Origin of the sequence: Haloferax marinum (genome assembly GCF_009674625.1) — an archaeon.
Classification (GTDB): domain Archaea; phylum Halobacteriota; class Halobacteria; order Halobacteriales; family Haloferacaceae; genus Haloferax; species Haloferax marinum.
Genome location: NZ_WKJQ01000001.1, coordinates 955788 through 1011373 on the forward strand (window position 1 = coordinate 955788; position 55586 = coordinate 1011373).

General features: G+C 61.4%; 56 protein-coding genes and 1 tRNA gene (2 of these 57 cut by a window edge). 29 read left to right on the plus strand and 28 right to left on the minus strand.

Annotated features, from left to right (window positions below):
• Positions 1-76, plus strand: partial view of a DUF7333 family protein gene (locus GJR99_RS04855; protein WP_151109823.1) — the end only. The gene continues 116 nt to the left of window position 1, outside the view; the window shows 76 of its 192 coding nt (coding positions 117-192); its start codon lies off the left edge, out of view; the stop codon is at positions 74-76.
• Positions 77-120: 44 nt separating this feature from the next.
• Here the strand turns inward: GJR99_RS04855 and GJR99_RS04860 are convergent, their stop codons facing one another.
• The 3 genes from GJR99_RS04860 to GJR99_RS04870 all read right to left on the minus strand — a co-directional run bounded on the left by GJR99_RS04860 (position 121) and on the right by GJR99_RS04870 (position 3331).
• Positions 121-1248 carry a DUF373 family protein gene (locus GJR99_RS04860; RefSeq protein ID WP_151109825.1) on the minus strand — a complete coding sequence of 376 codons (1128 nt, stop codon included), beginning with the start codon at positions 1246-1248 and terminating at the stop codon, positions 121-123.
• A gap of 68 nt (positions 1249-1316) precedes the next feature.
• Complete coding sequence (gene sppA, locus GJR99_RS04865; protein ID WP_151109827.1) at positions 1317-2318, minus strand: signal peptide peptidase SppA; 1002 nt, start codon at positions 2316-2318, stop codon at positions 1317-1319.
• 89 nt (positions 2319-2407) lie between these two features.
• On the minus strand, positions 2408-3331 hold the full coding sequence (locus GJR99_RS04870; protein ID WP_151109828.1) for a coiled-coil protein: 924 nt from the start codon (positions 3329-3331) through the stop codon (positions 2408-2410).
• 299 nt (positions 3332-3630) lie between these two features.
• Here GJR99_RS04870 and GJR99_RS04875 point away from each other — a divergent pair, with 299 nt between their 5' ends.
• Both GJR99_RS04875 and GJR99_RS04880 read left to right on the plus strand, forming a co-directional pair.
• A complete protein-coding gene (locus tag GJR99_RS04875) occupies positions 3631-4056 on the plus strand; it encodes a DUF371 domain-containing protein (RefSeq protein ID WP_151109830.1) in 426 nt (141 codons plus the stop codon).
• 42 nt (positions 4057-4098) lie between these two features.
• Positions 4099-4911 (plus strand): endonuclease III domain-containing protein, encoded by an 813-nt coding sequence (locus tag GJR99_RS04880; RefSeq protein ID WP_151109832.1) that lies wholly within the window; start codon positions 4099-4101, stop codon positions 4909-4911.
• Positions 4912-4991: 80 nt separating this feature from the next.
• Here the strand turns inward: GJR99_RS04880 and GJR99_RS04885 are convergent, their stop codons facing one another.
• The 3 genes from GJR99_RS04885 to GJR99_RS04895 form a co-directional block, all read right to left on the minus strand.
• Positions 4992-5423 carry a DUF7332 family protein gene (locus GJR99_RS04885; protein ID WP_151109834.1) on the minus strand — a complete coding sequence of 144 codons (432 nt, stop codon included), beginning with the start codon at positions 5421-5423 and terminating at the stop codon, positions 4992-4994.
• Positions 5424-5522: 99 nt separating this feature from the next.
• Positions 5523-5906 (minus strand): methylglyoxal synthase, encoded by a 384-nt coding sequence (locus tag GJR99_RS04890; protein WP_151109836.1) that lies wholly within the window; start codon positions 5904-5906, stop codon positions 5523-5525.
• Between the two features lie 96 nt (positions 5907-6002).
• Positions 6003-7925 carry a beta-CASP ribonuclease aCPSF1 gene (locus tag GJR99_RS04895; RefSeq protein WP_151109838.1) on the minus strand — a complete coding sequence of 641 codons (1923 nt, stop codon included), beginning with the start codon at positions 7923-7925 and terminating at the stop codon, positions 6003-6005.
• Positions 7926-8174: 249 nt separating this feature from the next.
• Between GJR99_RS04895 and GJR99_RS04900 the strand changes: the two genes are divergently transcribed.
• Positions 8175-8654, plus strand: a complete 480-nt coding sequence (locus GJR99_RS04900; protein ID WP_151109840.1) for a hypothetical protein — start codon at positions 8175-8177, stop codon at positions 8652-8654.
• Between the two features lie 41 nt (positions 8655-8695).
• On the opposite strand, the gene GJR99_RS04905 is transcribed toward GJR99_RS04900, so the two are convergent.
• A complete protein-coding gene (locus GJR99_RS04905; protein ID WP_151113857.1) occupies positions 8696-9187 on the minus strand; it encodes an HTH domain-containing protein in 492 nt (163 codons plus the stop codon).
• 186 nt (positions 9188-9373) lie between these two features.
• Between GJR99_RS04905 and proS the strand changes: the two genes are divergently transcribed.
• The 3 genes from proS to GJR99_RS04920 all read left to right on the plus strand — a co-directional run bounded on the left by proS (position 9374) and on the right by GJR99_RS04920 (position 16656).
• The gene (proS, locus tag GJR99_RS04910; protein WP_151109842.1) at positions 9374-10840 is read left to right on the plus strand and encodes a proline--tRNA ligase; all 1467 of its coding nucleotides are present in this window, start codon (positions 9374-9376) and stop codon (positions 10838-10840) included.
• A 160-nt stretch (positions 10841-11000) separates the two neighbouring features.
• Positions 11001-15536 carry a glutamate synthase large subunit gene (gene gltB / locus GJR99_RS04915; RefSeq protein WP_151109844.1) on the plus strand — a complete coding sequence of 1512 codons (4536 nt, stop codon included), beginning with the start codon at positions 11001-11003 and terminating at the stop codon, positions 15534-15536.
• A gap of 130 nt (positions 15537-15666) precedes the next feature.
• Complete coding sequence (locus GJR99_RS04920; protein ID WP_151109846.1) at positions 15667-16656, plus strand: NAD-dependent epimerase/dehydratase family protein; 990 nt, start codon at positions 15667-15669, stop codon at positions 16654-16656.
• A 114-nt stretch (positions 16657-16770) separates the two neighbouring features.
• Here GJR99_RS04920 and GJR99_RS04925 read toward each other — a convergent pair whose 3' ends face one another.
• Entirely contained in the window at positions 16771-17460 is a 690-nt protein-coding gene (locus GJR99_RS04925) for an HD domain-containing protein (protein ID WP_151109848.1), read from the minus strand.
• Positions 17461-17677: 217 nt separating this feature from the next.
• On the opposite strand from GJR99_RS04925, the gene GJR99_RS04930 reads away from it, so the two are divergent.
• Complete coding sequence (locus GJR99_RS04930; protein ID WP_151109850.1) at positions 17678-18397, plus strand: alanyl-tRNA editing protein; 720 nt, start codon at positions 17678-17680, stop codon at positions 18395-18397.
• Complete coding sequence (locus GJR99_RS04935) at positions 18394-19350, plus strand: DUF3179 domain-containing protein (protein WP_151109852.1); 957 nt, start codon at positions 18394-18396, stop codon at positions 19348-19350. The genes GJR99_RS04930 and GJR99_RS04935 overlap by 4 nt, the downstream gene beginning before the upstream one ends.
• An 81-nt stretch (positions 19351-19431) precedes the next feature.
• Here the strand turns inward: GJR99_RS04935 and GJR99_RS04940 are convergent, their stop codons facing one another.
• From GJR99_RS04940 to GJR99_RS04950, 3 genes are all read right to left on the minus strand, one after another.
• Entirely contained in the window at positions 19432-20193 is a 762-nt protein-coding gene (locus tag GJR99_RS04940; RefSeq protein WP_151109854.1) for an FkbM family methyltransferase, read from the minus strand.
• Positions 20194-20311: 118 nt separating this feature from the next.
• Positions 20312-21382: an endonuclease NucS domain-containing protein gene (locus GJR99_RS04945; RefSeq protein ID WP_151109856.1), complete on the minus strand. Its 1071-nt coding sequence runs from the start codon at positions 21380-21382 to the stop codon at positions 20312-20314.
• Positions 21383-21681: 299 nt separating this feature from the next.
• Positions 21682-22311 (minus strand): hypothetical protein, encoded by a 630-nt coding sequence (locus tag GJR99_RS04950; protein ID WP_151109858.1) that lies wholly within the window; start codon positions 22309-22311, stop codon positions 21682-21684.
• A gap of 205 nt (positions 22312-22516) precedes the next feature.
• On the opposite strand from GJR99_RS04950, the gene GJR99_RS04955 reads away from it, so the two are divergent.
• Positions 22517-22867: a hypothetical protein gene (locus GJR99_RS04955; protein ID WP_151109860.1), complete on the plus strand. Its 351-nt coding sequence runs from the start codon at positions 22517-22519 to the stop codon at positions 22865-22867.
• A gap of 792 nt (positions 22868-23659) precedes the next feature.
• Here GJR99_RS04955 and GJR99_RS04960 read toward each other — a convergent pair.
• Positions 23660-23732: transfer RNA gene (locus tag GJR99_RS04960), tRNA-Gln, on the minus strand.
• 303 nt (positions 23733-24035) lie between these two features.
• On the opposite strand from GJR99_RS04960, the gene GJR99_RS04965 reads away from it, so the two are divergent.
• From GJR99_RS04965 to GJR99_RS04980, 4 genes are all read left to right on the plus strand, one after another.
• The gene (locus tag GJR99_RS04965; protein WP_151109862.1) at positions 24036-24434 is read left to right on the plus strand and encodes a DsrE/DsrF/DrsH-like family protein; all 399 of its coding nucleotides are present in this window, start codon (positions 24036-24038) and stop codon (positions 24432-24434) included.
• Positions 24435-24510: 76 nt separating this feature from the next.
• Complete coding sequence (locus GJR99_RS04970; protein WP_151109865.1) at positions 24511-24759, plus strand: sulfurtransferase TusA family protein; 249 nt, start codon at positions 24511-24513, stop codon at positions 24757-24759.
• A 54-nt stretch (positions 24760-24813) separates the two neighbouring features.
• Entirely contained in the window at positions 24814-25962 is a 1149-nt protein-coding gene (locus GJR99_RS04975; RefSeq protein WP_151109867.1) for an NAD(P)/FAD-dependent oxidoreductase, read from the plus strand.
• A 9-nt stretch (positions 25963-25971) separates the two neighbouring features.
• Positions 25972-26664 carry a DUF1641 domain-containing protein gene (locus GJR99_RS04980; RefSeq protein ID WP_151109869.1) on the plus strand — a complete coding sequence of 231 codons (693 nt, stop codon included), beginning with the start codon at positions 25972-25974 and terminating at the stop codon, positions 26662-26664.
• A 107-nt stretch (positions 26665-26771) separates the two neighbouring features.
• On the opposite strand, the gene GJR99_RS04985 is transcribed toward GJR99_RS04980, so the two are convergent.
• The 7 genes from GJR99_RS04985 to GJR99_RS05015 form a co-directional block, all read right to left on the minus strand.
• Positions 26772-27224, minus strand: a complete 453-nt coding sequence (locus GJR99_RS04985) for a metal-dependent transcriptional regulator (RefSeq protein WP_151109871.1) — start codon at positions 27222-27224, stop codon at positions 26772-26774.
• A 4-nt stretch (positions 27225-27228) separates the two neighbouring features.
• Positions 27229-27720 (minus strand): ferritin-like domain-containing protein, encoded by a 492-nt coding sequence (locus GJR99_RS04990; RefSeq protein ID WP_151109873.1) that lies wholly within the window; start codon positions 27718-27720, stop codon positions 27229-27231.
• A gap of 66 nt (positions 27721-27786) precedes the next feature.
• On the minus strand, positions 27787-28938 hold the full coding sequence (locus tag GJR99_RS04995; protein WP_151109875.1) for a succinylglutamate desuccinylase/aspartoacylase family protein: 1152 nt from the start codon (positions 28936-28938) through the stop codon (positions 27787-27789).
• Between the two features lie 183 nt (positions 28939-29121).
• Positions 29122-30333, minus strand: a complete 1212-nt coding sequence (gene sufD, locus GJR99_RS05000) for a Fe-S cluster assembly protein SufD (RefSeq protein ID WP_151109877.1) — start codon at positions 30331-30333, stop codon at positions 29122-29124.
• A gap of 3 nt (positions 30334-30336) precedes the next feature.
• Positions 30337-31767, minus strand: coding sequence for a Fe-S cluster assembly protein SufB (gene sufB / locus GJR99_RS05005; RefSeq protein WP_151109879.1), 1431 nt, complete (start codon positions 31765-31767; stop codon positions 30337-30339).
• A 15-nt stretch (positions 31768-31782) separates the two neighbouring features.
• Complete coding sequence (locus GJR99_RS05010) at positions 31783-32688, minus strand: ABC transporter ATP-binding protein (protein WP_151109880.1); 906 nt, start codon at positions 32686-32688, stop codon at positions 31783-31785.
• A gap of 243 nt (positions 32689-32931) precedes the next feature.
• Positions 32932-36945 (minus strand): DNA polymerase domain-containing protein, encoded by a 4014-nt coding sequence (locus tag GJR99_RS05015; RefSeq protein ID WP_151109882.1) that lies wholly within the window; start codon positions 36943-36945, stop codon positions 32932-32934.
• A 101-nt stretch (positions 36946-37046) separates the two neighbouring features.
• Between GJR99_RS05015 and GJR99_RS05020 the strand changes: the two genes are divergently transcribed.
• Genes GJR99_RS05020 through GJR99_RS05030 form a run of 3 tightly spaced genes read left to right on the plus strand, consistent with a single transcriptional unit; the run spans position 37047 to position 38322 of the window.
• The gene (locus GJR99_RS05020) at positions 37047-37232 is read left to right on the plus strand and encodes a DUF7331 family protein (protein WP_151109884.1); all 186 of its coding nucleotides are present in this window, start codon (positions 37047-37049) and stop codon (positions 37230-37232) included.
• A gap of 48 nt (positions 37233-37280) precedes the next feature.
• Positions 37281-37859 carry a DUF7322 domain-containing protein gene (locus GJR99_RS05025; RefSeq protein WP_191967069.1) on the plus strand — a complete coding sequence of 193 codons (579 nt, stop codon included), beginning with the start codon at positions 37281-37283 and terminating at the stop codon, positions 37857-37859.
• 25 nt (positions 37860-37884) lie between these two features.
• Complete coding sequence (locus GJR99_RS05030) at positions 37885-38322, plus strand: DUF7346 family protein (RefSeq protein ID WP_151109886.1); 438 nt, start codon at positions 37885-37887, stop codon at positions 38320-38322.
• Positions 38323-38365: 43 nt separating this feature from the next.
• On the opposite strand, the gene rad50 is transcribed toward GJR99_RS05030, so the two are convergent.
• From rad50 to GJR99_RS05050, 4 genes are read right to left on the minus strand one after another with little or no spacing between them, the layout of a single operon-like run.
• Positions 38366-41044: a DNA double-strand break repair ATPase Rad50 gene (gene rad50, locus GJR99_RS05035; RefSeq protein WP_151109888.1), complete on the minus strand. Its 2679-nt coding sequence runs from the start codon at positions 41042-41044 to the stop codon at positions 38366-38368.
• On the minus strand, positions 41041-42432 hold the full coding sequence (mre11, locus tag GJR99_RS05040; RefSeq protein ID WP_151109890.1) for a DNA double-strand break repair protein Mre11: 1392 nt from the start codon (positions 42430-42432) through the stop codon (positions 41041-41043). The genes rad50 and mre11 overlap by 4 nt, the downstream gene beginning before the upstream one ends.
• On the minus strand, positions 42429-42785 hold the full coding sequence (locus GJR99_RS05045) for a hypothetical protein (protein WP_151109892.1): 357 nt from the start codon (positions 42783-42785) through the stop codon (positions 42429-42431). The genes mre11 and GJR99_RS05045 overlap by 4 nt, the downstream gene beginning before the upstream one ends.
• 25 nt (positions 42786-42810) lie before the next feature.
• On the minus strand, positions 42811-43080 hold the full coding sequence (locus tag GJR99_RS05050; protein WP_151109894.1) for a MarR family transcriptional regulator: 270 nt from the start codon (positions 43078-43080) through the stop codon (positions 42811-42813).
• A 172-nt stretch (positions 43081-43252) separates the two neighbouring features.
• Here GJR99_RS05050 and pan1 point away from each other — a divergent pair, with 172 nt between their 5' ends.
• Positions 43253-44470: a proteasome-activating nucleotidase Pan1 gene (pan1, locus tag GJR99_RS05055; protein ID WP_151109896.1), complete on the plus strand. Its 1218-nt coding sequence runs from the start codon at positions 43253-43255 to the stop codon at positions 44468-44470.
• A gap of 63 nt (positions 44471-44533) precedes the next feature.
• Here the strand turns inward: pan1 and GJR99_RS17710 are convergent, their stop codons facing one another.
• Both GJR99_RS17710 and GJR99_RS05060 read right to left on the minus strand, forming a co-directional pair.
• Entirely contained in the window at positions 44534-44668 is a 135-nt protein-coding gene (locus GJR99_RS17710; RefSeq protein WP_255518300.1) for a hypothetical protein, read from the minus strand.
• 96 nt (positions 44669-44764) lie between these two features.
• Complete coding sequence (locus GJR99_RS05060) at positions 44765-45445, minus strand: DUF998 domain-containing protein (RefSeq protein WP_151109898.1); 681 nt, start codon at positions 45443-45445, stop codon at positions 44765-44767.
• Between the two features lie 171 nt (positions 45446-45616).
• Between GJR99_RS05060 and nth the strand changes: the two genes are divergently transcribed.
• Positions 45617-46300, plus strand: a complete 684-nt coding sequence (gene nth / locus GJR99_RS05065; RefSeq protein WP_151109900.1) for an endonuclease III — start codon at positions 45617-45619, stop codon at positions 46298-46300.
• A gap of 47 nt (positions 46301-46347) precedes the next feature.
• Here the strand turns inward: nth and GJR99_RS05070 are convergent, their stop codons facing one another.
• Entirely contained in the window at positions 46348-46830 is a 483-nt protein-coding gene (locus GJR99_RS05070) for a DUF7321 family protein (RefSeq protein WP_151109902.1), read from the minus strand.
• A 197-nt stretch (positions 46831-47027) separates the two neighbouring features.
• Between GJR99_RS05070 and GJR99_RS05075 the strand changes: the two genes are divergently transcribed.
• From GJR99_RS05075 to GJR99_RS05110, 8 genes are all read left to right on the plus strand, one after another.
• Positions 47028-47858, plus strand: a complete 831-nt coding sequence (locus GJR99_RS05075) for a DUF7319 domain-containing protein (RefSeq protein WP_151109904.1) — start codon at positions 47028-47030, stop codon at positions 47856-47858.
• A gap of 87 nt (positions 47859-47945) precedes the next feature.
• A complete protein-coding gene (locus GJR99_RS05080) occupies positions 47946-48602 on the plus strand; it encodes a halocyanin domain-containing protein (RefSeq protein WP_151109906.1) in 657 nt (218 codons plus the stop codon).
• A complete protein-coding gene (locus GJR99_RS05085; protein ID WP_151109908.1) occupies positions 48602-48988 on the plus strand; it encodes a DUF7318 family protein in 387 nt (128 codons plus the stop codon). The genes GJR99_RS05080 and GJR99_RS05085 overlap by 1 nt, the downstream gene beginning before the upstream one ends.
• Positions 48989-48990: 2 nt before the next feature.
• A complete protein-coding gene (locus GJR99_RS05090) occupies positions 48991-49785 on the plus strand; it encodes a cytochrome b (protein WP_151109910.1) in 795 nt (264 codons plus the stop codon).
• Between the two features lie 10 nt (positions 49786-49795).
• Entirely contained in the window at positions 49796-50560 is a 765-nt protein-coding gene (locus GJR99_RS05095; protein ID WP_151109912.1) for a cytochrome b family protein, read from the plus strand.
• A gap of 40 nt (positions 50561-50600) precedes the next feature.
• The gene (locus GJR99_RS05100) at positions 50601-50990 is read left to right on the plus strand and encodes a DUF7315 family membrane protein (protein ID WP_151109914.1); all 390 of its coding nucleotides are present in this window, start codon (positions 50601-50603) and stop codon (positions 50988-50990) included.
• Positions 50983-51264: a DUF7314 family protein gene (locus GJR99_RS05105; protein ID WP_151109916.1), complete on the plus strand. Its 282-nt coding sequence runs from the start codon at positions 50983-50985 to the stop codon at positions 51262-51264. Before GJR99_RS05100 ends, GJR99_RS05105 begins: the two co-directional genes overlap by 8 nt.
• Positions 51265-51396: 132 nt before the next feature.
• The gene (locus GJR99_RS05110; protein WP_151109918.1) at positions 51397-51837 is read left to right on the plus strand and encodes a DUF7313 family protein; all 441 of its coding nucleotides are present in this window, start codon (positions 51397-51399) and stop codon (positions 51835-51837) included.
• 128 nt (positions 51838-51965) lie between these two features.
• Here the strand turns inward: GJR99_RS05110 and GJR99_RS05115 are convergent, their stop codons facing one another.
• Positions 51966-52694, minus strand: coding sequence for an NAD(+)/NADH kinase (locus GJR99_RS05115; RefSeq protein WP_151109920.1), 729 nt, complete (start codon positions 52692-52694; stop codon positions 51966-51968).
• Between the two features lie 260 nt (positions 52695-52954).
• A complete protein-coding gene (locus tag GJR99_RS05120; protein ID WP_151109922.1) occupies positions 52955-54262 on the minus strand; it encodes a M28 family peptidase in 1308 nt (435 codons plus the stop codon).
• Positions 54263-54403: 141 nt separating this feature from the next.
• Between GJR99_RS05120 and GJR99_RS05125 the strand changes: the two genes are divergently transcribed.
• Together GJR99_RS05125 and GJR99_RS05130 are read left to right on the plus strand one after the other, a co-directional pair.
• The gene (locus GJR99_RS05125) at positions 54404-55570 is read left to right on the plus strand and encodes a thiolase domain-containing protein (RefSeq protein ID WP_151109924.1); all 1167 of its coding nucleotides are present in this window, start codon (positions 54404-54406) and stop codon (positions 55568-55570) included.
• A protein-coding gene (locus tag GJR99_RS05130) for a Zn-ribbon domain-containing OB-fold protein (protein WP_151109926.1) crosses the window boundary here: on the plus strand, positions 55570-55586 show its beginning. Its footprint extends 364 nt past the window's final position; only the first 17 of its 381 coding nucleotides appear in the window; the start codon lies at positions 55570-55572; its stop codon lies off the right edge, out of view. Before GJR99_RS05125 ends, GJR99_RS05130 begins: the two co-directional genes overlap by 1 nt.

A 55586-nucleotide genomic window follows, 5' to 3' on the forward strand; every position in this document is an offset into this window, starting at 1 on the left:
GCCCGCGATGCTCGTCTTCGGTGCGGTCTGTCTCGCAGTGGGCGTCAAGCACGGCGAGTATCGTGCCTCCGACTAGTGTGATAGACGGGGGGCAAAACCGCTCGTCGAGAGTCGAAGTCGCTAGTTCTCTGCCCGTGGTTCGGTAACCTCGTCGAGCGCCTCGTCCGTGACGGTGGCCGAGATACGGACGCCGACGAGACTGATGACGATGCCCGCGACGATGAACATCACCAGTCGTTGCCCCGGCGTGAGTTCGAGTCGCCCGAACAAGACGAGTTGTGTGAGTTCTCCCTGCCGTTCGAGGAGGAACCCCGCGAAGCCTCGGAGGACCAACCCGATAGCGATGACGCCGAACGGGAGGTTCATGTACGACGTCGAGACGACTTCGTTGCCGATGAGTTCGTCCAGAAGACGGCCAGCACTGGCGGTGAGTGCGGCCAGCGCCAACCACGGAACGCTGTGGTAGACGAACAGGAGCGATGGGACGAGCAGTTCCTCACCGTTGTTCCCTGGGGCCCGAACGGCGAGTGCGCCGAGGAACAGGCCGACGATGGCTAACCCGGCCGCGACGGCGTAGGTGACGACAGACACTTGTCCCGAGTAGAGCGCGTCACGAACCTGTTCGGGTGCGTCCGAGAGGAACTCGTCGATGGCGAGTCCCTTGTAGAGGAGGACCGCACCGAGAAGTGCGGCGAGTCCCGCCAGCGCCACCGCAGGCGTGAACTGCACGAGAAGCAGTGGCAAGAGGAGCAACCCGACACCGACCGGGACGAGCACCGTCGAGCGCAGTTCTTCGTCAGCGAGGAATTGCTTGAGGAGGTAGTACGTCGATTCGATGTCGTGGGCCTGCCGGACGACGACGCGGTCGACCGCATCGACCCGGAGGCGACTTTCGACGACAGGAACGAGTCGCTCGTCCTCTGCGCTGTCGATGACGACCACCGCCGAGTCGAACTCGTAGCTTTTGACCAACTCGTCGAGTTGGAGCGCGACTGCTCGGTCGGCACTGACAGCCGACTCCGACGACCCGGAGATGACCGCGATTTCTGCGTCCTCGCGTTCGTCTCTGAGTTCACGGGTGACACGTAACGTCTCGAGGAGGCAGTTGACACTCGAGTCCTCCGGGTCCGCGAGTCCGACGTCTGTGACGAGCGACCGGACGGCCTCCCATCCGACGACGGGCGTCGAGAGTCCCGACTTCCGGCCGATGTCGTTGGCACGGTCGACACAGAGGACGAGTGTTGTCACGTGGAAAACGAATGCAGTCGTGGGCTAAAAAGCCTCCCAGTCGTGGGAGGGGTTCTCGAAGGGATATCTCAGAAGCGGAACGAAAAGCCGTCGTCCACGTCGAACGACGACGAGACACCCGCGCCGAAAGCGTACGCGACACCCTCGACACCACCACGCAGGCGTTCTGCGAGACTGACCTGCGGCACGAACTCGCGAACCGACACCTCGTCGCGAGAGAGCAGTTCTGCGAGTCGGTCTTCGACGTCGTCACGGGTGCCGAGCGAATCGACGAGTCCGAGTTCGTGTGCTTCCTCGCCGAGATAGACGCGTGCTTCGGTCTCACGGATGGCCTCGGGGTCCATGTCTCGACCCTCGGCCACGCGTTCGACGAAGTCGTCGTAGTAGTCGTCGATGAGTCCCTGCAGGTAGGCGCGCTCGTCGTCCGTGGGTTCTTTGAGGGCGTTGCCGGCGTCTTTGTACTTTCCGGCCGCGAACCGCTCGTACGAGAGGCCGACTTTCTCTGCGAGTTCCGACGCGTTGACAGACGACCCGATGACGCCGATAGAACCGACGATACTCGCGTCGTGTGCCCACAACTCGTCGCACCCGCTGGCAATCCAGTATCCGCCGGACGCACAGGTGTCGGTGGCGTACGCGACGGTCGGCCCGTCGAAGTCGGCAGCGGCGCGTCGGATATCGTCGCTCGGGAGGACCTCTCCACCGGGCGTGTTGAGTTTGAGTAACAGTGCTTCGGCGTTGTCGTCGTCTGACGCCGCTTCGATTTGGGCGACGATGTCGTCGGCAGGCAGCCCTCCACCTCGGCCGGGAATCCTCCCGCCCCCGCCGTCGCGGCTGATGGGGCCTTCGACGGCGACTTCGGCGACGTCGTAGGTCGGGAACATAGACGCGGCGAGTTGGCCACCGACGCGGAGCGCGGCGACGACCGTTCCGATGACGAGAAGGACGCCGAGCAGTTCCGCGAGGTCGGACGGGACGCTGTAGAACAGCACCCACCCCACGAGAGCCGCGAGGACGGCCACGACGAAGACGACTACCGCTCGATAGAGACGCGTGAACTGGTTGGTCACGAGATATCACTCACACCTGCCGGTCAGGGCGCAGTCGCCATAAAAATGATACGTCGCGTGTGCGACGAAGAGAGAGAAACTGACCGAACTTAGAGCAGGCCGGCCTTCTGCAGCTTCATGAGGTCCTCGGTCTCGAGGGTCTCGCCTTCCTTGAACTTCTGGTAGATCTCCTCGGCCTCGGCCTTTGCGGCCTCGCGCTCTTCGGCACGGGAGTCCTTGCGCTGGCGCTCTTCCTTCTTGTCGAGTTCGCGGAGGCGCTTTTGGACGCGGACGAAGTCCTCGTGGTGACGGTCGGCCGCTTCCTGGGCTTCGACGAAGAGTTCGTGCATCTCGTCGGCCTTGTCACGGATGTCGTCGGCCTCGCGGTAGGCCTCGATCATCTGGTTGTGGTGCTCCTGTGCGTCGTCAGCGAGTTCGGTCACCTTCTGGTGGTGCTGGGACGCTTCGGAACGGACCTCCTCGGCCTCGGCGATGAGTTCTTCGAGGTCACCGCTCTCTTCGACCTTGTCCTTCTTCTGGTGGAGTTCGTCGCGCTTGTTCTCGATCTTCTCGATGAGTTCGCGCTCGTCTTCCGTCGAGAGAACTTCGGTCTGCTGGCGGAATTCGAGTTGCTCGATCTCCTCTTTGAGCTCGTCGATGTCCTTGCCGTCGTCGAGTTCGAGGTCGCTCTTCATCTCGTCGACCTCGTCGAACAGCTCGTTCGCCTGCGCGTTGAGCTCGTTGCGCTGGTTCTTGTGCTCCTGCACCTGCGAGTTCATCTCGTCGCGCTGTTCGCGGTGCTTCTGCGCCTCGTCGACCTTCTCGCGTGTCATCGCGTTGAGGTCGTCGCGCTTGGAGGCACGCTCGGAGGCCATCTGGTTCAGTTCGTTACGGCGGTCACGGAGTTGACCGGCAAGTTTGATGAGTTCGCCTTTCGAGCCGCTCTCGAGCTTTTCTTCTGGGAGATCGATGTTTCGTGACTCTTCGAGTTCCTGTACGTCGAACTCGTTGAGCACTTCCTGCTTCGTTACCATGCGTAATCAATCCTCGATACCATCACCGCTCCGTGCGTGGCGGCTGCTCTCTACGTGCAATCGACCGTGGATAAGAATTCCCGATCATTCTGCGTGCTATGCCGCCGGAACGCCGGAGGCGCTCAGGTACATGTTCATACAAGCGTCCGACTAATAAATACTTCGGTGGATAATCGGGTGAAAACCGTTACCACACCGCCCACAACCGCCGTATATGGCATGCTAGCTATTACCAAGATGGTATATAAATGGCCGTATGAATCGTGCAGGATAAACCTACCCACCCCCCACGACACCGCATGAGAGAGACGATTCGCGCCCGCGGCCACGAACACGTCAGTGCCGAGCACGCGAGTACGTTCGAAGTGACGAGCGACGATTGGTTGACGCCTGCCGGCGACTGCATCCTCGCGATAGACGCCGACCGCACGCCCGCTGATTTCGACGACGCGTTCGTCGAGGCGTGCCAGTCACACGACGCGACGCTCACCGTGACCGTGAGCGTCGACACGGGCGAGCGCACGTTCGAACAAACTGTCCGTGGGAGCGGCCACCCGGACCTCACCTTCACTGGCGACCGGAGTATCGTCTTCCGGACGAGCGACTACGTGGACGACCGGACCGGGATGGTCGGCGCAGAACACGCCGCCGACGGGTTCGACGACAAACTCGTCTCCGCGCTGGCCGTGGGCGCACCCGTCACGGTGACTATCGACGTGGCGTAACTGGAGAGAGTGCTTTTCCCTCTCGCGTCGTAACTGCCGTCGATGCCCGACGAACCGTCCGAAAACATCAGCGGTGGTTCCGGTGGGGGCGGCCGAACCGCCGCGTTCGAGGCCGCAGACCCTTCCTCAGCGACTCGCGCAGAAGTCGTCGTCGACCGACTGGGTGACCGGTACTGGCGGAAAGCCTACGGCGGACAGGGTGGATTCGAGTGTCTCGTTCGAACCATTCTCAGTCAAAACACGAGCGACAAAGCCAGCCAACCCGCACACGACGAGTTGATGAATCGGTTTGGCGGGTCGGACCTCGCAGAATCTCTCGCCGCAGCGGACCGAGAGGAACTCGTCGAGGCCATCCGTTCGGCCGGCCTCTACAACCAGAAGTCGAAACTCATCATCGGGGTCGCAGAGGAGGTGCTGGCGGACTTCGGGAGCGAGGCCGACTTCGACCGCTACGTCCGCGCGGAAGATTCGACGACCGTCCGTGACCGACTGTTGGAGATGAAGGGTGTCGGCCCGAAGACCGCCGACTGCGTCTTACTCTTCGCGGGCGGGCGCGGTGGTGTTTTCCCCGTCGATACGCACGTCCACCGCATCTCGCGTCGGCTCGGCCTCGCCCCCGCCGACGCCGACCACGAAACGGTGCGGGAGTACCTCGAACGCGACGTTCCATCGGAGAAGTGTGGCTTCGGCCACACGGCGATGATTCAGTTCGGCCGTGAGTACTGTACGGCGCGGAAGCCAGCGTGTTTGGATGGGCCGGAAGCGTGTCCGATGTCCGACGTGTGCGAGCGTGTGGGCGTGAGTCCAGAGACCGAAGCGGTCGTCGACCCTGCCGAAACGCTCACCGACGACTAAGAGTCGAACCACCCGAACCCACTCGCACAGACAGCGAATACGCCTTCGTCTACACCTCTAGCGCGTCTTCGTCTACACCTCTAACACGCCTTCGTCCGCAACCCGCTCACCGGCGACCCGTCGTCTCTGTACGACGATTCGACGCCACTTTCCGCGAACATCGGGAGATTCAGCGAGTAGTCGTAGACGACGCTGAACCGTGCGAACGGATTCGAGAGGAACGCCGTCGCGGGGCCGACACCGTCGAACGCGACACCGGCGCGGAGTTGGACGATTGGGGTGGACCCGATGCCACCGGTCGCCTCCATCCCGAAGCCACCCGGTTTCCCGAGGTTCTCGAACAGCGAGAGGAAAACCACGAGGTCGATACCGGCGTTATCGCCGCCGATATCGAACTGGTGGCCGTCACCGGGGAAACACGGTGAGGTCGCTCCACTCGCCGCCGCGACGGGAGTTGTGACGACAGAGACCACCACGAACAGCGTCAGACCCAGACGAATCGCAGCGTCCATACCGTCGGTACTGCGTTCTGGTAATTAAGAGTACGCCGACGTTCTCAGGACTGATACGTCGAAACCGGTGAGTTAGTTGCTCACTCCTCGCCGGCTAACTCACGCTTCGCCGTCTAACTGGTCGACGAGTTCGTCGAGAACGGCGTCTGCACTGGCGAGGTTGGTCGCGAGGGGCGTCTGGTGAACGTCGCAGATGCGAAGGAGCGCGGTGATGTCGGGTTCGTGCGGTTGGGCCGTGAGTGGGTCACGAAGGAAGACGACGCCGTCACAGGTCTCGTCGGCAATCTCTGCGCCGATTTGCATGTCACCACCGAGTGGACCCGACTGCTTGCGCTCGATGTCGAGGCCCGTCGCGTCGATGAGGCGCTGGCCAGTCGTTCCCGTCGCCATCAGTTCGAACCGTTCGAGGTCGGCCTTGCGTTCGTTCGCGAACTCGATGAGGTCGTCTTTCTTCTCGTCGTGGGCGATAAGTGCGAGGCGCATAGTGGTCACTCGTTCGAGAAAACTGATTAATGTTCGCCTACGGAACACGTGAGAGACCGGTCTGCGACAGAAGACGCCGTCGGCGACCGCGCGCCGTTACTTGAAGCGGAACGTCTCGAGGTTCTTCGGTGCGAACGTCCGCATGTTGTAGTTGTGGTAGAGCGCCGACGAGAGGTCCTGCACGGAGCGTTCGTCACCGTGGACACAGAGCACCTTCTCGGGGCGTGGGTTCATCGTCTTGATGAAGTTCTCGAGGCCCTGTCGGTCGGCGTGACCGGAGAACCCGTCCACCGTCTCGACGTCCATCTTGAGTTTCAGCGTGTTCGAGCGACCGCTGTTGTCGCGGTCGTTGACCGGAATCTCGTCCCATCCGTTCTGGATACGGCGGCCGAGCGTCCCCTGTGCCTGGTAGCCGACGAAGACGAGTCGGGACTTCGGGTCGGGGCCGACGTGGCGAAGCCAAGACATGATGGGGCCGCCCGTGACCATCCCCGACGTCGAGAGGATAATCGCCTGGTCGCCGTCTGCGACGTCCTGTCGTTCTTCTTCGCCGCCGTCGATGTGGTTGAACTCCTCGGCGAGGAACGGGTTTTCGTCCTCGTGGAAGATACGGTCGCGGAGTTCGTCGCGGAGATACTCGGGGTAGGTCGTGTGGATGGCCGTCGCCTCCCAAATCATCCCGTCTAAGTGGACGGGCATCTCCGGAATCTTGCCGTCGCGCATCGCCTGTTCGAGGACGAGCATAATCTCCTGTGACCGACCGACTGCGAACGCCGGGATGACGACCTTGCCACCACGGTCGTACGTCTCGTTGATGACCTCGATGAGGCGCTCTTCGGAGTCTTCCTGGTCGGTCTGGTAGTCGTTGCGACCACCGTAGGTGGATTCGAGGACGAGCGTCTCGACGCGGGGGAAGTCGTTGACTGCGCCGTTGAACAGGCGCGTGTCGTCGTAGTGGATGTCACCGGAGAACGCGACGTTGTAGAGGCCGTCACCGATGTGGAAGTGCGACACGGACGACCCGAGGATGTGCCCCGCGTTGTGGAAGGTGAGCTTCACGTCGGGCGCGATGTCGGTCACGTCGCCGTATTCGAGCGGGATGGTGTGTTTGATAGCCTCACGAACCATCTCCGACTCGTACGGCGGGGTACGGCCTTCTTTCGAGGCTACGTCGAGGTAGTCGAGGGTGAGCAGGCCCATCAGGTCGCGCGTGGGTTCCGTCGTGTAGATGGGGCCGTCGTAGCCGTACTTGAACAGCAGTGGAATCAGCGCAGAGTGGTCGAGGTGAGCGTGGGTCAAGACGACGGCGTCCAGCGAGTTCGCGCCCGAACCGAGCGCCTCGGGGACTTGAAGATACGGCACGTCGTCGGAACCGGGTTTGTCCCCGCAGTCGATGAGAATGCGCGTCTCGGGAGTCGAGAGAATAAACGAGGCGCGACCGACTTCGCGGCAGCAACCGAGCGTCGTGATACGAACCCACTCGTCGTTCGAGAGCTGTTCGCGGTGAATCTGTCGCCCCGTCCGTTCGAGAATCCGGCGGCGGTCTTCACGTTCTTGTTTCAAGAAGTTGCGGACGTTCGAGACAGTAGAGGATTCTATCGGTGGGGTGCGAACGACTTCGGGCGTCCAGCCGACTTCCTGAGTAATCTCTCTCAGTGTCGACCCGTGGCGGCCGATGACCATGCCTGGTTTCTGCGCCTCGATGACGACTTCGCCGGTATCCACGTGGAAGTCGAGGTCGGTGACACCCGCTTCCTCGGGGATGACGTCCATAATCTGCGGTTCGGCCTCGCGTGGGTCAGATAGCACGTCGGGGTCGGGTCGAACCGTGATGCGCTTTCGGAGTTTGCTCGCGAGTTTCCGAATAAGGTCGCCGTTCTTGGCGAACTTCTTCGGGTCGCGAGTGTAAACGACGAGTTCGGGACCCTCGTACTTGACGTCGGAAACCGAGATGTCGCGTGGAAGTTCGTTCGTAATCTCTGCCTTCAGATTCTCGAGTTGTTTATCTACGGAACTCATAGTTACGAGCGACCTATCCGGACCAACGCCGGTAGGTCTCGGGAACCGCTGCCTCAGGAACGTTAACGCGAGACGGGCCACACGTGGTGGTTCCGTTCTCGGTCGACTGCGAAGAGAGCATAGTGTACTGAATACGGTGGTATCTCGACTGCGGGAAGAGGCAGGGAAAACCCGCTTATCCGAGTGTACCGTTTCGTCAGTATAAAACCCTTCGCAAAACCGAAGCATATCGCCGCCTTTCGGAGTACTATGGAACTCACACCAGCGGCGGTCACAGACGAACATCGATGGGTTCGCGACAGGGCCGACGTCGTCGTCCCACTCATCAACGAGACCCGAGAACGACTCGGGGAGTTGTTCGATACCACCGTCGGCGAGGTCGACGACGAGACCTACATCGCGGCCGTCGACGAGGTGTTCGCCGACGGAGATGTCGGCGTCAACGTCGCGGCGTACGTCCGAATCCTCCGCGAGTTAGATGTCGAAGGCGACTATCCCGGATTCATCGTCGACGAAGTGCTCGGTCGGAAACTCGCGTCGACCATCGCTGGTGGCGACCCACTGGGCCTCCTCGCGGAGGCGACGTTCCACTTCGCCGACGTCGCGGTTCACACCGATGGCCCCGCCGGACTCGACGATTTGGACGCCGCACTCGCCGCTGGCTTCCAGACACGTCTCCCTGGGTGGTCGTGGCGCCAGCGAGACTCTCCGTTCGACAGTGTGCTTTGAGACAGATAAAAGAGTATTCGACGGAGTACCAGACTCGACGCCTACCACTCGATCGTCATCGGCCTGTCCGGCCACTCCGGTTCGATTCGCGTATCGAGTTCGTCGACACGTGACCGAAGCGCGCCCGTACATTGCTCACACGCAGTGACGTGCGAGAGGACGCCCTCTTCGTACTCAGCCATGACCGCTCGAGGTGCTCGTCGAGTCAACCGTTCCGGCCCCATCCGGCCGACGCTTCGTTTGACGGGGTCGCCCAACCCCGATAGCTGTTCGCCTCTGTTTGCACACCAGCGAGCGTACGACTGTAGTTTGTCGCGAGCACGGCGCTCTCTCGGGGAGGTCCGTCCGGAGATGTCGACGAACTTGTCCCACGTTTCGACGGTGTATCCGTCGATGACACCGCGTTCTGTAGCGTCGTCTAATCGGTCGATTACTGGTTCGAACTCTGTTCGCTTCCCACTGCGCACCCAGAGTTCGACTCGAATCGACCCGCGCTGTGGAGTCGGACGCTTGCCGCTCTTGGTACTGTCTATTGCTAACACACCGTCCACCAGTTCGCAGGTACGGTTTCGGGGAATATGTAGCTAGGTGTATTCATCAACGGCTGATTCTCGAGAAAAATTGGTGATGTGAGAGACAAGAATCGGTGTCTCACCGGCAGTGCCAGTCTCCGACCCCCTTCGGGGCGTTTAAGGGTTCGCTACGGCTACCGATGGGCAATGAGCGACGAGCAGGAACTCGGAATCACCGAGTCGAAACAGTACAACACGGGCGAGTGGTACGCCGAAGTCGTCCAGAAGGCTGGCCTCGCGAACTACGGCCCCGAGGGAATGAGCGGATTCATCGTCACGCGTCCGCGTGCGTACGCCCTCTGGGAATCCATCCAGAACTACCTCGACGGCCTGTTCAAAGACACCGGCGTCCAGAACGCCTACTTCCCGCTTTTCATCCCCGAGAGCTACCTCGAACGCGAGAAGGACATCGTCGAAGGCTTCGACCCCGAAGTCGCGTGGGTCACACACGCAGGCCACGACGAATTAGAAGAGCGCCTCGCCGTCCGGCCAACCTCCGAGTCCATCATCGCACCGTACATGGCGCAGTGGGTCCGCAGTCACCGTGACCTCCCCCTGCGCGTCAACCAGTGGGCCTCTGTCGTTCGCTGGGAGGCGACCGAGACCAAGCCGTTCTTCCGGACGAAGGAGTTCCTCTGGCAGGAGGGCCACACCGCGCACGCGACCCACGACGACGCCTGGGAAGAGACGATGACTCGCCTCCGCCAGTACGAGTCGGTCTACGAGGACCTGCTGGCGATTCCGGTCCTCCGCGGCGCGAAACCCGAACACGACAAGTTCCCCGGCGCACACACGACGACGACGGTGGAGGCGCTCATGCCCGACGGCAAGTCGGTGCAGGCAGGGACCTCCCACCACCTTGGGACCTCCTTCGCCGAAGCGTTCGACCTCACCTACACGACCGAAGACGAGGACGAAGAACCCGCCCACACCACCTCGTGGGGGCTGTCGTGGCGCTCGCTCGGGGCGCTCATCATGACCCACTCGGACGACCAGGGGCTCGTCTTACCCCCGACGGTCGCACCCGAACAGGTCGTCATCGTCCCCATCTGGCAGGCCGACACGCAGGAGAAGGTCCTCGACTACGCCGAAGACATCGCCGAAGAACTCGAAGACGCCGGCGTCCGCGTCGAACTCGACGACCGCGACGAGCGCAACCCTGGGTTCAAATTCAACGAGTGGGAACTCAAGGGCGTCCCCGTCCGCTTCGAAATCGGCCCCAACGAAGTCGACGACGACGTCGTCACCGTCGTCCACCGACCCGACGGCGAGCAGGTCGAACTCGACCGCGAGAACATCGCAGAGGCCATCTTCGACCAGTTCGACGAAGTGTACGCGAAACTCTACGCCGCCGCCGAAGAGAACCTCGAAGCGAACGTCCGTGAGGCGTCCTCGCGCAACGAGATTCTCGGCACCATCGGCCAGCACGGTGGCTACGTGAAAGCACCGTGGTGTGGCGAGGAGTCCTGTGAAGAGGAGATAAAAGAACAGATCGCAGCGGAGATCGTCATGGTTCCCCTCGACGACGAGGAGAGCGAAATCCACGACGGCGAAGACTGTGCCGTCTGTGGCGAGTCCGCAGAAGAAACCGCCTACTTCGCGAAATCCTACTGAACAGACAGTAGCGCGGTTCTACACGGTTAATAATATCCTTCGGCAACCGTCGAAAGGTGTTTAGTGGATATACCAACACTCGATACATCCTTATATGATATTGTAACACCCTTATGGTTTCAGGAAAAGGTGCTTATGGAGGTAGTGAATTTACATAGGTATGACCAAGCCACACATAGACGCACCCTCTGCTCGTACCGGGTTGGCTGACCCCACCGACGAGCGCTCGAACTGCGGCGTAGGGGCCGTCGTAGACCTCGAAAACGGCTCCTCGCACCGAGTCGTCGCTGACAGTCTCGAACTCCTCGAAAATCTCGAACATCGCGGCACCACTGGCGCCGAAGAGAACACCGGAGACGGCGCAGGCATCCTCTTCCAGCGACCGGACGCGTTCTTCGAAGCAATCGTCGAAGGTGACGTGCCCGACCTGTACGCGGCCGGGTCCGTCTTCATGCCAACCGACGAAGACGTTCGGAAACGTGTCTCGGCGGTTGTCGAAGAGTCGCTCGAAGACCACGGCCTCTCCGTCTTCCACTGGCGTGACGTCCCGACGGACAACTCTGGACTCGGTGCGACCGCACTGGAATCAGAACCCGACGTCTGGCAGATGCTCGTCGAACCCACAGCCGAGATGGACGAAGACGAGTTCGACCGAGCGCTCTACCTCGGTCGCCGTGCCGCCGAGAAAGCCGTCGAATCACTCGCTCTCGCCGGCGCAGGACGGTTCTACGTCTGCTCGCTGGACCGCAAGACCCTCGTCTACAAGGGTCTGCTCACTGCCGAGCAACTCCCTGCGTACTACCCCGACCTCCAAGACGAACGGTTCGAGACGGAACTCGCGCTCGTTCATGCTCGCTTCTCGACCAACACGCTGGGCGCGTGGCACCTCGCCCACCCGTACCGACAGGTCATCCACAACGGCGAGATAAACACCATCCGTGGCAACGTCAACTGGATGCGCGCCCGCGAGACGGACCTCCAACACGAGGCGTTCGGTGGCGACATCGAGACGCTCAAGCCGATTACGAAGGCCGACCAGTCCGACACCGCGAGCGTCGACAACGTTGTCGAACTCCTCCTCAAGAGCGGCCGTGAACTCCCGCACGTCCTGCGGATGCTCATCCCCGAAGCGTACCGCAACGACGACGCGATGGACCAGTCGCGCCGTGACTGGTACGACTTCCACGCCTCACTGGTCGAACCGTGGGACGGCCCCGCGCTCGTCGCGGCAACCGACGGCGACCGTATCGCTGCCGTCCTCGACCGAAACGGCCTGCGTCCGTGCCGATACGAAGTGACCACCGACGGCCGTCTCATCGTCGCCAGCGAAGTCGGCGCACTCGACACCGACCCCGCAGAACTGGAGACGCGTGGCCGCCTTCGCCCCGGTGAAATCTTCATGGCCGACCCCGAGGAAGGCCGCGTCATCCCCGACGCCGAAGTGTTCGACTCGCTCACCGACGACAAGTACGGCGAGTGGGTCAGCGACCAACAGCGCCACCTCGACGAAATCGCCGACCACACCGACACGAACGCCCGCGGGAACATCAAAGAACTCCGCGCCACGCAGGCGTCGTTCGGCTACACCCACGACCAACTCAACCACATGATAGAGCCGATGGCCCGCGACGGGAAAGACCCCGTCGGGTCGATGGGTGACGACACGCCGATTTCGGTGCTGTCGGACTTCAACCGGCCACTGTTCACCTACTTCAAGCAACTGTTCGCGCAGGTGTCGAACCCGCCAATCGACTACATCCGCGAGAAACTGGTGACGAGTCTGGAGTCTCGACTGGGGTTCCAGCGCAACCTCTTAGACGAGTCCGAAGACCACGCACGACAACTCGTCCTCGACTCACCTGTTCTCACGGACGCCCAGACGGCCGCCATCAAGGAGATGGACGACGACATGCGCAGCACCGTCGTCGACATTACCTACGAACGCGGTGAGGACCTCCGTGAGGCCATCGAAGCGGTCCGCGAGGAAGCGTCCACGGCTATCGAGTCCGGCGCAGACATCGTCGTCCTCTCCGACCGCAACGTCGGCCCCGACCGCGTCGCGATTCCGAGTCTCCTCGCCACGGGCGCGGTCCACCACAGTCTCGTCCGCAACGGCCTGCGGAACCGTGCTGGCCTCGTCGTCGAGTCAGGCGACCCCCGCGAGGTCCACCACCTCGCGACGCTCGTCGGCTACGGCGCGGGCGCGGTGAACCCGTACCTCGCCTACCAGACCATCGGCGACATCGTCGCTGGACCCGACGGTGCCGACGAAGCGGCCGCAATCGAGGCGTACATCCACGCCCTCGAAGACGGCCTCCTCAAGACGATGGCAAAGATGGGCATCTCGACGGTCGAAAGCTACCGCGGTGCCCAAATCTTCGAAGCGGTCGGCCTCAGTTCAGACTTCGTCGCCGAGTACTTCGAAGGCACCGAGATTCGCACCGAAGGTATCGGCCTCGACGTCATCGAGACCGACCTACTGACGCGACACACCGCCGCGTTCGGTGGAGACCCCAAACTCGAACGCCAAGGTGAGTTCGAAAACAGGTCGTCCGGCATCCGTCACGGGTGGAACCCCCAGACCGTGGGGACGCTCCAACAGGCCGTCCGCGCTGGCGACTACGGCAAGTACAAAGAGTTCGCCGAACTGGTCAACGACCAGTCCGAAGGCCTGCTGACGCTCCGCGGACTCCTCGAGTTCGCACCCGACCGCGAACCCGTCGACATCGACGAGGTCGAATCCGTCGAATCCATCGTCAAACGCTTCTCGACTGCCGCGATGTCACTCGGCAGTCTCTCGCCGGAAGCCCACGAGAACAACTCCATCGCGATGAACCGCATCGGCGGGAAGTCCAACTCCGGCGAAGGTGGCGAACCGCCGGAACGCTTCGGCACCGAAAAGGAGTGTAACGTCAAGCAGGTCGCGTCCGGCCGCTTCGGCGTCACCTCCCAGTACCTCTCGTCGGCAGACGAGATTCAAATCAAGATGGCACAGGGGTCGAAGCCCGGTGAGGGTGGTCACCTCCCCGGCAAGAAAGTAAACGAGATGATCGCCCACGTCCGCTATGCGACGCCGGGTGTCGGCCTCATCTCGCCACCACCGCTGCACGACATCTACTCCATCGAAGACCTGAAGCAACTCATCTTCGACCTGAAGTCTGCTAACCCCGACGCGGACATCAACGTCAAACTCGTCTCGGAGGCAGGCATCGGCACTATCGCCGCAGGTGTCTCGAAGGCGAAAGCCGACGTCGTCCACATCTCGGGTCACGACGGCGGCACCGGTGCGTCACCAAAGACGTCTATCAAGAACGCGGGTCTGCCGTGGGAACTCGGCCTCGCCGAAGCGAACCAGATGCTCCGTGCGACTGGACTCCGCTCTCGCATCCGTGTCTCGGTCGACGGCGGCATGAAGACCGGCCGCGACGTCGCGATTGCCGCCCTCCTCGGCGGCGAAGAGTACGTCTTCGGGACCGCCCCACTCGTCACCTCGGGCTGCGTCATGGCCCGGCAGTGTCAGGATAACACCTGCCCCGTCGGCGTCGCAACCCAAGACGAGAACCTTCGTAACCGGTTCCCCGGCGAACCCGACCACGTCATCAACTACATGACGTTCATCGCGGAGGAACTCCGCGAAATCATGGCCGAACTCGGCTTCACCTCGCTCGACGAGATGATTGGCCGGCCGTCGCTCCTCCGGCAGATCGAGACGGACCACGAGAAGGCGAAGCACCTCGACCTCTCGGCAGTCCTCGCCGAACCCGAGTCGGGTGCCCGTCGGAAGACCGAAGACCAGGTCCACGCAGACGTCGACACCCACGTCGACCACAAACTCATCGACGAGGCCAGCGGAGCCATCGAGAACCGAGAGCCGGTCGTCATCCACCGAGAACTCTCGAACGTGGACCGTGCCGTCGGTGCGATGCTCTCGAACCGCATCTCCAACGAGTACGGCGTCGACGGCCTGCCGGACGACACCATCCGCTGTGAGTTCTCCGGCATCGCCGGCCAGACGTTCGGTGGCTTCCTCGCCGACGGCGTCACGATGCGACTCAACGGTGCCGCGAACGACTACGTCGGGAAAGGACTCTCCGGCGGCCGTGTCGTCGTCCAGACGCCCGCCGAAGCCAACTACGCCGCCGCCGAGAACATCCTCATCGGCAACGTCGCGCTCTACGGTGCGACGCAGGGTGAGGCCTACATCAACGGCCTCGCAGGCGAACGGTTCGCCGTCCGCAACTCCGGCGTGAAAGCAGTCGTCGAAGGCGTCGGTGACCACGGTTGTGAGTACATGACCGGCGGCGTCGTCGCCGTCCTCGGTGACACGGGTCGAAACTTCGCCGCAGGGATGTCCGGCGGAGTGGCCTACGTCTACGACCCGGACGACGAACTCGCCGCGAAGACCAACACCGGCATGGTGACGCTCGAAGACAGTCTGGGCGAAGCAGACGCTGCGATGCTCACGCGTCTCGTCCAGAACCACCTCGAGTACACCGACTCCGACCGCGCAGCAGAACTCCTGGACGACTGGCAACACGCGCTCTCGGACTTCGTGAAGGTGATGCCCGAGGCCTACGCCGAGATTATCGCCGAAGACCCCAAACAGGACGTTCGCTCCAAACTGCCACCCAAAGCAGGCGTCATCGCCGGAGCCAGCGCCGACAACGTCGGTGCGGCGACGACGAGCGACGACTGAGCGACACACTGTTCTGAACGTTTTTCGACTCGTTCGCGAGAGTGGTTCGACGACGGCGTCGTCCTCGGACGAGTAGGGGTGTCCGACCGATTCGCCCACGCTTTTCACCGCGCGTCCCGTCGGCCGAGACATGGACAACGCGCTCGTCATCGGCGGCACACGGTTCATCGGCCGCCACCTCGTCTCGGACCTCCTCGAAAACGACTACGACGTGACCATCTTCAACCGCGGGAATCACGACAACCCATTCGCCGACGACCCGCGCGTCCAGCACGTTCAGGGCGACCGGACCGACGACGAGGCGCTTCGAACGGCGAAACTCACCGTCGAACCCGACGCCGTCTTCGACTGCGTCGCGTACAAGCCGCGCGAGGTCGCGACCGCTGTGGACACCTTCACCGACGTCGACGCCTACGTCTACATCTCGAGTGGGGACGCCTACGAGACAGAAGAGATTCCGAAGCGTGAGGGGGTCACCGAACTCCGCGACTGTTCCGACGAACAGGCGACCGACGACTCACACGACAGTTATGGCCCACGAAAAGCCGAGGGAGACCGCGTCGTCTTCGAGGCGGCGTCTCGCGGTATCAACGCGATGTCCGTCCGCCCGTGTATCGTCTACGGCCCCCACGACTACACGGAACGACTCGACTACTGGATAGACCGCGTGCTGAACTACGACCGCATCGTCGTCCCCGGCGACGGCACGAACATCTGGCACCGCGCCTACGTCGAAGACGTGGCGAGCGCGATGCGTATCGTCGCAGAAGAAGGCGAGGCGGGCGAGTCGTACAACGTCGGTGACCGCCGACTCGTGACGCTCGAAGAGATGGTCGACGTCATCGCCGACGCCGCCGGGACCGACGTCGAAGTCGTCCACGCCGGCGAGCGCGAACTCGCCGCGTCGGGTCTCGAACCGTCTGACTTCGTACTCTACCGCGACTACCCACACGTCCTCTCGACGGCGAAGTTGGCCGACCTCGGGTGGGAGTCGACGCCAGTCGAAGAGGCGATGCGTCGGTCGGTCGAAGACCACCGCGAGAGCGACCGAGATGGGTCGGAACACGACCCCGGACGAGAGGCCGAACAACGAGTCCTCTCGATTCTCGACACGCTCTGAACCGGGTCGCAAGACTAGCTGCGTGGCGCTCCAGGTGCGACTTCGAACGTACCGCTCGGAAAGCAGTAGGTAAAGAGGCCGCCGAAAACTGGTGTGACGGCGTCTACGAGTCGCTTACTGGAAGGTGGTGTCGTGGTCCATCTCGGGGACCTCGTCTTCTAACCACTCGCGGAACCACTTGACGCGCTTGAGTCGCTGGTGTGCGATACTCTCTGCTCTGTCGCTTTCGAGTCGCCGTGACGCGTCGCGGCCGCGTTCGAAGACGCGTTCGACCATCTCGGCGGCGTCCATGTGCGTCCGGGCCTCGTAGCCCATCCGCAAGAGCATGAGTGCCGTTCCGTTGGCCCCGATTTTGTCGAGGATGTCCGCCTCGATGAGACATCGCGTCTCGAGTGAGACGTCGTCGAGCGGCCCCTGATAGGAGTGGTCGGCGACGACCTGACACACCTGTTCGACGAACGAGTCGGGGTAGTCGCCGTGCGTACCGAGGAACTCTCGTGCGACGCGAGCGCCCTCTTCGGCGTGAATCTCCTGTTCTGCTTCGAGTTTCGAGATGTCGTGGAAGAGAGACGCGACTCGGACGACGTCGACGTCTGCACCCTCGTGTTCTGCGATGTCGGTCGAGAGTGAGACGACGTTGAGAATGTGGTTGAAGCGGTACTCCGCAGAGTGCCACGGGTACCACCGCATCCGACCACCGTCGTCTTCGTTCTCGACGCTCGCAGAGAGATAGTCCGAGACGAACCGCTTCATGTCCTCGAACTCGGCGTCGGAGACTGCCCCTTCTTTGATTTCAACGCCCACAGTACCACCCCTGTGGGAGTTGGCGATTACGTGTTCTCATTACACAGAATGAGGACCGTTCCACTCTTAGGCGTTACGACAGGGGTAGTCTCTAAAACGCCGGCGTCGCCCGAACTCGGCGCGTCTCACGGCCGGCAGTGGGAGGTTCTGACACCCCTTCGTGGCCCCCGATTTCGGGATGACTACACCTAACTCGGTGCCTCCCCTCGCACACCACATGACTGAGGCACGCTATCTCGACGATGCGACACGTCTCACGTTCGAGGCGACGGTCGAATCGGTCCGTGGCACCGATAGAGTCGTCCTCGACCAGACGTACTTCTATCCGACTGGCGGCGGGCAACCACACGACACAGGGACGCTTTCGACAGCAGATACGACGTGGACCGTCAGGGAGGTCCAGAAACGAGACCGAATCGAACACGTCGTCGCCGGTGACGCGCCCGAACCGGGGACGACGGTGACCGGGCGAATCGACGCCGACCGCCGACGCGCACACATGCGCTACCACACGGCCCAACACCTGCTGTCTGCGGTCCTCCTCGACGAGTTCGACGCCGAGACGACCGGGAACCAACTCTACGCCGACCACGCACACCTCGACTGCGCCTACGAACGGTTCGACGACGACGACCTACAGACCATCGAATCTCGCTTGAACGACCTGGTCGCGTCCGACCTCCCGGTTCGGTGGTACACACTCGACAGGGACGACGCAGAGGCGACACTCGACGCAGAGCGAACGCGACTCGACCTCCTGCCTGACTCGATTCGTGAGGTGAGAATCGTCGAAATCGGTGACGAAGACGACCCGTTCGACCGAACTGCCTGTGCTGGGACGCACGTCCAGTCCACCGGTGAGATTGGTTCGGTCGTGGTCACCGGCCGCACGACACAGGGTTCTTCTCACGAGCGCGTCGACTTCGTACTCGAATGAACGTCCGCCAGGTCATCCCCAGAGACGCCATCCCGAGCGTCGAGGACCCCGAGTTTGTCGACTCGTACGACGGGCGAGCCGACGACGAGGTCATCTCGCTCACGGTCGGCGACGAGACACGCGCCTACCCGATTCGGTACCTGCAGTACCACGAAATCGTCAACGACGTGGTCGACGGCGTTCCCGTGGCCGTGACGTGGTGTCCGCTCTGCGGGAGTGCCGTCGTCTACGACCGACGAGTAGACGGCCACCCTCTCGAATTCGGCGTGTCCGGAAAGCTCGCCGACGACGACCTGGTGATGTACGACCGTGAGACCGAATCAGAGTGGAAACAATCGCTCGGTGCGTGTATCGCGGGCGAACTCGCCGGGAGCGAACTATCCGTGCTTCCTGCCGCCGTGACGACGTGGCGTGCGTTCTCCGAGGCGTCACCCGACGGCCGCGTCATGGCACCCCCCGGCGGCGCGAGCGAGGCGGCAGGCGAGGGAGACGACCCCGAGCCAATCGACTACGATATCGAACCCTACGAACGATACTTCGAGACAGACGGCTACGGTCTCGGTGCCCATCGTGGGACCGGCGGCCGTGACTGGGACGACTCGCTCGGCGGAGTCGGACCGAAATCGGTCGTCCTCGGCCTCGAATTGGACGGCGACTCGGTCGGCGTTCCCCTCTCCGTCGTCGAGTCCGCTGGCGGCGTCGTCACCATCGACGTGGGCGACGAATCGGTCGCCGTGTTCACGACAGACGCCGGCATCCACGCCTTCTCGAACCCTGGATTGGCGTTCGAACCGGTCGGAGATGGACGAACCTTCCGTGCCGACGGGACGACGTGGGATGGGGCGACCGGCGAGGCGACAGACGGCCGGTCGGTCGCGCGTGTGCCCACACGACGACTCTTTGCGTTCGCGTGGCGCGACGACCACGGGTCTGACGCGTTCTACCTCGGGTGAGCACTGTACCCACGAGTCTGACGCGACGCGTTCTACTTCGGGTAAGCACTGTACCCACGGGTCTTCGGCACCAACAGACGGTCACGGGTTCGGTTCGCAGACCAACCCATCCCGAACTGGAACCAGGTCGTAGCCATGTCGACGCAGCAGGTCTTTCGCCTCCGACTCGTCGTGCCCGCCTCTCGCCTCGTGAAGCTCGAAATACACCTTCGGTCGATGCTCTTCGAGGACCGATTCTGCACCGCGGAGGACGTTCACACCGTACCCTTCGACGTCGATTTTGAGATGGTCCGGCGGTGGTACCTGGCCTGCTTCGACGAGTGTATCGAGACACCGCATCTGGACCTCTTCGGTATCGACCACGCGTGCCGACCACGCACTCGCGTGTGCGGGCGAGAACGAACCTAACTCGTCGTAACTCGACACGTGGAACGAACACGTCTCGTCTCTGTCACCGAGTCCGCACTCGAGTACGTCGACACGCGGTTCGAACCCGTTGACTGCGACGTTCGCCCGTAACTGGGCTGCGACCTGTGTGTTCGGTTCGATGGCGACGACAGAGACTGCCGGCGCTTTGGCCGCCGCCGCGAGCGTGTACGTCCCCGTGTTCGCGCCTACGTCGACGACCACGTCGCCGTCGTGGAGATACAACAACAGCGCTTCGAGGAGGACGTCGTTCCCGTGTCGGTTGTACAGTTCGTAACTTCGGAACGACGCCTGGCCGACGTTCTTCTTCGTCGCGAAGACTCTCCCCCGATAGTTCGCACGAACGAGCGCGTAGTGGAGTACGAATCCAAGATGGCGAACTGCAGCGAGTGGATGGGGGAACGACACCTTGTACATCTGTCATACTGTGGTGGTAAAAAGTGGTGGGATGGAGAGTACATCCCCGAATTCGTCTCTGTTGGCGTCGTTCGACCCCAGTTCGGGAAGATGCCGCTGACAGGAGAACCGGAGTAAATCAGTTCGTGTGTTCACTTTTTCTGTCGGACGCTGTCACCTGCGCATCACGGAGGTCCGAGAGGTTTTGGTAGTCGAACTCGGGATGGGTCCAGTACCAGAACGCATTGCTAAAGTAGGGGTCGTCACCGCCAGAAATCTCCAGTAGAATCGCTCGCGTAAGCCCAGTAAACGAGTACTCCTCGTCGTCGTAACACCAGCTGACGTTGTTACTGAGACCGGGTTTCCCCGTCACGACGGCCCGCCACAGGTCGGCTTCTGGGTCCCACCGCTCGTCGGCACCCGCGGGTGCCCAGTCTTCGCCGAACATCGCCTCGTTGAACAGGAGTTCGTCGCCTTCTCGGAGCACACCGCGTTCGAATAGCAGGTTGAACGTCGGAGGGCGCCGGTTCGTACTCTGGGTATCCTGTTTCTTCCTGCGTTTTGTCATGTACTCTTCGGCCTCTGGAACGGGGATGATTCGCTGTCCTTGCACGAGATAGCCACCATCGTGTTCGTACGCTTGGAGTCGAACACACGAGATGTCGAGGCCGTACTCTTGATTGAGCCAGAGCACCGGCGAGGTGATTTCGGTCCCGAAGTCGCCAGCGGCCAGCACTACTCGGGGCCGGTTGTCGAGTTCGAACGTCGCCCAGCCCGTCTCATCTACCGGAATCCGTTCGTCGGTGTCGACGAAGTTGGCGAATCGATTTCCGACTTCTTCGGGTGAGAGGGTCGCTTCGTTCTTACTGTGGAATTCCTGGTACAACTGTTGAACGTCTTCGGCTGTCAGGTTCGAGCAGAAACTCGCGTACTTCAGCGCCTGAAGGTCGGTGGTCGCATCTGCACGGTCTCGCTTCAGTTCGACGACGACCAGTTTTCCGTCTCGGTCGAGTGCGAGTACGTCTAACCGGTCGAGCGTGTTCTCGAATCCTGCGTACTCGGAGGTGACTATCAACAACTCCTCACCCAAGATTTGTGGCTCCTCGACGACCCACTCTTGGAGGTCCTGTCGCTCCAGTATTCCGAGTCCGGCGAGTTTCTGTGCCGGAACCGGTTCGACACTACTCTCTCCGGTTATTCTGAATAGCATGCGTTACTCATTCGCAGCCAGCGGTATTATCATTACTCGCGAATTACCACTTAGCTGTTGGATTACTGAGTCACGACCGCACACTGGAGAACTTATACCGGATTCGTCCGGTGGATTCGAACCTCGGTCGCTCACTTCGTTCGCTCCCTGATTCGAATCCGGTCAGACTATTCGCTCCGCACATTCGTTCGTCGCAGAATAGTCCCAGGCGGCGTTAGACGTTCGAGGTTTGAATCTTGAGGTACTGAATGCTATCCAAGACAAGCGGGCGTTGGAAAAGAGATGATGAATACAATCAGTCAGCTCCAGGGGTCGGAATCTTTACTGTTCTCGTGGAGAGCGCGTCGGGCAGAATTCACGTTATTGCTCACCGCCTGCCGGGTTACTCCACGAATAGTGTGCCATTGAGCAGAAGGGGGAGAACGGTCATATCGTTCTCTAGATGGGGCCATCTCGTTTACCGCCCAGTAGTCCAAAGCTTCCGCAGGAGACCCTAGTTCAGCAACCAAAATTGCAAGCTCTGCTTGCGCGACGCTCCTTCCAATCTGGAGCCGTTCAAGTTCGTAATCATCGCCATGAATTGGGACAATACTATCGTTCGCAGTTTCCACTATCATAAATACCTGTCCGGTCCCACTAGCGTTGTACGCCACAGCTATCTCACACAAGCGTTCGTCGTTGAATTTCCTCGTAGCATGTAGCGTCCGTGTGTGAGGAGCGTCTGGGTAGCTCTTCACCTCCAGATCACCGTATTCCTCGAGGATCCTCTTGTGAGCCTCCAAGCAAGGACCGTATCTCGGGTCGTCCTCTAGTGACAAATTCTTAGACTCAAAGTCGGGCAGTGTGGGGCGAAATCCGATGTCCAAAACTTCAATCACAACTTCTCCTGCTTCCCGAACGGCGGCCAATCTCCTGCCCGCAAATACCATGCCCTACCTTACCCCCCCATCAGGAGTAATTGTTTCGGTGTGCCCCTACACAATAGGTTTTGTTTGCTAGATAGATTTATATACTATAATATTTAGAAGTAAATCACAGGTTTACAGAGCGCGAAAATGTTATTACGAGATAAGTTCATTGGGAACGTGGGGACCTCTACTGGCCATCGGTCGTCGAACGTCCCCATGATCCCGCATGAAACGACACCAAAACGCCGAAGAAGAACTGCCGGAGTTCTCGGGTCACGCAGATCTGAGAATCGTGCAGCGTGGAAAGGAGTTCTTTCTCCCCCCGTCGGAGATTTGGAGACAGGGCTCAGATTATTGGGTCAAGGGGCGCGGTGGCCGAACCCGGTTCCACGGCCCAACGAATTCGATCCTCGTCGCGCGAGGTGGTGTCGTTACAACCGTGCTGAATGCAGAGTACGAGAAGATTTATTCTCCACACTCCATCACGTGCGAAAAATGCGGGTATGAGTACTGCTCGAAGGAACACGGGCTGACGTGTCCGTACTGTGACCACTACAAGGAAATCAAAAAGGAATGAAATCAAGACTCATCTGTAAGAAATGCGAGGAACAGTTCTCGCCACACAAACATGAATTTGCAAAAGGGGCAGCCATTGGCATGGCGGCTACCGCAGGCGGGATCTACGGGGGAAGCAGGGGGATTCTCTGGGGACCAGGTGTGGGAACATCAGGGGCAGCAGTTGGTGCCACTTTGGCAGGTTCGGTGGTGGCATTAGGTGTCAAAAGTGTGACTGCATGTCCGCACTGCGGCAAGAAACAAATTTTCTAGCAATAGAAGCGTCGTTTCTACAACTTTCATTCATTTCACAGGTTGCCGTAATCGTAATAAATGCAGTTTCGGGACGCGAACGTTCGCTTGTCATGTCAACAATCAAAGACATACATGGTTTCGGTGACCAGTTCACCAATCAGTTGCAGAAGCTCGAAGCGGCAGAAATCGACGAAGATGACCGGAAGGCGATACGGTCGTTCATACGCCACCAAGACGTCCAGCGGGGACTCGCTGCGAGCACCCTCGTGAACAATCTCAGTCACCTCCGGTTGAGTGCTGAGCGCTCCGACACCCCGCTAACCCAGATGGACCGTGAAGACGTAGACGGTCTGCTGTTCCAGTACAAGCACAACCGGGGCTACTCCGAGGGAACCCTCCGGAACTACCGCAAGGCGTTTCGGAAGTTCTTCCGTCACCAGGGGCGCGAGTGGGTGGAGACCAAACCTCAGGCGGATTCGAACCTCGGTCGCTCACTTCGTTCGCTTCCTGATTCGAATCCGGTCAGGCTATTCGCTCCTCACATTCGTTCGTCGCAGAATAGTCCCAGGCGGATTCGAACCGCCGTCAACGGCTCCAAAGGCCGCTATGATTGGCCACTACACCATGGGACTTCGTCGTGCTCACCCTGTGTGCCTCGTAATCTCTCCGTGATTACCCGACACCTCGGGACTTCGCATTTACAGGTAGCGCGACGCCGACACAATAAGTTTACTTTTCGACTCGGTTCCCCAACCGGCGATATTCGGCGGACGTGGTGGGGTAACACGCCTCTCGGCACTCGTTTACTGGGCTCCTAACGGCCGTTCTGTGGGTTTTCTGAAATCTCCCTTAACCGTAGGCCCGATTCCCGCAATCTTGGAACATCTGTACAATAATATACCCTCTCGAGTCGTAGCACTATCTGTGAGAAAGCCATGACTGGATATGCAATCGTACTCGAATCCGCCCGACTCGAACGGCTCCAGGCCGTCGGTAACATCGCAGCAATCGCCGCAGCATCAGAGATTCCCGTAGACGTCTTCGCGACTATGGGAGGCCTCGAAGCGTTCGATAAAGAGCGAATCGAGACCATGGACTACGAAGTTGGCGAAGTGGGACAGGCGATGATGGAAGTCGAGGGAATGGAGATGCCGATGTTCTACGAGAGCATCGCCCAGGCCAAAGAGCTCGGCCCACTGAACGTCTACGCATGTGAACTGTCTATGGACATCATGGGCAAGACTCTCGACGACTACCACGACGTCTTCGACGACGTCCTCGGCGTCTCCGGGTTCCTGACCCACGCCCAAGACAAACAGGTGATCTTCGTCTAAGGACGACCCCCGCGTCCACCACCGACTGACAGCTATCCGAACACCCCCCTCCCCCAACACAACACGATACACGACAATGAGCGAAACTATCCAACCCGATGTGACGGTCGATTCCCGCGGTGCAACGTGCCCCGGTCCCCTGATGGACCTCATCGGGAAAGTAAAGAAAGTCGACGCAGGCACCGTCATCGAACTCCAGACGACCGACAGCTCGTCCAGCCACGACGTCCCCGAGTGGGTCAACAAAGCTGGCCACGAGATGCTCGACATCGTCGAACACGAAGACGAGGGCTTCTGGTCCGTCTTCATCGAGACGACGAAGTAACGCACGTCTCACCCGGCCACACGGCCGAACTAACCAACATTATTCACATACATTATGACAGAACGAATTGTGATCGTCGGTGGTGGCACAGGCGGTTCAGTCCTCACCAACCGACTCACTGACGAACTCTCCGCCGAAATCGAAGCGGGCGACGTCGAGGTGACGCTCGTCAACGACACCCCGGAGCAGACGTACAAGCCGATGTTCCTCTACATGGCCTTCGGCAAGAAGACGTTACACGACGCCCGTCGGCCACTCTCGGACCTCGTCGACCTCCGACACGCGAACCTGCTCATCGACCGCGTCACCGGTGTCGACACCGAGCGAAAGCACCTGACGCTCGCGAAAGACGACGCTGGACTCGACTACGACCACCTCGTGCTCGCGATGGGTGCGGACCTCGCCCCAGACGAAGTTCCCGGCCTCAAAGAGGGTGGCCACCACTTCTACGCACCGGACGGTGCCGAGCGCCTGCGTGACGAACTCGCCAACTTCACCGAAGGGCACCTCGTCCTCTCGGTCATCGGCGTCCCGCACATGTGTCCCGCAGCGCCCGTCGAGTTCGTGCTGATGGCCGACGCGTGGTTCCGCGAACGAGGGCTCCGCGACCAGGTGGAGATTACGTACACCTACCCCATCCAGCGCGCTCACGGTATCAAGACCATCGCGGACTGGGCGACAGAACTCTTCGAAGAACGCGACATCAACTTAGAGACGTTCTTCAACGCCGAAGAGGTCGACCCCGACGCGAAGGTCCTCAAGACGATGGAGGGGACCGAACTCGACTACGACCTGCTGGTGGCCATCCCGCCGCACACGGGAAGCGAACTCGTGAGCGAGGCTGGACTCGGCGAAGACGGCTGGGTCGAAGTCGACAAGAACACGCTCGAAGCCAAGAACGCCGACGACGTCTACGCCATCGGTGACGTGGCCAGCCTGCCGACCTCGAAAGCCGGCAGTGTGGCTCACTACGCGGCCGGAACGCTCGCAGACCGTCTCGCGAGTCGCGTCCGCGGCCTCGTCCCCACCGACACCTACGACGGCAAGACCATCTGCTTCATCGAGAGTGGGATGGACGAAGCCACGTTCGTCGAGTTCTCCTACGGCGACGAACCGGTGGTCCGCGAGCCATCGCAACTGCTCCACTGGAGCAAACTCGCGTACAACGAGTCCTACTGGCTCACCGCTAGAGGACTCATCTGAGGTGATTAGATGAGTGACCAATCAACCGAGACGACGACGAGAGACCGCGAAGAGACGATGGAGTCGGACGAATCGCCACAGGCCGACGAGGTGCGTAACGCACTCGAAGCGGCCGTCGCCGAACACCCCGACGAGGTGCTCGCGTTCGTCGAGCGACTGGGCCTGCTGAACGAGTTGCTCGACGCCACCTCGCTCGCCACCTCCGCGATGGACGACGAGATGGTCGAGAAACTGGCGGGAACCTCGTCGCTCCTCATGGAGTCTGCCGACGGACTCGCAACCCGTGAGATGTCTCATCTCGCGGGCGAAGTCGGTGAGAACGCCGGCGAACTCGAAGGTGCCCTGCAGAAGCTCATCCGCCTCGAACGGGACGGAACCCTCGACGAACTGGCACAGGCGGCCGACGCAATCACCCTCGCCACCTCCGCGATGGACGACGAGATGGTGATGAAACTGGCCAGAACCGGTAGTTCACTGGGCGAGGTCGCCGACACGGCCAGTGACCCGGACACGGTGCGTGCCATCCAGACGATGCTTCGAGCGATGGGCGAGGCCGGAAGCGAACCACCGAAGCGAACCGGAACCATCGGCATGGTCCGGCAACTTCGAGACCCAGAGGTCCAGCGTGGGATGAACTTCCTGTTGGCTCTCGCCCGCGGTATCGGGTCAGACCTCGATACCCACGACGAAGTGAGCCAATGACCGAAGTAAGCCGATAACCGAAGTGAGCCAATAAGACGGAGAACCGACGTCCGTTCTTTCGTCGTCGATTGCTTTTCGAACGGGCTGCAGTTACTGTCGTGTGTCGTTCAGTCGGCGGCTTCCGTCTCTGTCTCCGCTTCTACCCCACACACGTCGAGGTACTCGCAGGCGTCCGTCTCGGGGTCGAAACAGTCGGGGCACTCCGAGTTTCGGTCGATGATGGTGTCGAGTCGGTCCGCAATCATGCCGTCGATGACGGGTTCGAGTTCGCGGGCCTCCGCGCGGAACTCCTCGACGTCGAGGACGTTCGCGAGGAATCGCTCGATGATGCAGTACGTCTGGAGCGCGTCGCGAGCGCGGATGATACCGTCGTCGGTCAGTGTGACGCCTTTGTACTTCTCGTGTTCCGCGAGGCCACGCGATTCGAGTTTGCCAATCATCTCGTTGGCACTCGCCGGACTCACGTCCATCATGTCGGCGAGCGCGCCGGTGGCCGCCGGGCCGTTCTCCATCTCCTGTAGCAGGTAAATCGCTTTGACGTATTGGTCAGCCGTGTTCATCGTGTCACTCGCGCTCTTCCATGATCTGCGTCACTTTCTCTACGCCCGCTTCCTCCTCGTCGCGAATCGCGGCGAGTGTCGTGACGAGTTCCTCGCGGTCGATAGTGAACTGTGCGTCACTCGCTTCGATGGCCTCGATGACGTCGTCGTAGAACTTGTAGGCCGTCTCCTCGTTACAGAGTTGGTCGTAGAGGACGCCGTCGAAGTCTTCGGGTTTCGTCTGGCCGTACTGCGCTTCGACGAGCGCTTCGATCTCTTCGAACGGAACACTATCGACGTCTAACCGGTCGATGACCGCTTCGAGTCGGCTTCGGTGGTCTGCCGACTCCTCGGCAGCGTGCGACAGAAGGTCACGAATCTCCTCGTCGAGTTCTTCCTCGTCGAGTTCGTCGTAGTGGTGGTAGGCGCGTGCCTCTACAACCTCTTCGAGGACGATTCCAATCTGGAGCAAGCGAGCGAGCTGGTGGTCCGACGTGACCTGATAGCCGACGCTCATCGACGAAGGCCTCCGTTCGCGTGCGATACCAACTGAGTCATACCCAGAGGTGAGTCTGTAACGAACTTAAGCGGTTCCCCTTTCGGCTTCCGATTCGGTCGTCTCAGGCTCTTCGGGAGTGGTCGGCTGTTTCCGGGCCAGTTCCACTTCTTCTTTCGGCGTCACGCGGCGGCCCATCCAGTGGTAGGTTCCGATGTTGGAGTAGCCGTACTCGTCGACGACGCGCTCTATGACCTTCCGGTCTTCCTCGTCGATGGCGACGACGTGCGCGATTATCTGTCCGGGGACAGTTATCGGACTTGCAGCCATCCCGACGACGAGTCCGGTAAAGGGCGCTTCCACCACGTGTTCTTCGCGTTTGAAGTGGTCAGAGATGGTACAGACGGACTTCCCCTCTTCGACGATTGGATACGGACCCCAGTCCATGTCTATCCACCCGCCTGCAGTCGAGCGGATCCACTTTTTCTCTTTCGACCCGACGATTCGTTGCCACACCGGTTCGGATTCGAACTCGTCGTCTATCAAGCCGAAGTAGGCGAAGAGGTTGTGCAACCGTTCGAGTGCGACGTCGACCAGCACTGGTTGGTATCGGTGTGCTTCGCCCATCTCGACGGTGATAGTCGGAATTCCATTTTCGGACGCGACGCGGCGCATCATCCCTTCAGACCCGGCCCCGTCGAGGACGACACTCGAGAGGAAGGCGTTCGCCACCTCGGCCACTGCGGGGTCGCTCATGTCCGCGCGGGTGTGGAAGATGGTCACTTTGTTCCGCGTCGACGTGTGGAAGTCGACACCGATGTCGCAGTTGGAGATGAAGCGGTCGTAGATGACCTTGGCGATGCGCTTCCCCTCGTTTCCGTTCTCCGACCCAGGGAACGACCGATTCAGGTCTCGGTCGTAGATGGGGAGATACCGCAGGTGCGCCCGGTAGCCGGGCACGTTGAGGACGTGTAGACAGACGATCGTTCCAGACAGTTCCTGTGGGTCGTAGCGGTCTGCGACTTCCTGGACGACCTTTACGCCGTTGACTTCGTCACCGTGCATCGCCGCACTCACGAACACCCGCGGACCCTTGTCGACACCGTTGATGATGGTGACCGGAATCTCTATCGGGTCTCCGAGGAAGGACTCTCCGACCTCGTACATGATGTGGCGTTTCTCACCGGGTCGAACCTCGGCGTCGTAGCGGAATGCCTCTCCGTCGTTGTTGTTGGACATCGTGTATCCTCCGATCGTACAGAGTACGTCTGCGACCGAGAAAAATACTAGTAGATAGACACTTCCCTGACTAACCGACTCACGAGAATATCACGATGTCGTAACAGAGCAGCTCTACCGCTCGCTCACACTACGGGAGAAAATCGAAGCGAGCTACTAAAAATCCGAGAAGAGTGGCGCGTCTTAGTGTAGACGCGCAGCGATGAGTGCTTCGAGGTCCTCGCGGAACTCGTCGACTTCGATCTCTTCGAGGACGGGCACGAAGAAGCCCTCTACGAGCATGTTACGTGCTTGCTCTTCGGGGATGGACCGAGAGACCATGTAGAAGAGGTCCTCTTTGTCCACCTGTCCGACCGTCGCGGCGTGCGACGCTTCGGTGTCGTGGTTGTTGATGATGAGCTTCGGCGACGCGTCTGCTTCGGATTCGTCCGAGAGCATCAGCGTGTTCTCACGCTGGTAGGAGTTCGTACTCCACGCGTCGCGCCCGACGTCCTGGACGCCCTCGTAGACCGAGCGTGCGTGGTCGTCGAGGACGCCACGAGTCACGAGGTCAGCCGTCGTGTTCTCGGCTTTGTGCCAGACACGAGCGTTGACGTCGACGTGCTGGTCGTTGTGACCGAAGAACGCGCCGACGATTTTCGTCTCCGACGCGTCACCGTTCAGTTCGGTCTCGACGTCGCTGCGGGTGAGACGCGACCCGAGGTTCCCCTCGATCCAGTTGATGGTCGAGTAGGTGCCGGCGTCGCCACGCTTCAGCGAGTAGGTGTAGGTGTCTTCGTCGAGGTTCTGGAGCGACCCGTACTGGACGTACGAGTTCTCGCCCGCGTCGATTTCGACGAGGTTCGAGAAGTATCGCTCACCGTCGACGTCGGCGTCGCCGGATTCGACACCTTCGAGAATCGTGACCGACGAGGATTTCTCGGTCACGACGAGCGTGTGGCTGAAGAGCGACCGAGAGTTCATCTCGGCGCGAATCTTCACGTCTTCGGCGTTGACACCCTCGGGGACGTAGATGAACGTGCCCGTGGTGAACAGCGCGACCGACAGCGCAGTGAAGTAGTTCGTCTCGGGGTCGGTGACAGAGCCGAAGCGCTCCTCGATGATGTCACCGTACTCGTCGAACGCCTCCGTGAAGGGGAGGACGACGACGTCGTCAGGTGCCTCGCGAGTCGTCTCGTCGGCCTGGTTCAGCGGGTCGACGAGCGACTCGAAGTCGAGGGCTTCGAGGTTCGTCCATCGGCGGCCCGGCGTCTGGATGACGTCGGGGAGTTCGAGCGTGTCGAGTGCTTCGAGGGCCTCGAGTCGGGCCTCGAGCAGCCACTCTGGCTCGTCCCGTGCGTCCGAAATCTCTCGTACTGTCTCTGCAGACAGGTTTGCGGGAAGTTGCGCACTCATTGGTTATCCGAGGCTACCCTCCATCTCGAGTTCGACGAGTCGGTTGAGTTCGACTGCGTACTCGATGGGCAGTTCCTCCGTGATGGGTTCGATGAACCCGGAGACGATCATCTGCTTTGCGTCGTCGTCGTCGAGTCCGCGCGACTGGAGGTAGAAGATGTCTTCGTCTCCAATCTTGCCGACGGTCGCCTCGTGAGCGACGTCGACCTGCGACTCGTTGATCTCCATGTACGGCATCGTGTCCGAAGTGGACTCGTTGTCGAACATCAGCGCGTCACACTCGACGGCAGTCGAGGAGTTCTTCGCGCCGTTGGCGATGTGGACGAGGCCGCGGTAGTTGGTGCGGCCGCCGTCTTTCGAGATGGACTTCGACTCGATGGTCGACTTCGTCTCGGGGGCGTTGTGGTAGACCTTCGCACCGGTGTCGATGTTCTGGCCTTCGCCCGCGAACGCGATGGTGATGTGGTTGTCGGACGCGCCGCGACCCTTGAGAATCGAAGCAGGGTAGAGCATCGTCGCCTTCGAGCCCATGGAACCGGAAATCCACTCCATGCGGCCGTTCTTCTCGACGATTGCGCGCTTCGTGTTCAGGTTGTACGTGTTCTTCGACCAGTTCTGGACGGTCGAGTACTGCACGTGAGCGTCCTCGCCGACGAACACTTCGACGCCGCCGGAGTGGAGGTTGAACGCGGAGTATTTCGGTGCGGAACAGCCCTCGATGTAGTGGACTTCGGAGCCTTTCTCCGCGACGATGAGCGTGTGTTCGAACTGGCCCATCCCCTCGGAGTTCATGCGGAAGTACGCCTGGACCGGCATGTCGACCGTCGTGTCCTCGGGGACGTAGACGAACGACCCGCCGGACCAGATAGCGCCGTGGAGTGCCGCGAACTTGTTGTCGCTCGGGGGGACGCACTTCGTCATGAAGTACTCCTTGACGATGTCTTCGTGCTCTTGGACCGCCTGGTCCATGTTCATGAAGACGACGCCTTTCTCCTCCCAGCGTTCCTGCATGTTCTGGTAGACGACTTCGGACTCGTACTGGGCACCGACGCCCGAGAGGGCGTTCTTCTCGGCTTCCGGGATTCCCAGTTTGTCGAAGGTGTCCTTGATGTCGTCCGGCAGGTCACGCCAGTCGTCGACACCGCCGCGGACTTCGACGTCGGGGCGGATGTACGGGACGATTTCGTCCACGTCGACCTCGGAGAGGTCGGGTTGGCCGGGCCAGTCGGTCGGCATCGGCATCTTCTGGTACTGCTTGAGCGCGCGGAGGCGGCGCTCCAGCATCCATTCGGGTTCGTCTTTGTCTTCCGAGATGACGCGGATGGTCTCTTCGGTGAGACCCTTCTCGGCCGCGAACGCGGCCTTCTGCTCCTTCTTGAACTCGAAGCGAGCTTCCGTGTCTGTCTCTTTTAGGTGGTCTTGGTCGGAACTCATGATGTTGGGGGTAGTTTACGCGGCCTCGTAGACTTCCTCACGGACCCAGTCGTAGCCCTTGTCCTCGAGTTCGTGCGCGAGCGACGCGTCGCCGCTCTTGACGACCTTTCCGTCCAGCATGATGTGGACGTGGTCGGGTTCGACGTATTCGAGGATACGCTGGTAGTGAGTGATCTGAAGGACGCCCGTGCCCTGCTCGTCGCGGAGCGCGTTGATGCCTTTCGAGACGTCCTGCAGGCGGTCGATGTCGAGACCGGAGTCGATCTCGTCGAGCACTGCGATGGACGGTTCGAGGATGGCGGCCTGGAGCACCTCGTTTTGTTTCTTCTCACCGCCGGAGAATCCGGCGTTGAGGTAGCGCATTGCGAACTTCTCGTCCATGTCGAGGAGGTCCATCTTCTCTTTGAGGAGTTTCTGGAACTCGGCGACACCGACTTCGCCGTCGTCTACGTTGCCCTCCATCGGGGAGGTGTCGTAGCCTGCTTCCTCTTCTTCGGCGTCTTCGTCTTCGCCGAAGAGGAGTTCTTCGCGCTCGTCGATTTTCGCGTTGAGCGCGGTTCGCAGGAAGTTGGTCATAGTGACGCCTTCGATTTCCGCGGGGTACTGGAAGCCGAGGAAGATACCGAGCGCAGCGCGCTCGTTCGGTTCCAGGTCAAGAAGGTTCCACGTGCGGGCGTCTTCTGGAATGTCGACGTCACCGAAGTCGCCGTCCTCCAGGTGGAGGAGAATCTCACCGTCGGTTACTTCGTAGGCGGGGTGGCCGGCGATAATCTTAGACGTCGTAGACTTGCCGGACCCGTTCGGACCCATCAGTGCGTGGATCTCGCCGGATTTGACTTCCAGGTCGACACCTCGCAGAATCTGCTCACCGTCGTCCTCCGCGACTCGTGCGTGGAGGTTTTTAATCTCGAGAGTTGCCATCGTTGGTTCGTTGCCTCGTAATCGAAGGGTAGGGAGTATCGCCCATAATGCTTGCGCATTTACCCCCGGTGCCTTTTGAAGAAAGAAAATTTGTTTTCAAAACAGCAAAGAAACCGAGGTGGTTCGTGACATGTGTCCTGGTTTCGGGTGCCCGAACACGTCTTCATCCACGTGGCGGATGTAACCGAATTTGGTTTCTGAATGGCGGAGAATCGGTCGGTCGGTTATCGAATCTGCTCTCGGTTAGACGAAGCTTCCCAGACCGGTCTGTTCTTGGCCACTCTTGACTTCGTCCCACGACATTCCGAGCGCCTCGATGATGCGCGAAATCGGGCCTTCGAGCGTCTTGTCGAGCATCGTATCCCAATCGACTTCGAACTCGTCGGGGACCTGGTCTGCGTACTCGAAGCAGATGACGTCCGGGTCGCGTTTGAACGCACGGTAGAGGTCGTCAGTCTGTGGGTCGAACTCGCCTGCTTCCAGTTCGCGGAACCACGATGGGTGGACTTTGGCGAGGTAGACGCGCTTCGGTTTCGACCCACGGCCGAAGTTCGTCCCGAGGAAGGCGTTGGCGTACTGTGCGCCGCGGACGTGCGCAGTCGGCGTCTCGTACGCCGACAGTCGTTTCCCGATACCGCCGGGGATGCCGACCTCTTCGAGCGGCAGGTTTCCGGACTGGAAGTCGGTGATGATGTCGTAGAGGTAGTCTTTGATGACGCCCGTGTCCTCACCGTGGACGATCATGTCGATGACGTTCTTCTGGACCTCCTTCGTCACCTGCGCGATGTCCGAGCGTTTGTACTCGAATCCGGTGATGTCGATGTCGTCGACGTCCTTGCCCTCTTTCCAGACGATGTGGCCGGCGTACCGTTTCTTCTTGCCCGCCTGGAAGAATCGCCGGTAGAGTTTCTCGAACTCGATTTGGAAGCGGTGGTCGTCCGCGCCGAGTGCCTCCTTGGCGAAGTCGTCGTAGGCGGCGTTGATGTGTTCTTCAATCGCGAACGACTGCTCGATGGCCTCGTCTTTCGAGACGTCGGGCCCGAGTTCGAGCATGACGCTGTCGGTGTTGTGAAGGACGATACCGCCGAGCGCGTCGACGAAGTTCTCGTTCTCTTCGACGCTGAGGTCGTACACGTATCCATCGTGTTCGACGTCCGTTACGACCGGGTCACGGCCCGTTCGGTACGAGTCACACGTCCGTATCGTGTACGACTTCTTGCTATTTCGGTATTTTATCGAGTGTTTCTCTCCTCGTTGCGTGAGCAACATCGAGAGTCCAGCGGCGAGTTCACGACTCGTCGTCTCGAAGTCGAAGTTCCGCTGTGCGTACTCGTCCGTGTAGCGCGGGAACTCACGAGAGCCGTCTCCTTCGACGAGCAACCGCAAGAAGAGGTCCTGTTTCTCCTTGGAGAGGTGGAATACGAACGACGGAATCCGTTTCCCACGCGACGTCTGGCCAGCGAACTCACGGAAGAACACAGCCGCGAGTTCGTTCATCATCTGCAGTTTCAGCGTCTCGTCGTTGTACGTGGCAGAGGCATCGCCCGTCTCGGTTTGGTACTCGACGGTCCGCTCCGCTCGGCGGTCGCTCGCGGTGATTCCCGCCGTCGTGTTCTCGAACAGTCGATGGTAGTCTTGCTGTAGTTGTTCTAACCACGCACGGTTCGACTCCGCGATACTCGCACCGAATTTCGAGGTCGTCGTCTCGACGGTAGACGCGCTTCCTTCCGGGACGTACGCACCCAGAAGTCTGATGAGCGCCGCTCCGTCTTCGCTGTCGAGGTCGATGAACCGTTTGACTTTGATGGTCGAATCGACGTCGCGGTGGTGCTCGTGTCCAAACCAGACGAACTCCTCGTCTGCGTGGATTCGTTTCGTCTTCGTGGTCGAATGCTCACTCCCGACGCTTCGTCCGTCTTCGTACTCGCGTTCGTATCCGCCGAGCACCTCGTACACGTCGATTTGCTCGACCGGGTCCACATCCGGTATGCCTGGGACTCGGTACGGTTCGTCTACGTCGTCCGGGGAGACTGCTGTGAGTCCATCTTCACCGGGCACCACGTATGAGTGGTCTCTCGTCGTCGTCGACTCCCCGAACTTGTGTTGGAGATTTACCACCGGTTTATCGGTCTCGTGGCGAATCGCCTGCGAGATTGGCTGCCACTCTGCGTCGCCACCGTCGTTCACCGAGAGAGCGTCCCATCCTTCCAACGTTCGGCGAGTTTTACTGGGCGTGGCGCTGGCGACGACGTCGCCGTCCGCAGCGATGAGTACCTCTGATTCGGTCGTTCCTCGGGCGAACAGGTCTTCTATCGGAAGGATTCGAATCGTCCCACCGGGGTCTCTAACGACAACTGGACGGTCACCTGTGACGCTGTCCCCATACGCCACGTCGTAGCCGAAGTCGTTCGCCGCTTTCTCCGTGAACTCGATGACTTCGCGGCCCGTCGCCGTCACCGCCGCACCCATCTCCTTGTCGTAGAGGCGGAACCGGTCCCACCCCAGTACGCCGTACAGCGAGTTCATGATGACCTTCACCGCCGCTTGCTGGCGGTCGAACTGGTCGTACTCGGACGAACCGGGGTCGTGTTCGTTCCGGAGCGACTTCTTCTCCTCACGCTCTGCGAGGAGTTCGTCCACCATCTCCCGAATCATGCCGTCGGGTTCCTGCCGGAAGTGCGTCCCGTTCGGCGCGTGGAACATCTCCCCGTCGTACTCGTCGGGGTCGACTTTCGTCTCCGGCGACGCGTTGATAGTCACCATACACATCGGGTACAGCGACTTCAGGTCGAGCACCGTGACGTTCTCTTTGACGCCCGTGATGGGGTCGAAGACGGCACCGCCTTCGTACTCTTCAGACTCCTGTTGTCCCTTCGACGGGAGGGCGAACTCCCCGTGGACCTTGTGGAGGACGTAGATGTCGACGGTGTCACCCGGTGTCGGCGCGTCTTCGAGTTTACACCCGACGAACGTTCGCACTTCGTCCCAGAAGGCGATGATATCCTGTTTGCGGTCGATTTCGACACACAACTCCACGTCACGGAGGTTGTACTCGAGCAGACGCTCGGGGTCTTCCTCCCAGAGGTCGCCGATGTTGCCCGTGTAGCGCTCTTTGCCGGCGTCGAGTTCGAGTTCGCCCACGGCGTCCAGTCGGTAGGATTCGAGTTCCGTGAACTGCGTTCGCTTGTAGGCGTACAGCAGGTCGAAGACGACGCGACCTTTGATGTCCGGGCCGCCCCAGTTGCTGCGCCACACTTCGCCGAGACGCGACATCCGGTCGCCGTCGAGGTCGTACTCGGTCGACGGGTTCAGTTCCTCGAGTCGGTCGAGGAAGTACGGCGCGTCGAAGTCCTCGAAGTTCCACCCCGTCATCACGTCGGGGTTCGTCTCTTCGATGTACGCGAGGAAGGCGTCGAGCATCGCTGGTTCGTCGTCGAACGTCCGAACCTCGACTTCTCCTCCTTCGTGGAGGAACTCGTAGTTCGGCAGCGCGTCGGGGCGTTTGCCCGCACCGTCGGGGGCGACGGCGTGCCAGACGATGTACTCGTCGCGGTAGGAGTCGTGCGACGTGAGACAGATGATGGGTTCTTCGCCGTCTTCGGGGAACCCGTTTCGGTCGTTTACCTCGATGTCGAAGGTGTTCACGCGGAGGTTCGCTTCGACCGACGTGGGGGCGACTTCCTGGTGTGGAATCTGAATCGTCCCGTCGTCGAGACGGCGTTCGGGGACGCGGATGCCGTCTTTGATGTCTTTGTCGATGAGGAGACGGTTCGGAAAGAGAATGTCCGCCTCGTAGTGGTCGAACTCGTCACGAATCTGGCCGACGTCGCGCGGCGTGCGCGTGTAGATTCTCGTCAGTTCCTCCCCACGGATACTCTCGAATCCGGGTTCGGTCTTCGTGATGACGTCTTTGTCGAGGAGTTCGTCGTCGAGGCTCTCGGTCGGTGCGTAGAAGTACGGTTCGAAGCCGAGGATTCGAACGTGTTCCGGGTCGTCGTCGGCCGTCCGGCCGAAGACGTGGAGGACGGGATATTCGTTCCGGCCGGCCCCCTCGATGGTGTAATCGACCTGCGTGACCGCAAGTTCGACCGTGCCATCTGGGTCGGGAAAGCGTACCTCGTCGGTGTCGATGATATCGGAGATATACTGGTCGGCGTCGCCGGCGACGACTTCTGCGATGGCGGCCTCCTCGTCAGGCCGCTCGTCGCCCCCGCCGTCGGTGGGTCCCCCGAAATCGCTCAAACCCGTCTGCGTCATGCCACTCGCTTCGGTGGCGCGGCTAAAAACCCCGGCGTTTCTGCACCCCTCCGAACCACGGAAAGACATATACCAGTGTGTGACATTCAGTGACACACGATATGACCGACCACGCAGCACCCGAACGGTGGGACGGCACGATCGACGGCGACGGACCGACTGGTCCGACTGGAGCCGAGACGATCGAATCCTACGATATCGACGGTGGCGTGGTGTTCTATGACGCGGAGAACCCACTTGCATGGGTCGAGGCGACCAAATCGATGCGCCTCGACGACTGCGCCTAACTCGACCGAAACGGTCTCTTTTTCTCGGCACGGTGTCTCGACGCGAGCGTGACGGACGACGAGCGACGCGAGGACGACACGGAGACGACAGAGTCGTCTCCCGAAAGCAGTCACCCTTCGGAGCGTCCCGCGCACGACGTGGCCTCCCGAGTCGACCCCGTGAAGCGATGGGGTGACCCGGAGACGCGGTGGGGGAATCCCGAGGTGGACCTCCCGAACGTCCCGCGAGTCGACATCCCCGGGCAATCGGGTGACGAGAGTCTAAAAGAGGAGTTCAGCGACGACGCACAAGAGTTCACTGCCGACGTCGACCCCGAGCAGTCGCGCCTCTTTTGGGCCAGCGTCATCCTCACCAACATCGGTGTCGCTGCCGTCGCGCTCGGCCCGATGCTCATCTACTTCCGTGGCCAGACGCTCATCGGTCTCGGCGTGACACTCCTCGGTGTCGCTGCACTGGCTCGTGTCTACAAGACGTATCGGGAGTACCAGCAACGCGACTGGTCCGACGACGAAAACGACGGTGACGACGCTGAAAGCGGCGACACCAGAACCGACGGCAACGCAGGGAGCGACTCCAATTCCACCGCTGACTCCGACTCCAATTCCACCGCCGAGCGCAACCGCTAACAGGCGGCGACGCCTCCGCCCCACCATGCGTACCGTCCGCGGACCCGACGGCCGAACGTATCTGCTCGTCAAACGCTCCAGCGACAGCAGTCGCGTCCGCGACCCGAAGACCGGCGAGGAACGCTACCTCCCGAACGACGAACTCGAAGACGTCGGCGGTGAGTCACCACTCGAAACCGCAGCACGTGCCGTCCCCGAACCAGTCCGTCGAATCCTCGTCGCGACACCGACCGAGCGTGGACTCGGTCTGCTCGTCGATATGGTCGACCGTGGCCCGCTTCCAGTCGTGGACATCATGGGCGCGTACGACCTCTGCGAGAGCGACCTCCACGGCCTGCTGACCGAGTTCAAAATCGCCGGCCTCATAGAAGAGACGACAATCTACGGCGAGCGAGGCTACGAGGCGACGACAGTCGCAAAAGAGGGAATCGAGCGATTGCGAGAGACGCAGTCCGAAACGTAAGCTCGGTCCGGAACGAAACATAAGCTCGGTCCGGAACGGACTCTCAGTCGTCCGCGAGGACGCTCGCGAGCTCCGGTGCGTCGGTTCGCTCGACTGTCGAGCGGTTCGTCGTCGGGTTCTTCTCGACGCGGACCAGGTCGTCTGCCGCGCCGACGAGTTCGTCGTCGTGACTGACGATGAGTATCTGTTTGACGCCGCGAGACTCCATGTCTTCGACGAGGTCGACGAGTCGAGAGACGTGGCCGGTGTCGAGGAAGACGGTCGGTTCGTCGAGGATGAGTGGCGGCAGCGGTGCCGCCCCGTCGATACCTTCTGCGAGCAGTCGGTAGATTGCACACCGGAGACTGAGGTTGAACAGCGCGCGCTCGCCACCGGACAACTGTTCGGGTTCGAGGGCGGTGCCGTCCTTCTGGAAGACGGTGAGGCCGTACTCGCCGTCGAGACGGATGCGTGAGTAGGCGTCGTTCGCGTAGACGAGGTCGAACGTCTCGTTGAGCATTCGTTCGAGGACCTCGACGTTCCGCTGCCGGAGGTCTGCCCGAAGGTCGCCGTAGGTCGATTCGAGCGTCGAAACCTCCTCGTGGAGTGAGTCCAGCGCGTCGACCCGCGTCGCGAGTTCGTCTCGGCGCTCTCGGAGTTCGTCCAACCGTTCGAGGTCCGACTGGACACCACCGATTTGACTCTGGATATCGTCGCGTTGGTCCCGCAGGTCGGGGAGGACACCGTCTACCTGCTCGATGTACGTTTCGGCCTTCTGTTTGCTGTTCTTCGCCGATTCGACCGCCGATTCGTCGACGGCCTCGCGGAGTTCGTCCCGTCGATTCCGTCGGTCCACGAGATGTTCGCGTCGCTCACGGTTGACCTCGGCGAGCGTCTCGCGTTTCTCACGCAATCGCTCGCGTTCGTCTCGCTTCTCGGCGCGAGTTTCGACCAGTGACTCGACGCGTCCGACACGCTCCCGACGGGTTTCGAGCGATTCGAGGTCCGCTTCGAGGCTGTCGACCCTCTCGGCCGCCTCGTCGGCACGTCCGGCCTGCGTCTCCGCCGCCTCTCGTTTCGCGGCCGCCTCGTCTTCGAGTTCAGCGGCAGCCTCGCGCTTCTCTTCGGCGGACTCACGGCGTGACTCGACCGTCGTCTCACGGTCTTCGATGCGTTCGTCGAGGTGAGAGAGCGTCTCCGAGAGCGAGTCAGCGCGGTTCTCGAACTTCACGAGACGCTCAGCCCTCTCGACCGCCGAATCGAGCGATTCGACCGTCGATTCGAGTTCGTCTCGGTCGGATACCAGCGACTCGACCTCTGCTTTTCTGTCACCGATAGCGTCGACGTGGGGTGACCCCTCGACGGGTTGGCCACACTCGGGACACTTGCCCGCGTCACGGAGTGTTTCGGCCTCTTCGAGTCGCTCCCGTGCGTTCTTGAGTTCCGTTTCGGTCTCCGCGAGTGATTCGCGGGCCTCGGAGCGGTCGCGCCGCCGTTCGTCGAGGAGGTCTGCGGCAGCGCCTCGGTCGACCGGGGCGTCGGCAAACTGTTCGTCGATGTCGGCGAGCGACGACTGGATGTCTCTCCGTTTCTCACGGAACGACTCGAGTTCCGTCGCCGCCTCCGTTGCAGTCGATTCGTCTGCGTCTGCAGCGTCTCGTTTTTCCTCGGCGCGGCCTTCGAGGTCAGTCGCCCGTTCTCTGAGACGTTCGGCCTGTGTCTCGAGGGCCTGTGCCTGCTGGCGTGCGTCGGACAACTCCTCTCGAATGGTGGACTCTCGCTCGTCGAACTCCGTCCGCCGTGCAGCGATTGCCGATTCCGTGGCGTCGTCGAAGTCGGTCTCCGCCAGCGCCGTCTCTATCTCGGTGGCGACGTCGTCGAGTTCGTCTTCGAGTTCGCGGATTCGCTCGGTGAGTTTGTCACGCTGTGCTTCGTCTTTCGCGACTTTCAACTGGACGTCTTCGATGGCCGATTCGACTTCTGCCAGTCGCTCGCGTTTTTCGGCGTGTTCGTCGAGCGTCGCCTGTGCGGCGTCGAGCGTCGACTTCGCCTTCTCGCGCTGAGACTCGTAGTTGGCTATCTTCTCGTCTTTTTCGGCGAGTTTGGACTCCAGTGCGTTGAGTCGCGCGTGGAGGGCTGCGTCTTCTTTCTGTTCGATTTGCGAGACGATGTCGTCGAGGACGCTCCGCTTGCTCGTCAGCACGTCTTCGACCCCCAAGCGGGCGTTCCCGGCCCGTTCTCGGTACTCTTCGAGTTTCCCGAGTTGCAGGAGGTCGTCTATCATATCCTGTCGCTGGGACGGCGAGGCGTTGATGAGTTTGTTGACCTCGCCTTGCTGGACGTACGCGCAGTTGACGAACGCCTCGGCGTCCATCCGGAGGAGCGAGGCGACGTGTCGGCGAACGTCGCGCGCGCCTTCGACAGTTCCGTCCGGGCCTTCGAGGACGCACTTCGCGGTGGTCGCGCGGTCACCCGAGATTCGAATCCGCCGTTCTATTCGATAGCTGCCACCGTCGTGGACGAACTCGAGTTCGATTTCGGCGTCTTCCTCGCCGGTCGTTACGACGTCTTCGAGCGTCCCACTGAGCGCCTTCGACCCGTAGAGCGCGAAGAAACACGCTTCGAGGAGTGAGGATTTTCCACTCCCGTTGACGCCGTGGATGACCGTCACCCCGTCGCGCAGGTCGAGGTCGGCGTCGTCGTACGGTTTGAAGTTCTTCAGCGAGACGTGCGTGAATCTCATGCGAAATCACCCAGTGAGCTGTCTTTGGCCACCTGTGGTTCGGGGTCGTTCGGCGAGTCGTCGGTCGGTTCGTCATCCGGGTCGTCGGTCGGTTCGTCGTCCGAGTCGTCGGTCGGTTCGTCGTCCGGGTCGTCGGCCGGTTCTGCGGCCGATTCCGCCACCGTCTCCGACTCGCTGGGCGAATCGTCACCGTCCCCCGTCTCGCCGTTCGCGGGTTCTGTCGTCGTCTCCGCCTCTCCCGCGACGTCACGCTCGGACTCGACGTCTTCGGCGGCGACGAACGCGTCCGGGTCGTCGTCGAGGAGCGAGGCGACGCGTTCACGAACCTCGTCGCGGACGTTCGAGTCCGCGACCTTACTCTCGCGAACGGTCTCGTCGACGTCGAGGGCGGCACCCGACAGGCCCATCTCGCGGACTCTGTCGCGGACCGCGTCGTCCGGGTCCGCGAACGAGACGTCGACACTGAGTTCCGATTCGGTGTCTATCTCGCGGCGGTCGTTGACGCGGGCGACGAGTGCGCCCTCTTCGACGGCGAACGACTCGACGGCCGCAGGAGTGACAGAGTCGCCCTCGCCGGTCAGGCCGACGATGACGACGGCGTCTTCGAGGTCGAACTCGCGGACGCGTTGTCGAACGCGCTCGATACCCTCGTCGCCCGAGAGGTCCACTTCGATGAAGCGGAACGGTCGGGTTTCGAGTGTGCGCCGCCGGATATCCACTTCTGACGAGTCGAACGAGACGATGTTGTACCCGCGTGGGTCGCGTTCACTCGCGCTCGCGCGCTCGGTCGACCCACAGTAGGTGACCCACGTCCCGTCGAGGTCCACTTTGTCGGGGACGTGGTTGTCACCGAGGAGCATCGCGTCGAACTCGACGTTCGACGCTTCGAGAACGGTCTCAGTCTCCCAGTCGGCGTGTGCGAAGGGCGTAAAGAGCCCGTGACCGACGAGGGCGGCACGCGACTGCTCGTGGGGAGTGAACTGGTAGTCGAGTTCGTCGCGGCGAGAGCGCGGGACGTGGTCGAGTCCGTAGAAGGCCACGTCGCCGAGGACGTACGGGTCGCTCCCGAGACGCGTCGCGAGGCCGAGGCGTTCGAAGAGGTCCAACCACTGTCCCCCACGCGTCGATTCGTGGTTCCCGACGATAGCGAGGAACGGAATCTCGGCGTCGTCGAGGCGGCGGAGCGCAGCGAGCGTCCCGAGGAGGTCTGGAAGTTCGGGGCGACGGTCGTGGTAGAGGTCGCCCGCGTGGACGACGGCGTCCACCTCCTCTGAAATCGCGTCCTCGACGACCTGTTCGAAGGCGTCGAGGAAGTCTTGACGGCGCTCCGGCGAGTGGTACTGCTGGTACCCGATATGGGTGTCGCCGGTGTGAATCACCCGTGTCATCTATCCGGTGATTCGCCAGCGCCGCTGAAAACCGTTGTGCGACCGGAGTGAAAGTGGTCCCCGTCTCCGGGAGTCGACGGTGGCGCGTCAGCTATCGATTCGCGGAGCCGAGAGAGGTCCCGAAGCAGCCGCCGCCCGTCTCGCGCACAGGAGTGGTCGTCTCGAGACGCTGCACCGACTGCGCGACGGAGGGTCGCCTCACCGTCGTCGTCGAGAAACTGCGCGGCAGTGTCGAGGTCGGAGAAGGCGTCGCGTGCGTCGGCAATCGTCCGTTGGTAGCCCTGTCGCTCGGGGCCGTCGTCAGGGTAGGCGAGTGCGGTGAGCGCGCGGCCGACGGTTGCGGGGTCGGGCATACGCCGTCTGGCCGCGTCTTCGGATTTAAACGTTGAGTGTGTAGAGACGCTTGCGCGCGTCGGAGAAGGAAAACCGAGAGTCGACTGCGCCTTCCTCTTCGAGACGAGAGAGCGCGTACCGGACGGTCCGTGGCGGGAGAAGCGACTCTTCTGCGATTTGGCTTTGGGTGAGCGTATCCTCGTAGTCGAGGACCTTCGCGACGAGTTTCGCGCTCGGGGGCATGTCACGAACCGCTGCCCAACGGTCTTCAGAGGAGGGGTCTGCGTCTCGTTCGATTGCTTCCGTGGTGCTCATCGTATCTGTACTCTTGGAATGCTATTAGATAATATTTGCTATCCATTATTATTACTTTCACGAATATGTGTGACGCACGTCAGACTCGTCATCTCGGTACACAGACGCTTCGTAGCCGGCGAATCCCTCAGACACCCGAAGCCTCTTATGAGCCTGCGTCCTATCCCGCCTGATGACCGACACTGTGGACGACGTCGACCTACCGTACGACAAGGACTCGGCGTCGCAGCAGGAGAAGATCACCGCCCTTCAAGAGCGGCTCGAAGTTCTCGAAACGCAAAACGAGGAGATGCGCGACAAACTCCTCGACGCGAACGCAGAGAACAACAAGTATCAGCAGAAGCTGGAGCGTCTCACCCACGAGAACAAGAAGCTCAAGCAATCGCCGCTCTTCGTTGCGACGGTTCAGGAAATCACCGACGAGGGGGTCATCATCAAGCAGCATGGTAACAACCAAGAGGCCCTCACCGAGGTGACAGACGAGATGCGCGAGGAGTTAGAACCCGACGCGCGTGTCGCCGTGAACAACTCGCTGTCTATCGTCAAGCGACTCGACAAAGAGACTGACGTCCGGGCACGCGTCATGCAAGTCGAGCACAGCCCCGACGTGACGTACGAGGATATCGGCGGACTCGAAGAACAGATGCAAGAGGTCCGAGAGACCGTCGAGATGCCACTCGACCGTCCGGAGATGTTCGAGAAGGTGGGCATCGACCCGCCGTCGGGCGTCCTCCTCTACGGACCGCCGGGCACGGGGAAGACGATGCTCGCGAAGGCCGTCGCCAACCAGACGAACGCTTCGTTCATCAAGATGGCCGGGTCCGAACTGGTGCACAAGTTCATCGGTGAGGGTGCGAAGCTCGTGCGTGACCTCTTCGAGGTTGCCCGCGAGAACGAACCTGCCGTCATCTTCATCGACGAAATCGACGCCATCGCGTCGAAGCGTACTGATTCGAAGACCTCCGGCGACGCCGAGGTCCAGCGGACGATGATGCAACTCCTCGCAGAGATGGACGGCTTCGACGAACGCGGGAACATCCGCCTCATCGCGGCGACCAACCGCTTCGACATGCTCGACCCCGCGATTCTCCGCCCCGGCCGGTTCGACCGCCTCATCGAGGTGCCCCGGCCGAACGAGGATGGCCGTGAGATCATCTTCAAGATCCACACCCGCAAGATGAACGTCTCCGACGACGTCGACTTCGCGGAACTGGCCGAACTCGCCGAAGACGCCTCTGGTGCCGACATCAAGGCAATCTGTACGGAAGCGGGGATGTTCGCCATCCGCGACGACCGCACGGAGATATTCATGCAGGACTTCGTAGACGCCTGGGAGAAGATTCAGAAAGAAGCAGAAGACACCACGGATATCTCGCGCGCGTTCGCCTAATTCGGCGACTCTCTCGCGAGTATTCGACCGCCCGTTATTTTCAGTGACCTGCGCTCGCAGTGGTTACGCCGCGAACGCGACGTACGGAAGGACGAAGAGGGCGACGAACATCGCACCGAGAATCAACCCGTAACCGGCGAACGTCGCTGCCGCAGTCAACCATGCTTCACGCCGTCCGGGGAGTTCGAACGCTGACATACGCTCCCCGTCACGGTCGTCGATGATAAATTGTGGGTCTCTGCGTGCGCGTCACGATGGGGCAGTTCCCAGAGACACGTCGGGTCACGCGGAGTCTCACACCGCGTCAGGCTCTGCGACAGGTGCCATCAGATACCCTCCGAAGCCGAGTGTCCACAGGAGGACTGGATACGCCACGTATCGCTCGACACCGCCTGCTCCGAGGAACATCAGTGGGTGAGTGACGCCGAGCAACCCGAGGGCGATGAGACTCCCGAGCAGTAAGAGGACGAATCCCCCGATTGCGACAGAGAGGTACTTGAACGGTGTCTCTATCACCCGATACGCGACGACCGCCGAGACACCACCCGCAAAGAAGGTGAGCAGTGCGGCGATACCGTGCATCGGTGCTTCGCTCCCGTCGAAGATTCCCACACCGAGGATGCCGATACCGAGCGCCCCGAGAGCGACGGTGACTGCACGGTCACGGAACGCCCTGCGGACGAAGTAGGTCGCTCCCAGAACCAAGAGGCCGGAGAGCGTCATCGTCGTGTTGAAGATCGTCGCCGATGGTTGGAGGATGATACTGTCCGGTGGTCTCGTCGCACCGAGGTCGCTTATCTCCTGTACGCCGGCGTTGTAGCCGGGGTAAAACGCTTCTGCGGTGATGATACCCATGAGCGCGACGAGTCCGAAGACGAAGAGTAACGCACCGGCGAGGAATCGGTCGCGGTGATACCCGTAGGCCACCGCCGTCTCGGTCGGTCGTCGTGTTTGTGTCTGTGTCGTACTTTCCATCGTTGTCACCAATCGTGAAGACGCACTGAAATGATATATCGACGGATGACGTATCTCGTGAATCGAGAATCGAAGACGAGTGTTACACGGCCCGAGAAGCGGCGACACACGGCCCGCGAACGAGTCACCGCAACCCGAACGACTGAAACCGACTGGGTCGCACCCACAGATATGGGCACGCCACTCGACACCCGGACGGCACAAGCCGAAGAAGTACTGGAGCGCCTCTACGAGGAGTATCCCGACACCACCATCTCACTGAACTACTCGAACCGACTCGAACTCCTCATCGCCGTCATGCTCTCTGCGCAGTGTACCGACGAACGCGTCAACAAGGTCACAGCCGACCTGTTCGCAAAGTACGACACTGCCGAGGACTACGCCGCCGCAGAGCAAGACGAGTTGGCCGAGGACATCAACTCCATCACGTACTTCAACAACAAGGCGAAGTACATCCGAAGCGCGTGCGCGGACATCATCGAGAAACACGACGGCGAAGTGCCCGACACGATGTCCGAACTGACCGACCTCGCCGGTGTCGGCCGAAAGACTGCCAACGTCGTCCTCCAACACGGCCACGACATCGTCGAAGGCATCGTCGTCGATACACACGTCCAGCGACTCTCGCGGCGACTCGGACTGACCGAAGAGGAGTATCCGGAGAAGATAGAAGAAGACCTCATGCCGGTCGTCCCCGAGACAGACTGGCAGCAGTTCACTCACTTGTTCATCAGTCACGGTCGCGCCGTCTGTGACGCTCGTAATCCAGACTGTGACGCCTGCGTGCTCGAAGACCGCTGTCCCTCCTCGAAACTCGACCACGACGTCGACCTCGCCAGTGGCGACGAGTGGTAAACGGGTCGGCGAAGGTAGTCAGCGTCGCAGAACCGACGTGGCGTTTTTTAGACCAACAGATATCCCGTGACGTATCGGTAGATTCCGAGAATCCACGCGAGGAACCAGAAGACGACGTATCCGAAGACGCCGACGCGGAGACGCCCACGCCACGCGCTCATGTTCTCGTGTAGGTCGTCGAGTGAGACGTCAGGGTCCGGGTTACGATAGAGGTCTGCTTCCCACTTCGCCTGGAAGATGCGGACGATTCCGGTGAACGCGAACACGAGCATGGCGTACGCTTGCAACCCCATGATGGCGTGCAACGCGCTCAGGCCGTTCAACTGGTCGAGTAGTCGCGGGAGCATCCACGTGACGACTGGGACGGTGTTCAAGACGAGTCCTGGGAAGATTATCTTGAGGTGGTAGACGAGTACCTCCCACGACACTGTCTCGGCGTCTATCATTATCCACGCGCCGTAGAGATAGAACGGAAGACTGGCCGTGACGGTGACCGCTGCGAGTGTGGCGAGGGTCGTCTCGTCTGCCATCGCCCGGCGTTCGGACGCAGTCGGCGTAAAGGGACCGATACACGGGCGGCCATTCGAGCGCTAGACCACTTTTGGACCGACCTCACCCCCCCGTAGGAAAGCAACCTCACTATCGTGGGTCGGAGCGGTCGCAGACGGCGTCGAACGCGTGAATCGGGGTCGCAACACGTTTACCGCCCTAGGTCCTACTCCCGACGATGGCAGATTCGTCTTCCGCACCGGCCGACGACGAAGCGTCGCCGGAGGCGGGTACCGACGGTGCGGTGTCCGAGGACGAACTCGAAGCCCTCCGCCGAGAAGTCGAAGAGAAGTACGACTTCGACAACTTCGGCCCGGCGGACATGGCGAAGATGAGCGTCGACGAGTGGGACGCGGCGTTCGACCCGGACTCGTGGATCGTCGGTGAAGAACTCTTAGACCGGGTCGAAGAAGAACTTCGGTACCGCGTCGCGATTCGCGAAGTGTTCGCCGTCCTCGAACGCGTCACCGAAGGCGGAGAGCCTCGGATTCTCGCGTACTCCGACGAAGGATACGCCGTCGTCTACCCGGATGGGAGTGTCGAGGGAGAAGGAACCGTCCTCCGGGACGTGAAACCGACCGTCGCGCTCTGCTCGATGGACGACTTCGAGGTGAACGAGGCACCCGCAACCGTTCGCCTCCCCTCCCCGGACGAAGTGTCACAAGGCACCGGCGACTTCGGCAACCGGATGCTGCAGGTCGTCGCCTTCGGTCAGTTACTCGGTGGGCTCGCGCTCATCGGGGCGTGGATTATCTCCCCCGACGTGCAGTCGATTATCGCGCCGGTCGTCGGCGCTGGCTTCGTTCTCATCGGCCTTTTCCTCTTCGTCACCGTCGCAAACGCCCGCCTCTCGGACCGCTTCCGGTCCGAAGAGTACCGCGACAGACTCCGCGCTATCGGCGTCGAAACCGGCGAACGTCCCGCGTTCGTGCCGGCGTTCGACGGCGACACCGACGTAGAAGCGCTGGTGGAAGGTCCTGACGGTGAACCCCTCAGTTCTGAGGGGTGACGACACCGCCTCGCTCACCGCGTGAATCCCCGTCCGCGAGGCTATAGTCGGTGGGTTTAAGCGCGTCCCATTCTGACGAACGACCGTATGAAAAGGCGGGAGTTTCTCCGAACGGCCGGCGGTGCCACAGCCGCCGCGACCGCTGCCGCCGGGACCGCTGCTGCTGCGCAGGAAGAAGGCGGCGGTGGAGCGCAGGTTCAACCTGACTTCGGCGGTTGGCTCGACGGCATCGACGGAGGTTACGAAGACCTCCGCGGCCAGAGCGAAGTGACAGTCGAAGTCGGTGCCTCCGGAAACGGTGGTGCCCTTGCGTTCGCCCCGGCAGGCATCTGGGTCGACCCCGGTACGACCGTAACGTGGGAATGGACTGGCGAAGGCGGTGGCCACAACGTCAAGATGGAAGAAGGACCAGCAGGTCTCGACTCCGGCGCCCCTGTCGCTGAGGCCGGAACCACCTACGAGTACACCTTCGAAGAGGGTGACGCAGGTATCTCGAAATACTTCTGTGCGCCCCACAAGGCACTCGGCATGAAAGGTGCAGTCGCCGTCGGCGGCGACGTGGCAACCGTCAGCGTCGGTGGTGGCGGCGGCGAGAAAGAACTCGAGGAACTCGGCGTTCCGATTCAGGCGCACTGGGTCGGGTCGGCGACCATCCTCGGAATCATCGTCACCATCATCTACACGTTCTTCATCTTGAAGTACGGCGAGTCCCCGAATACGGGTAACACTGGAGGTGGCGAATAATGTCCTCGACCGGAAGCACATACGGCGATATTCACCGATACGAACCGGCACGCGAGAGTACTGCGGCGGCCATCGCGATCGTCCTCTTGACGATTATCGAGGTCGTGTTCGTCTTCCTCTTCACCTTTGGATTCGTCTCCGGGTGGGGCCTGACGGACACGGGTAACATGTTCCTCGGCGGCGTCCTCGCCGTCATCTTCGTGGACCTCGCGTTCATCCTCGCACTGTACCGCAAGGAGTTCCTCCCAGACGTCATGATCGTCAAGAAACGGCGTCGTAAGTGGGAAGACCTCTACGTCCGCGAGGAGGACGTCGACGGTGTCACGCTCGGTGACGGTGCGTGGGACCAGGTCAAGCGCGCGGTGTACCCCTACTACAAGCGATAACCATGAGTCTCGAACGCAAAGAAGAACACGACCACAAAGCCTGGATGAAGAAGAAGGACCTCACACCTATCGAGGCCACCTTCCTCACGACCCTCATCTGGCTGGATAAGCGACTCCGCATCGTCGACTACCTCGAGCTTCTGGAGACACTCTACTACAAAGTCAACCTCCAGATGCCGAAGAGCCACACCGAGCAATACAACCTCGACAACAAGTTCTGGTACTGGTACCCCCTGTACACGCTTGGGTTGTTCTCGACGCTCGCATACGTCGTCGCAGCGATTAGTGGTGCCCTCCTCGGGTTCTACTACTCCCCCGCGACGAGTGGCGACCCGACGACTGCGTACAACAGTATCGAGTTCATCATGCGCGACCTGCAGTTCGGCTTCATGCTTCGCTCCATCCACCGGTGGTCGGCACAGGTGATGGTCGCAGCAGTGTTCCTGCACATGCTCCGTGTCTACTTCACGGGGTCGTACAAGGAACCGCGTGAGCTGAACTGGCTTCTCGGAATCGTCCTGATCAGCCTGACGATGGTGTTCGGGTACACGGGATACCTGCTCCCGTGGGACCAGCTCGCCTTCTGGGCCGGTCAGATCGGCGTCGAGATGTCGCTGTCCGTCCCGCTCGCTGGTGAGTGGGTCGCACAGCTCCTGTTCGGCGGCTTCACGCTGAGTCAGGCGACGCTCCAGCGCATGTACATCCTGCACGTGTTCCTGCTCCCGTTCGTCGTGACGACACTCATCGCGATTCACATCGGCATCGTGTGGGTGCAGGGCATCGCGGAGCCGCACTGAGGTGACAAACATGAGCGACAACGAATCCGAAACCAAGGAGATTCGCACCGACGGCACGGGCATCGTTGCCCCGGACAACGAGACGCCCACGTGGAGCGAGCGCAAGGCTCGCAAGACGGGGCTCTCTCGGCTCACTTACGAGTACTTCGAGCGTGCACGTCGTGAAGACCAAGACCTCCGTACGGAGTCCGACTACGTCGAGCGTGACGTACTCGCGTTCCCGACGTGGCCCCACGAGACGGTTCGAAACCTCTCTATCGCGTCGTTCTTCGTCGGGATGATTCTGTTCCTCTCGGCGACGATGCCGCCGCACATCGGCGCGCCCGCGAACCCGAGTCAGACGCCGGCCATCATCCTGCCCGACTGGTATCTCTACTGGTCGTTCGGGCTGCTCAAGCTCAACCCGCTGAACCCCGAACTCGCCATCCTCGGCGGCCAGAAGATTATGGCCGACCGGACGTATGGCGTGCTCGCGAACGGTGTCGTCGTCGGCTTCATCGCCATCGTCCCCTTCCTCAACAAGGGGTCCGCGCGTCGTCCCGTCGAGCAACCGTTCTGGGCGGCAGTGGGCGTCGCAGGCGTGGTGTTCGCGATGACCATCTCGCTCTTGGCAGTCAAGAACCTCATGCCGATGAACGTCGACTTGCTGTTCGACCTGACGTTCCTGCTCCCAATCGTCTTCGGGACGGTCACCTACGCGGTGCTCAAGACGATGCGTGAGGGCTACATGTACAACCTCAACCGCCGCTACTACCGACTTCGCCCGCCGAAGTAGAGCGGAACCACTACCAACCATCCCTTCGTAGAGACGCGTAATGACAGATAGCGACGCGACTAGCGGGCCCGGTGGCACCGGAAAACCGAGGCGGGAAAGACGTGGTCGCCGCGACATCGTCGTCCCCATGCGACTCTACAAGACGGTCACCGTCTTCTCGACGCTCATCGCCGTCGTCAGTGTCGTCCTCGGCTTCATCTTTCTCGACGCCGCAACGCTGCAGGTGAGCGCGCTCCGGGCGCTCATCACCAGCGCACTCGGGTTCGTCGGTGTCGGCGTCGACGCTGGCATCCTGAGCACGGCACTGGCTGTCGTCGGACTGACGATTATCGCATTCGGTGCCGTGGTGTACACCCTCGGGACCAGATTCCGCGCCCAAGGAATGGGAAAGTCTCAAGAGGACTCCGGCGAAGATTCGAACAATGGCTGACGAATTCATCAAGGGTCTGGGTATCCTGACCGGTGCCGGTCTCGCGTGGATGGTGCTCGCATCGTGGTACCGGACGAGCAGTTTCGAGAGCACGAAACAGCTCATCGAACCACTCTCGTCGGGTGCGACCGAAGGCATCTTCAACATCATCGCCGTCACCCTGATGGACGTATTCCTCTGGTTCGCTATCCTCGGTGCGCTCACGTTCTGGGTGCTCATCCCAGCGGGCCACCAGGTGATGTCCGCGCTCGAAGAACGGCGTAACGCGCAGTAACACTCGAGCGCGTTCTTCTCTCGTTTCCACCGAGGAAAGTATAAAAAGCCCTCAGTATAGCGGTCGCTGTCCACCCCTTCGTGCCGCGTCAGATTGGAAAAACTCTAATGAGTATCCCTCTGACGTTCCTGTATGCAACCACTCCAGTTCCTCGTCCCACTCGACCAGTTGGCGGCGGTCGAACCCATCGTTCCCATCGCGATACTCGTGATGGTGCTCGCGAACTTCGCGACCCGTCTCCTCGCACACCGGTCGCACGTCAACCAAGCTGAAGATGGTGCAGACGAACTCTCGCGCTTCCTGCCACACAGCTTTACGTCCGGCGGACTCGTCTTGTTGTCGTTCGTCTACCTGCTCGTCGAACCGCACGGCGGGATGGTCATGACCGTCCTCGTCGTCGGGATGTTCCTGACCGACTTCTTCGAGTTCGAAGCACGCAACGTCGAAGCGCGCAACGACCGCAAACTCGACCGGCCGAACGGCGCAGTCGTCGCGTCGGTCCTCGTGTTCATGTACGCGGCGTACCAGGCACTCTTCTTCCTCGTCGCGGACGTCTGGAACGCCGTCATCTGAGGCAACTTCGACGAATTCGTTTTTGCGACCGACTCCCGAGACGTTTCGGTAGCACGCTGCGAACAGGAGTCTCGATGCTGAGCAGTCGCTCTCGGGTCGAATAGCGTCGCGTCCACAGAGCGCTCGCCTCAGCGCGAGAGGAGCGTGGCGGTCCCGTCGACCGTGACGTAGACGGGGTCGGACGGAGAAACGTCGCAGACGACGCCGTCGTCGACGACGAGCGAGACTGGCGTATCGTCGCGTTCGACGGTGAGTCGAAGCGGTGGTTGGAAGACCCACGTGTCGGTTCGGGTCGCGTAGGGCGAGACGGGAACGACGGCCACGCCAGCGTTCGGGCCGACGACAGACCCGCCTGCCGCACGAGCGTATCCAGTGCTCCCGAGCGGTGTCGCGACGACCACACCGTCGGCACGGAACTCGTCTACGGACACCCAGTCGTCGTCCGACTCGTCTGTCGGCGTATCGACCGGTGCCTCCGGGCCAACGTGTGCGACACCGTACTCCGAGATGCGCGCCGGTTCGCTCGTGATGAGCATCGTATCGAACAGTGCGCGTCCAACCTGGTCGCCACCGACAGTGACAGAGAGAATCGGGTGTTCGAAGAGTCGACCGTCACCCGCGGTGACCGACGAGATGGCGTCGGTGAGTTCACGGCGTGGAACCGACCACGGTGCGCCACAGTCGACCGGAAAGACCGGGCAGTCAAACGCCGAATCGAAGACGGCGTCGGCGACCGACGACTCTCCGACGGCGACGACGGCGTCAGCGGATGGTTCCTCGTCGGGTGAGACGACGCTCCCACCGGCCTCGCGAATCGCGGTGCCGACCGACTCGTCACCGACGACTGCGAATCTCATCGCCGTCTCCCTCCGAGGGGGAACCAAAGCATCGTCCCGTGCTACGCTTCCCCGAATAAAAGCCCTCGTGGTTCGCCGGCGCGACGGGCCCGGCGGGTGTCGGTTATCGATGGCGACGGGAATCTGCGATCGATGGCGACGAGTGTCTGCTATCGATGGCGACGAGTGTCTGCTATCGATGGCGACGAGTGTCTGCTACCGATGGTGCCGTGGTATCACACCGACGAAACGGTGTGTTTCCGTCGAGTCGGTGTGCGGTCTCAGAACGGCCAGTCGCCAGTGACCTTCATGCCCGCGGCTTGGTCTTCTGCTTCGAGCGCCGCCGCGATATCCTCGGGTGGGGCGTGCGGAATCTCGCGGTCGGCACGGGCGAGTTCGACGGTGAGTTCGGTCAGCAGTATCGCTTGCTCGCGGAGCGTCCGCGATTCGAGTTTCTCGATGGTGTCGGCGTGGGTGTGACCCCACCCGCGGCCTCGACCTTTCTTCTTGCTCCCGACCATGAACGCCGGCACGCCATGGGCGACGAACGGCCAGTGGTCACTGTGCGGGAGTTGTTCGGGAATCGTCGCGACGTCGTGGTCGAATCGCTCGGAGACAGTCTTGGCCGCTGCTTCGAGTTCGTCGAATCCGTGGGTGTGGAGCTTGAGCGTTCGCCCGGCGGCCACACCGTCGTTGTTGACGATTGCTTTGACGTTCGCGCGGTCTGCGCCCAGTCGCTCCGCTTCGTGTTCGGACCCGACGAGACCGACTTCCTCTGCACCGAAGCAGACGAACCGCACGCGCGTCTCCAGTTCGTCTTCGCGGGCGGCGAGTGCGCGGGCGATTTCGACGACCATCGCCGTCCCCGCTCCGTTGTCCATCGCGCCCTCGGCGATGTCGTGAGCGTCGAGGTGACTCGTCACCAGCAGTTCCTCGTCGGTGTCGGGGCCGAGTTCGGCGTGGACGTTGCCACTGCTCGCGGCAGGCGTCTCGCAGTGGACTTCGACGGTGACTTCTTCGCCCTCGAACCGGCGGCCGAGACGGGCACCGACTTCCTTGCTCACGCCGACGGCCGGGATGTCGCCAATCGGGGCGTCTGCGGTGCCGACACTGCCCGTCGGTGGGAGTTGTCCGGGGACGTGGTTGGCGAAGATGAACCCCGCGGCGTTGGACTGAACCGCGTAGTAGTACTTCTCGCGGCGGTGGATGAAGCGGTCGTAGTGGTCTGGGACGGTCGACGAGACGACGACGACCTTCCCAGAGAGGTCACGGTCGAAGTCCTCGGGGAGTCCGTATCCGAGGTCCACGAGTTCACCGGTGGCCTGTCCGGCAGGACTGCGGGGGAGCGCGATACACTCCTGTGTCGTGTCGTGGGCGACGATCGTGCTGTCACCACGTTCCCACCCCTGAATGTCGAACGAGTCGATGTACGCGTCGCGCGCACCGACTGCTTCGAGTGCGTCGCGCGTCGCTTCCATCGCCTCGCGTTCGCCCGGCGACCCCGCCATTCTGTTTCCGATGTCGACGAGTCGTTCGAGATGCGTCCACCCGACGTCGCTCGTGAAGGTGTCTCCAATCCAGTCGGTCATACTGCTACGGTCACGCGGTTCGATGGTAACGATTCCGGTAGTCGAATCGGCCACAGAGACACTCGGAATCGAGTGAATCGCTTGGCGACGGTTTACCGATGAACGGCAAGTTCAAGGGGCATCTATCACGTACAATTATCCATGAATGACGTTCGAATCGCTGGGGTTGGACTGACCAAGTTCGGCAGTCATCCCGAGCGAACGGGCCGCGACCTGTTTGCCGAAGCAGCGCTCGCCGCCCGCGACGAGGCAGGTATCTCCCGCGAGGAGTACGAGGAGGTCCACTACGGCAACTTCATGGGCGAACTCGCGGAGGGACAAGGCCATCAGGGTCCGGTCGTCGCGGAGGCAGCAGGCCTCGAATGCCCCGCGACCCGCTACGAGTCGGCGTGCGCGTCCGCCGGTGTCGCCTTCCGACAGGCCGTCCAGACGGTTCGCGGCGGCGGCGCCGACGTCGTCCTCGTCGGTGGAATGGAGCGAATGAACAACCTCGGAACCTCCGAGGTGACTCGCTCGCTCGCCATCGCGGCCGACGAGTTGTTCGAAGTCCGCGCGGGTGTCACGTTCCCCGGCGCGTACGCGCTCATGGCACGAGCGTACTTCTCTGAGTTCGGCGGCGACAACGAGGACCTCGCCCACATCGCCGTGAAGAACCACGCCAACGCGATGCCCAACGAGTACGCGCAGTTCCACCGCGAGATAACCGTCGAAGACGCCCTCGAGAGTCCCGTCGTCGCCGACCCGTTGACCCTCTACGACGCCTGCCCCATCACCGACGGTGCGAGCGCTGTCGTCCTCGTCAGCGGCGACTACGCAGACGAACACGGCCTCGACGCACCGGTCCGTGTCGCTGGGTCCGGCCAGGGCGGCGACAAGGCCGCACTGCAAGACCGCGAGTATCTCGCACAGACGCCGGCAGCGACGAAAGCCGCCGAGATGGCCTACGCGGACGCAGACATCACCGCCGCAGACGTCGACGTGGCCGAAGTCCACGACTGCTTTACAATCGCGGAGGTGTTGGCCCTCGAGTCGCTCGGATTCTACGAACCCGGCGAAGGAATCGGCGCGGCCGCCCGCGGCGAGACGACCCGTGACGGCGACCTGCCGGTGAACCTCTCGGGCGGCCTGAAAGCGAAGGGCCACCCGGTCGGTGCGACGGGAACCGCACAGGTAGTCGAGATGACGAAACTCCTCCGCGGCGACCACGCCAACAGTGACGCGATTCCAGACGCTCGCGTCGGCGTCACCCACAACGCGGGTGGGACCGTCGCGAGTGCGGTCGTCCACGTCCTGGAGGTGATGCACTGATGACAGACGCTGGCTA

What these genes read in the sequence shown, in the direction of transcription:
- GJR99_RS04870 (WP_151109828.1), bottom strand. Translation starts at nt 3,331, where the DNA reads ATGGTAACGAAGCAGGAAGTGCTCAACGAGTTCGACGTACAGGAACTC.
- GJR99_RS04875 (WP_151109830.1), top strand. Translation starts at nt 3,631, where the DNA reads ATGAGAGAGACGATTCGCGCCCGCGGCCACGAACACGTCAGTGCCGAG.
- GJR99_RS04880 (WP_151109832.1), top strand. Translation starts at nt 4,099, where the DNA reads ATGCCCGACGAACCGTCCGAAAACATCAGCGGTGGTTCCGGTGGGGGC.
- GJR99_RS04885 (WP_151109834.1), bottom strand. Translation starts at nt 5,423, where the DNA reads ATGGACGCTGCGATTCGTCTGGGTCTGACGCTGTTCGTGGTGGTCTCT.
- GJR99_RS04890 (WP_151109836.1), bottom strand. Translation starts at nt 5,906, where the DNA reads ATGCGCCTCGCACTTATCGCCCACGACGAGAAGAAAGACGACCTCATC.
- GJR99_RS04895 (WP_151109838.1), bottom strand. Translation starts at nt 7,925, where the DNA reads ATGAGTTCCGTAGATAAACAACTCGAGAATCTGAAGGCAGAGATTACG.
- GJR99_RS04900 (WP_151109840.1), top strand. Translation starts at nt 8,175, where the DNA reads ATGGAACTCACACCAGCGGCGGTCACAGACGAACATCGATGGGTTCGC.
- proS (WP_151109842.1), top strand. Translation starts at nt 9,374, where the DNA reads ATGAGCGACGAGCAGGAACTCGGAATCACCGAGTCGAAACAGTACAAC.
- gltB (WP_151109844.1), top strand. Translation starts at nt 11,001, where the DNA reads ATGACCAAGCCACACATAGACGCACCCTCTGCTCGTACCGGGTTGGCT.
- GJR99_RS04920 (WP_151109846.1), top strand. Translation starts at nt 15,667, where the DNA reads ATGGACAACGCGCTCGTCATCGGCGGCACACGGTTCATCGGCCGCCAC.
- GJR99_RS04930 (WP_151109850.1), top strand. Translation starts at nt 17,678, where the DNA reads ATGACTGAGGCACGCTATCTCGACGATGCGACACGTCTCACGTTCGAG.
- GJR99_RS04935 (WP_151109852.1), top strand. Translation starts at nt 18,394, where the DNA reads ATGAACGTCCGCCAGGTCATCCCCAGAGACGCCATCCCGAGCGTCGAG.
- GJR99_RS04940 (WP_151109854.1), bottom strand. Translation starts at nt 20,193, where the DNA reads ATGTACAAGGTGTCGTTCCCCCATCCACTCGCTGCAGTTCGCCATCTT.
- GJR99_RS04945 (WP_151109856.1), bottom strand. Translation starts at nt 21,382, where the DNA reads ATGCTATTCAGAATAACCGGAGAGAGTAGTGTCGAACCGGTTCCGGCA.
- GJR99_RS04950 (WP_151109858.1), bottom strand. Translation starts at nt 22,311, where the DNA reads ATGGTATTTGCGGGCAGGAGATTGGCCGCCGTTCGGGAAGCAGGAGAA.
- GJR99_RS04955 (WP_151109860.1), top strand. Translation starts at nt 22,517, where the DNA reads ATGAAACGACACCAAAACGCCGAAGAAGAACTGCCGGAGTTCTCGGGT.
- GJR99_RS04965 (WP_151109862.1), top strand. Translation starts at nt 24,036, where the DNA reads ATGACTGGATATGCAATCGTACTCGAATCCGCCCGACTCGAACGGCTC.
- GJR99_RS04970 (WP_151109865.1), top strand. Translation starts at nt 24,511, where the DNA reads ATGAGCGAAACTATCCAACCCGATGTGACGGTCGATTCCCGCGGTGCA.
- GJR99_RS04975 (WP_151109867.1), top strand. Translation starts at nt 24,814, where the DNA reads ATGACAGAACGAATTGTGATCGTCGGTGGTGGCACAGGCGGTTCAGTC.
- GJR99_RS04980 (WP_151109869.1), top strand. Translation starts at nt 25,972, where the DNA reads ATGAGTGACCAATCAACCGAGACGACGACGAGAGACCGCGAAGAGACG.
- GJR99_RS04985 (WP_151109871.1), bottom strand. Translation starts at nt 27,224, where the DNA reads ATGAACACGGCTGACCAATACGTCAAAGCGATTTACCTGCTACAGGAG.
- GJR99_RS04990 (WP_151109873.1), bottom strand. Translation starts at nt 27,720, where the DNA reads ATGAGCGTCGGCTATCAGGTCACGTCGGACCACCAGCTCGCTCGCTTG.
- GJR99_RS04995 (WP_151109875.1), bottom strand. Translation starts at nt 28,938, where the DNA reads ATGTCCAACAACAACGACGGAGAGGCATTCCGCTACGACGCCGAGGTT.
- sufD (WP_151109877.1), bottom strand. Translation starts at nt 30,333, where the DNA reads ATGAGTGCGCAACTTCCCGCAAACCTGTCTGCAGAGACAGTACGAGAG.
- sufB (WP_151109879.1), bottom strand. Translation starts at nt 31,767, where the DNA reads ATGAGTTCCGACCAAGACCACCTAAAAGAGACAGACACGGAAGCTCGC.
- GJR99_RS05010 (WP_151109880.1), bottom strand. Translation starts at nt 32,688, where the DNA reads ATGGCAACTCTCGAGATTAAAAACCTCCACGCACGAGTCGCGGAGGAC.
- GJR99_RS05015 (WP_151109882.1), bottom strand. Translation starts at nt 36,945, where the DNA reads ATGACGCAGACGGGTTTGAGCGATTTCGGGGGACCCACCGACGGCGGG.
- GJR99_RS05020 (WP_151109884.1), top strand. Translation starts at nt 37,047, where the DNA reads ATGACCGACCACGCAGCACCCGAACGGTGGGACGGCACGATCGACGGC.
- GJR99_RS05030 (WP_151109886.1), top strand. Translation starts at nt 37,885, where the DNA reads ATGCGTACCGTCCGCGGACCCGACGGCCGAACGTATCTGCTCGTCAAA.
- rad50 (WP_151109888.1), bottom strand. Translation starts at nt 41,044, where the DNA reads ATGAGATTCACGCACGTCTCGCTGAAGAACTTCAAACCGTACGACGAC.
- mre11 (WP_151109890.1), bottom strand. Translation starts at nt 42,432, where the DNA reads ATGACACGGGTGATTCACACCGGCGACACCCATATCGGGTACCAGCAG.
- GJR99_RS05045 (WP_151109892.1), bottom strand. Translation starts at nt 42,785, where the DNA reads ATGCCCGACCCCGCAACCGTCGGCCGCGCGCTCACCGCACTCGCCTAC.
- GJR99_RS05050 (WP_151109894.1), bottom strand. Translation starts at nt 43,080, where the DNA reads ATGAGCACCACGGAAGCAATCGAACGAGACGCAGACCCCTCCTCTGAA.
- pan1 (WP_151109896.1), top strand. Translation starts at nt 43,253, where the DNA reads ATGACCGACACTGTGGACGACGTCGACCTACCGTACGACAAGGACTCG.
- GJR99_RS17710 (WP_255518300.1), bottom strand. Translation starts at nt 44,668, where the DNA reads ATGTCAGCGTTCGAACTCCCCGGACGGCGTGAAGCATGGTTGACTGCG.
- GJR99_RS05060 (WP_151109898.1), bottom strand. Translation starts at nt 45,445, where the DNA reads ATGGAAAGTACGACACAGACACAAACACGACGACCGACCGAGACGGCG.
- nth (WP_151109900.1), top strand. Translation starts at nt 45,617, where the DNA reads ATGGGCACGCCACTCGACACCCGGACGGCACAAGCCGAAGAAGTACTG.
- GJR99_RS05070 (WP_151109902.1), bottom strand. Translation starts at nt 46,830, where the DNA reads ATGGCAGACGAGACGACCCTCGCCACACTCGCAGCGGTCACCGTCACG.
- GJR99_RS05075 (WP_151109904.1), top strand. Translation starts at nt 47,028, where the DNA reads ATGGCAGATTCGTCTTCCGCACCGGCCGACGACGAAGCGTCGCCGGAG.
- GJR99_RS05080 (WP_151109906.1), top strand. Translation starts at nt 47,946, where the DNA reads ATGAAAAGGCGGGAGTTTCTCCGAACGGCCGGCGGTGCCACAGCCGCC.
- GJR99_RS05085 (WP_151109908.1), top strand. Translation starts at nt 48,602, where the DNA reads ATGTCCTCGACCGGAAGCACATACGGCGATATTCACCGATACGAACCG.
- GJR99_RS05090 (WP_151109910.1), top strand. Translation starts at nt 48,991, where the DNA reads ATGAGTCTCGAACGCAAAGAAGAACACGACCACAAAGCCTGGATGAAG.
- GJR99_RS05095 (WP_151109912.1), top strand. Translation starts at nt 49,796, where the DNA reads ATGAGCGACAACGAATCCGAAACCAAGGAGATTCGCACCGACGGCACG.
- GJR99_RS05100 (WP_151109914.1), top strand. Translation starts at nt 50,601, where the DNA reads ATGACAGATAGCGACGCGACTAGCGGGCCCGGTGGCACCGGAAAACCG.
- GJR99_RS05105 (WP_151109916.1), top strand. Translation starts at nt 50,983, where the DNA reads ATGGCTGACGAATTCATCAAGGGTCTGGGTATCCTGACCGGTGCCGGT.
- GJR99_RS05110 (WP_151109918.1), top strand. Translation starts at nt 51,397, where the DNA reads ATGCAACCACTCCAGTTCCTCGTCCCACTCGACCAGTTGGCGGCGGTC.
- GJR99_RS05115 (WP_151109920.1), bottom strand. Translation starts at nt 52,694, where the DNA reads ATGAGATTCGCAGTCGTCGGTGACGAGTCGGTCGGCACCGCGATTCGC.
- GJR99_RS05120 (WP_151109922.1), bottom strand. Translation starts at nt 54,262, where the DNA reads ATGACCGACTGGATTGGAGACACCTTCACGAGCGACGTCGGGTGGACG.
- GJR99_RS05125 (WP_151109924.1), top strand. Translation starts at nt 54,404, where the DNA reads ATGAATGACGTTCGAATCGCTGGGGTTGGACTGACCAAGTTCGGCAGT.